Genomic DNA, 57671 nt, shown 5'->3' on the forward strand with positions numbered 1-57671 from the left:
TTCCGCAGTCGGACCAGTCACATATCGTGCTGGATCTGATGTCGGGCATTTACAACTATGAAGACAAAAACGTATGGACCTTTTTGCGGGTGGAGAATGATACCCTTGTAACGGGTTACCGTCAAACGAATGGTTGGGGCCGCACGAGGACTGTGTATTTTGCTATGACTTTTTCCAAGCCTTTTTACCAGTATGGTAACAAGAACTTTTCGAAGCGTCAAGTATACCAGGGGTTCTGGCGGAAATTTGACCAGTCGAAGAATTTTCCGGAAATGGCTGGCAAACAACTCAGGGCCTACTTTGATTTTAAGACCACTGCCGGTGAAAAGGTGAAGATCAAGTTTGCGCTTTCTTCCGTCAGCACGGAAGGAGCTCTGCTGAACTTACGCACAGAAGCTCCTGGTTGGGATTTTGACCAGGTTAAAAAGCAAGCGCAGGATCAGTGGAACAAAGAATTGGCAAAGGTTACCATTCAATCTAAGAACCGTGATGACAAGGAGAACTTCTATACCTCCATGTATCACGCTTTCCTGAGCCCGATCACTTATATGGATGTGGATGGCTCTTACAAAGGGCTTGATCAAAATGTCCATAAAGCAAAAGACTTTACGAATTACACGGTATTTTCTCTGTGGGATACTTACCGGGCCCTGCATCCTTTCTTCAACCTGGTACAGCCTTCCCGCAATGCCGACATGATCAAATCTATGCTGGCACATTATGACCAAAGTGCCCAGCATATGCTGCCGGTATGGAGTCATTATGCCAATGAGAATTGGTGTATGATCGGCTATCACAGCGTATCGCTGATTGCCGACGCAGTCATGAAAGGTAATGCTCCTTTTGATGCAAACAAGGCGTTGGATGCCTGTGTGACCACTGCCCGTCATGGGTCTTACGATGGTATTAGTTATTATATGAGCATGGGTTACGTACCTGAGGATAAGAATGGTTCGTCTGTTTCTAAAACCCTGGAATATGCCTATGATGACTGGTGTATTGCTCAAATGGCTAAGAAACTGGGGCGTAATGATATCTATGATGAATTCAGCAAGCGTGCTCAGTATTTCAAGAATGTTTACGATGCCTCTATTGGATATATGAGACCCAAGTTGAGTGATGGTACTTTCCGTAAGGAGTTTGACGTGTTGAGTACGCACAATCAGGGCTTTATTGAAGGTAATGCGTGGAATTACAGTTTGTATGTGCCGCACGAACCTGAGCAACTGATCTCCATGATGGGCGGCAAAAAGCGTTTTGTGACGCACCTGGATTCTCTGTTCACCATGCACCTTCCCGACAAGTATTTTGCCGAAACGGAAGACATTACCCGTGATGGTATTATCGGTAATTATGTGCATGGTAACGAACCTTCTCACCACGTACCTTATCTCTACAACTGGACTGATCAGCCCTGGAAAACGCAGGAGCGTGTGCGGATGATCCTCAAAAAGCAGTTCAAGCCTACTCCTGACGGTCTGGGTGGTAATGACGACTGCGGTCAGATGAGTGCCTGGTATATTTTTACGGCACTCGGATTCTACCCGGTTGCTCCCGGATCTGATCAATATGCTATTGGCAGTCCGGCGGTAGATGGTGCAACGCTTCAACTGGAAAATGGCAAGACATTCGTCATCGAGGTGCAAAACCAAAGTGATAAGAATGTGTATGTCCAAAAGATGATCCTGAACGGTCAGCCGCTTAATCGTCTGTTCCTGACCCATAGTGATATTACCAATGGTGGTAAGCTGGTGTTTGTAATGGGGGAGAAGCCTAAGAAAAAATAGTATTTATCTCTAATAAGATAGGGGAAACCCCGGTACCGGCTGTTGCTGGTGCCGGGGTTTTTGCTTTTCATATATGATTCCACTAAATAAGGTGGATCCGGTTTTCAATTGGGTGCAGGGGGGGGTGTTGTGCAGGGGCGGTTATGGTTCAGGCATAGGTCAGATAGCCGGGGGACAGGGGGCCGCTTACTGTCCAGGTCTCTATAAGGTCCCCATAAGGTCTCTATAAGGTCTGTATAAGGTCTCGATAAGGGTAATCTATAGAAGGCGGGAATTTTGTCTTTGCCTATAACGGTGGGGGTAGCCATTTCGGCAATAATTGGTCCGAAATGGCATCCGTTACAGGACATTTCCGGCTACATTTTGTTTAAAACTGAATTTAATCAATTGGGGTGATGGCGGCAATCGGCAGTCGTGGTGCAAGGGTGTGTATAATTGCCAACCAATGCTTTTATGTCTTGAATTTACGGTGATTATGCGCGTTTTCCTAAAAATATTCCCCCTGTTGAAGTGGAAACCTTAAATTTGAAAGGCTACGGATTCTTGCCAGCTTCTTTGAACCCAATTGCTAAAGGGGGGGTGCACCAGCACCTACAGGCATGTGCCCCAAAAACTACTGCGAACATTATGAAACGAGTTTCTTTGAAAGACATCGCCAGGATGACGGGGGCTTCTCCCTCCACCGTTTCCTTTGTCCTGAATGGCAAGGCCCGGGAAATGCGTATCAGCGATGATCTGGCCAAGAAAATTACTACCATCGCCAAGCGTGAAGGTTATCATCCCAATCAGGTGGCGGTGCGTTTACGCACTGGCAAGTCGCAAATGCTGGGGCTGGTGGTGGAAAGCATTTCCGGCAATTTCTTTGCTGCACTGGCCAAGGTGATCGAGGAAGCTGCCGACCAATATGGCTACAAAGTGGTGTACTGTGCTACGGAAAACGACGGTAAAAAAGGGCAGGAACTCATCAAAATGCTATCGCAGCAACAGGTTGATGGCTATATCATTACGCCAGCAGTGGGCATGGAGCAGGATGTGGAAGAGCTCGTAGATCATAAAAAGCCGGTGGTATTGCTGGACAGTTACTTTCCCAATATGGATGTACCGTATGTATTGGTGGATAACTATGGCGGTGTTATTAAAGGGATGAAGCACCTCATTGGCAGGGGGTATAAAAAAGTAGGATTTATCACGGTAGATCTTCAGTTAGTTCAGATTAAAGACCGGTTACAAGCCTATACTGATAGCCTCAAAGCGGCTGGTATTCCAGTAAACCGCAAGCTTATTTTGTCGTTGGGGTATAAGATCAGCCGAGCAGAAGCAATACAGCAGATTTCGGATTTTATTACCAGTCACCCACAGATTGAAGCCCTCTTTTTTGCCACCAATTACCTGGGATTGCTGGGTATCGAAAGCCTGCAATTATTGGGCAAAACAACGCCGGGCGATGTGGCGATGCTGAGCTTCGATGACCACGACGTGTTCCGGTTGTTTCCACCGGGAATCACCATTATCGAACAACCCGTTGAGGAAATTGCCAAAACTGCCATCAATTTACTGATGTCGCAGTTGGGAAAAAATAAGCCTACCAAAAAGAATAAGGTGCAATTGCCAGCCAAGTTGGTGGTGCGTGGTACTACTTAAGGCGGGGAAAGGGAAGCGACAGGGGCGCGACCCAAAGCCCCGGCGCAGGGAAAATTGTACTGCCGGGTAAGTGTGCCGGTTTGGGGAAGGCCAACGGGTAAAGTGGAGCAGGGGAGGATGCCAGTGCATAAGTTTTGTTTTGGGACGTATCTCTTTGTGTTTGAAAAATTTGTACTTTTAAGCTCCCTGTTACTGAACCGAAAACCGGATAAAGTGTTTATTTAGTTGTTCAGGTTTATCCGGATCGGAAGAAGGTAACCGGAGCCGGAATTGTTACCCCCAATCGGTCCGGCGCTGCTTTTGGAACAAATTTTGTGAAATGTTGGGTTTTTTGTTACCTTTGCCGTCCATTTTTCACAATGCTAATTAGCTGGGGTAAGTTATTACATGGCCAAATTTACATAACTACTTCAATATCAATTCACAGAGAACTTGATTGTTCTCCTGTGATTTTTTTGCGTATAGACGATTTTGATGATTTTTTGAACGTTCGAACAACTAAAAAAACCGGTTTTAATCAATATGTCTTCAACAAAATTGCAAAGCAGGATCAACTTTGGTAAGATCAAAAATTTATCCGAAGCTCCTGACCTACTCGAAGTACAGATTCAATCTTTCAAAGAATTTTTCCAGTTAGAGACTACTCCGGACAAACGTAACATCGAAGGGTTGTTTAAGGTGTTTAAGGAGAATTTCCCGATCACCGACACCCGGAACATTTTCGTACTGGAGTTCCTGGATTATTTTATTGACCCGCCCCGCTACACCATCGAAGAGTGTATGGAGCGTGGATTGACTTACGCCGTGCCGCTGAAAGCGAAACTGCGTTTGAGCTGTAATGACGAGGAACACGTTGATTTCCAAACTATTGTTCAGGATGTATTCTTAGGAAACATTCCTTACATGACTCCCCGTGGTACATTCGTGATCAACGGTGCTGAGCGTGTGGTCGTATCGCAGTTGCACCGTTCACCTGGTGTATTCTTCGGTCAATCTATCCACCCGAACGGTACTAAGATCTACTCTGCCCGTGTGATCCCCTTCAAGGGCGCCTGGATGGAGTTTGCTACCGACATCAACAACGTGATGTATGCTTACATCGACCGTAAAAAGAAGTTCCCGGTAACTACCCTGTTGCGTTCTATCGGTTACGAGACTGATAAGGACATCCTGGAGCTGTTCGGAATGGCTGATGAAGTGAACGGTGACACCAAGTCCCTGAAAGCCTATCTGGGCAAACGCCTGGCGGCCCGCGTATTGCGGACCTGGGTAGAGGACTTCGTCGATGAGGACACCGGTGAGGTAGTATCGATCGAGCGTAATGAGGTGGTGCTGGAGCGCGATACCGTGCTTGATGAAGAGGCCATCGACATGATCGCCGACATGGACGTTAAGAGCGTTTTCGTACAAAAAGAAGATGTGGGTGGTGATTTTGCGATCATCTACAACACGTTGAATAAAGATACTTCAAACAGTGAGCTGGAAGCGGTGCAACACATCTACCGTCAGTTGCGCGGCGCCGATGCTCCTGATGATGAGACCGCCCGCGGTATCATCGACAAATTGTTCTTCAGCGACAAGCGCTATGATCTCGGTGAAGTTGGTCGTTACAAGATCAACCGTAAGCTGAATCTTAACCAGCCGCTGGAGCAAAAAACACTGACCAAAGAAGATATCATCGAGATCATCAAGTATCTCGTTCGTCTTACCAATGGTAAAGCGGAAATTGATGATATCGATCACCTGAGCAATCGTCGTGTACGTACTGTGGGTGAGCAATTGTATGCTCAGTTCGGTGTTGGTCTGGCCCGTATGGCCCGTACCATCCGTGAGCGTATGAACGTACGTGACAATGAGGTGTTCACGCCTGTTGATCTGATCAACGCGCGGACACTGTCTTCTGTGATCAACTCATTCTTTGGTACTTCTCAGCTGTCTCAGTTCCTCGACCAGACCAACCCGCTGAGTGAGATCACGCACAAGCGTCGTATCTCCGCACTCGGGCCAGGTGGTTTGAGTCGTGAGCGTGCGGGCTTTGAGGTTCGTGACGTACACTACAGCCACTACGGACGTCTGTGTACCATCGAAACGCCGGAAGGTCCGAACATCGGTCTGATCTCTACACTTTGCGTACACGCAAAGATCAATGAGATGGGCTTTATCGAAACTCCTTATCACAAGGTAATCGACGGTAAAGTAGACCAGAAGAAACTGACCTTCCTGAGCGCTGAAGAAGAAGATAATGCCAAGATCGCCCAGGCGAGTGCGCCATTGAATGATAAAGGCCAGTTTGCGGAAGAGAAAGTTGCTTCCCGTCAAACAGGTGACTTCCCGATCCTGGAGAAGGATGAGGTTGAATTCATGGACGTAGCACCTAACCAGATCGTAGGTTTGAGTGCTTCGCTGATTCCGTTCCTCGAGCATGATGACGCCAACCGTGCGTTGATGGGATCAAACATGCAACGTCAGGCTGTGCCGCTGATCCGTCCTGAAAACCCGATCGTGGGTACAGGTCTGGAAGGAAAGGCTGCCCGTGATGCGCGTGTTCAGATCCTCTCTGAAGGCGAAGGTGTTGTAGAATATGTAGATGGTAGCGAAATTCATGTTCGTTACGATCGTACCGAAGGTGACCGTCTGGTGAGCTTCGAAGACGATCTGAGAATTTACAAGCTGACCAAGTTTATCAAAACCAACCAGGAAACCTGTATCAACCACAAGCCTGCCGTACGGAAAGGCCAACGGTTGAAGAAAGGTGACTTCCTGACTGAAGGATATGCGGTACAGGCTGGTGAGCTGGCCCTGGGTCGTAACCTCCGCGTGGCGTTCATGCCCTGGAAAGGTTACAACTTCGAGGATGCCATCGTAATCAATGAAAAAGTAGCCCGTGAGGATCTGTTCACTTCTATTCATATTTCCGAGTATGAACTGGAAGTACGTGATACCAAGCTGGGTGAAGAAGAACTGACACCAGATATCCCTAACGTTTCTGAAGAGGCTACCAAAGACCTCGACGAAAATGGTATCATCCGTCTGGGTGCTGCTATCAAGGAAGGTGATATCCTGATCGGTAAGATCACTCCTAAGGGAGAAAGCGATCCTACCCCTGAAGAAAAGCTGTTAAGAGCGATCTTCGGTGATAAGGCTGGTGATGCCAAAGATGCTTCGCTGAAAGCACCAAACGGTGTAGAAGGTGTAGTAATCGGTAAGAAACTGTTTCAACGCGCTAAGAAAGATAAGAACGCCAAGATCCGTGAGAAGGCTGCTCTCGAGAAACTCGAGAAAGTGCACGAGAAAAACGTAGAGGAACTGAAGGAGCTGTTGCTGAGCAAATTGCAAACCCTGCTGAAGGACAAGCCTTCTGCTGGCGTAAACAACAACTTTGGTGAAGTTCAGATCGGTAAGGGTGCCAAGTTCAATCCTAAGAACCTGGCTTCTATTGACTACCAGAACGTAAACCCGCTGGGTTGGACTGGTGATGCGGTGATCGATGATCAGATCAACATCCTGTTGCACAACTTCAACATCAAGTTCAACGAAGAACTGGGTCGTTACAAGAGAGAGAAGTTCAACATCTCGATCGGTGACGAATTGCCTGCAGGTGTGTTGAAACTCGCTAAAGTATACCTGGCCGTTAAGCGTAAGCTGAAGGTGGGTGATAAAATGGCGGGTCGTCACGGTAACAAGGGTATCGTTGCGAAGATCGTTCGTGCAGAAGATATGCCTTTCCTCCACGATGGTGAGCCGGTAGATATCGTACTGAACCCGCTCGGTGTACCTTCCCGTATGAACCTTGGACAGATCTATGAAACTGTACTTGGTTGGGCAGGTCAAAAACTGGGTGTGAAGTTTGCTACGCCGATCTTCGACGGTGCTACAGTAGAAGAAATCGCCTCTCATATCGATCAGGCCAAATTGCCAAGCTTCGGTCACAGTTATCTGTTCGATGGCGAAACAGGTGAGCGTTTCCACCAGAAGGCTACGGTGGGTGTGATCTACATGATCAAACTGCACCACATGGTGGATGATAAGATGCACGCCCGTTCGATCGGACCATACAGCTTGATCACACAACAGCCGTTGGGTGGTAAAGCACAGTTCGGTGGTCAGCGTTTCGGTGAGATGGAAGTTTGGGCGCTTGAAGCTTACGGTGCTTCTAACATCCTGCAGGAATTGCTCACACTTAAATCTGATGACATCATCGGTCGCGCGAAGACTTATGAGGCCATCGTTAAGGGCGACAATATTCCAAGAGCGGGTATTCCAGAGTCCTTCAACGTATTGGTGCATGAGTTGAGAGGTCTTGGTCTGGATCTGAAATTTGAATAAGCAAAGCCGTGAGCATTTGGGTTCTTACTGAAGCCCGATCTATTGGAACAGAACAAAATATCAAAAACTTAGCAGGGGCCTCGAGTTCCACTTGAGGCTCCGCTAAAAAGCTAATAAATAATATGGCTATTAAAAAAGATAATCGTCCCAGGGCAACCTTCTCGAAGATTACGATCGGCCTGGCATCTCCGGATTCTATTTTGGAGCGTAGCTATGGTGAAGTATTGAAGCCTGAGACTATTAACTACCGTACTTACAAACCTGAGCGTGATGGGTTGTTTTGCGAGCGCATCTTTGGACCTGTTAAGGATTACGAATGTGCTTGTGGAAAGTACAAGCGTATTCGTTATAAGGGTATTGTTTGTGACCGTTGCGGTGTTGAAGTAACTGAAAAGAAAGTACGTCGTGAGCGTATGGGGCACATCAAACTGGTTGTACCTGTTGTTCACATCTGGTATTTCAAGAGCTTGCCTAACAAGATTGGTTATTTGCTTGGTGTAAGTTCGAAGAAACTTGAAACCATTGTTTATTATGAAAGGTTTGTAGTTATCCAGGCTGGTATCCGTGAAGATCGCGGATTAAAGATGGGTGATCTGCTGACTGAAGAAGAATATCTTGAGATCCTGGAGAATCTTCCCAAGGAGAATCAATATCTGCCTGACGAAGATCCTCAGAAGTTCATTGCAAAAATGGGTGCTGAAGCGGTGCATGATATGCTGCAGCGTATTGAGTTGGACAGCCTGTCTTTCTCTCTGCGTAACTCAGCTGCTACCGAAACTTCTCAGCAACGTAAGGCCGATGCGCTGAAGCGTCTAAGTGTAGTTGAAGCATTCCGTGAAGCGAATAGCCGTATTACCAACCGCCCCGAATGGATGGTAATGCAGTACATTCCTGTTATTCCTCCTGAGCTGCGTCCGTTGGTGCCGCTGGATGGTGGCCGTTTTGCGTCTTCTGACCTGAACGACCTCTATCGTCGTGTGATCATCCGTAACAACCGTCTGAAGAGACTGTTGGAGATCAAGGCTCCTGAGGTGATCCTGCGTAACGAAAAACGTATGTTGCAGGAAGCGGTTGACTCCCTGTTTGACAACAGCCGTAAGTCGAATGCCGTGAAAGCGGAAGGTGGACGCGCGCTGAAATCACTCAGTGATGTACTGAAGGGTAAACAAGGTCGTTTCCGTCAAAACTTGTTGGGTAAACGTGTTGACTACTCTGGTCGTTCTGTAATCGTGGTAGGTCCTGAGCTGAAGCTGCATGAGTGTGGTTTGCCGAAGGATATGGCTGCCGAGTTGTTTAAACCGTTTATCATTCGTAAGCTGATTGAAAGAGGTATCGTTAAGACTGTTAAATCTGCCCGTAAGCTGGTAGATCGCAAGGAAGCGGTGGTATGGGATATCCTTGAAAATATTCTGAAAGGTCACCCGGTGATGCTCAACCGTGCCCCTACGCTGCACCGGTTGTCTATCCAGGCCTTCCAGCCTAAACTGATTGAAGGTAAAGCGATCCAACTGCACCCGCTCGTGTGTTCGGCGTTCAACGCCGACTTTGACGGTGACCAGATGGCGGTACACGTTCCTTTGAGCAATGCTGCCGTACTGGAAGCCCAGTTGCTGATGCTGTCTTCACACAACATTCTCAACCCGCAGAATGGTGCTCCGATGACCCTTCCTTCCCAGGACATGGTACTCGGTTTGTACTATATCACCAAGGGTAAGAAAACCATGGGCGACGAGATCGTTCGTGGTGAAGGAAAAGCGTTCTACAGTGCTGAAGAAGTGATCATCGCCTACAATGAAAAACGTGTCGATCTGCACGCGCACATCAAGGTTAAAGTTAATGTACGCGAAAATGACGGAACTATCCGGAAGAAGCTGATCGAAACAACTGTAGGCCGTGTACTTTTCAATCAATTTGTACCTAAGGAAGTAGGTTATATCAATGCCCTGCTGACGAAAAAGAGCCTTCGTGAGATCATTGGTGACATCATCAAGATCACGAACGTTCCTAAGACCGCGAAGTTCCTCGATGATATCAAGCAGCTTGGTTTCCGTACAGCGTTCCAGGGTGGTCTGTCATTTAACATCAATGACCTGATTATCCCCTCTATCAAGGAAGAAGTGCTGGACAATGCCAAGGGTGAAGTTGATGAGGTTTGGGACAACTATAACATGGGTCTTATTACCAATAACGAGCGATATAACCAGATCGTTGACATCTGGTCTCGTGTGGATACCCGCATCACTGAAACGCTCATTCGTGAGCTGAGCAGCGATAAGCAAGGTTTCAACTCGGTGTATATGATGCTTGACTCCGGTGCCCGTGGTTCTAAACAACAGATCAAGCAGCTTTGTGGTATTCGTGGTCTGATGGCGAAACCAAGAAAGTCTGGCTCTACCGGAAGTGAGATCATCGAAAACCCGATCCTCTCCAACTTCAAGGGTGGTCTGAACGTATTGGATTACTTCATCTCTACGCACGGTGCCCGTAAAGGTCTTGCGGATACGGCCCTTAAAACGGCTGATGCCGGTTACCTGACCCGTCGTCTGGTGGATGTTGCTCAGGACGTTGTTATTACTGAAGAAGACTGTGGTACACTGCGTGGTATCGCCATCAGTGCACTGAAAGATAATGAGGAAGTGGTTGAGCCGCTGTACGATCGTATCATTGGCCGTACTTCTCTGCACAACGTATACACTCCAGAGAATGATCGACTGGTGGTTGAGGCTGGATCTCAGATCACTGAAGACATTGGTAAGGAAATCGAGGAGGCAGGTATCGAAACTGTTGAGATCCGCTCTGTACTGACTTGCGAAAGCAAGCGTGGTGTGTGTGTGAAGTGTTACGGTAAGAACCTGGCTACTGGTTCGATCACGCAGAAAGGTGATGCTGTAGGTATCATCGCTGCCCAGTCGATCGGTGAGCCTGGTACTCAGCTGACACTGCGTACCTTCCACGTGGGTGGTGTGGCTGGTTCTGCTTCGGTAGAATCTTCACTGATCGCCAAGTTCGACGGTACTGTTCAATTCGATGGTCTGCGTTCTGTTCCTTCCGAAGATAATGAAGGCAACAAGATCCAGGTGGTTATCGGTCGTACCGGTGAGCTTCGGATCATGGACTTGAAAAATGATCGTCTGCTGATCACTAACAACGTACCATATGGTGCAACGCTGTTGGTGAAGGACGGCCAGAATGTGAAGAAGGGTGATGTGATCTGTACCTGGGATCCTTTCAACAACGTTATCGTTGCGGAAATCGCTGGTAGCATCAAGTTTGAGAACGTTATTGAAGGTATCACTTATCGCGAAGAGGCCGATGAACAAACCGGTCACCGCGAGAAGGTGGTAATCGAAACCAAGGATAAGAATAAGATCCCGACCCTGATCGTAGAGGGTAAGGATGTGAAACAATACAACTTGCCTGTTGGATCACATATCATCGTTGATCAAAGCGAAGATGTGCGTGCCGGCCAGGTACTGGTGAAGATCCCTCGTACACTGCGTATGCAGCGAGATATCACCGGTGGTCTGCCTCGTGTAACGGAGTTGTTTGAAGCTCGTAATCCGGGTAACCCTGCCATTGTTTGTGAAATCGATGGTGTGGTTGCATTTGGTGCGATCAAGCGTGGTAACCGTGAAATCGTTGTAGAAGCGAAGGATGGCGTGGTGAAAAAATACCTCGTGCCTTTGACTCGTCAGATCCTTGTTCAGGATGGTGACTTTATCAAAGCTGGTGCTTCTCTGTCTGATGGACAGGTTGCTCCTGGTGATATCCTCTCTATCAAAGGACCTTTCGCAGTACAAGAGTATGTTGTGAATGAGATCCAGGAAGTTTATCGCTTACAAGGTGTGAAAATCAACGATAAGCATATAGAGGTGATCGTACGTCAGATGATGAAGAAGGTTGAAATCGTGGATCCGGGTGATACCCGTTTCCTTGAGGAGGACCTGGAAGATCGTTTCGACTTTAACGAAGAAAATGATTGGATCTTTGATAAGAAGGTGGTTTCCGATCCAGGCGAAAGCACTAAACTGCGTGCCGGTCAGATTGCCAGCCTGCGTGAGATCCGTGAAGAAAACTCGTTACTGCGTCGTTCTGACAAGAAGCCTGTTGAGTTCCGAGATGCAAATCCGGCCACTTCTCATCCTGTACTGTTGGGTATCACCAAGGCGTCTCTGGGTACGCAAAGCTGGATCTCAGCTGCATCGTTCCAGGAGACAACGAAAGTACTGTCGTCTGCGGCTATCCAAGGTAAGAGCGATGACATGCTTGGTCTGAAGGAAAACGTAATCACTGGTCATCCGATTCCGGCTGGTACAGGTCTGCGTGACTTCGAGAACATGGTTGTAGGTAGCAAGGAAGAATATGAATTGCTGCAAACTACCCGCGAGGCAATGAGCTTTGATGATGATGAGTAATAGTGTCATGCGGTAAGCATGATCTGATCTAATACAATGAAAGTAGGAAGCGTTTTGCTTCCTACTTTTTTTATTTCCTTCTGTTGGATACAGGGGTGTATCGTTGTATACGATCAATTATGGCCAAAATCGATCATAGATTGTACTGATTAAGCGATGGTGTGAATGAAATTTATGTATATCTTGTTGGCTTAACGATCTAATTCAGAACTGTTAAAACTTTTAACAATTTTCTTTTAACGCAAGCTTCTATCTTGCAAAAAAGGCGGGAATGAGAAACATCTCTACTATTTTAAGCATTATTGCCCTTGCACTTACGGGAGTACTTTTTTACTTACATTTTTCAGGTAAAGAACCTAAGAAAGATGCATCTGTCGATGCAGGAAAGAAGGAACACAAAGATTTTAGAATCGCTTATTTCGACATCGATTCATTGCAGTCCAGCTATACCTTTTATAAGGATGCGTTGGAAGAAATGAAAGGTAAAGAAACTGCTGCCAACACGGAATTGCAGGAGTTGAAGGGCCGTTTTCAAAGCAGGTACCAACAATTGCAGCAACAGGTAACGTCTCAGGCGGGTCAGGAAGCTGCTCAAAAAGAACTTGCTAGTCTTGAGCAAAATTACCGTAAGCGCGAAGGTCAACTCCAGGAGAATCTTCAGAACCACCAGATAGAAATGACCAGGAAAATGCGCAAGCAGATCGAAGACTACCTAGCTGAATACAATAAAGACAAGGGGTATGCCTATATCCTTTCCTACGAACCAGGTTTCATCATGTATTACAGGGACTCGTTGTATGACGTAACTGGTGATCTGGTAAAAGGTTTGAATGAAAAATACAAGGTGACGAAAGATACCAAGAAGGAAAAGTAGACTTATAAATGCCCTTATTTCTGAGGTTTAAGCCCTGAAAAAGAGGCGCCAATAAATACTGATTAATCTTAGTTAATTTACGTAAACGCAGCTACCCAATAGCTGCGTTTTTTTGTGTTTTGTGTGTTTCTGATTTGCTTATCTTCAGGAATCTTTATTATTAACACTTTGATCTTTTATTTTCGACTGCTATGACTGAATCAAAACCTGCTTTCAAGCCCTCACTGGGTTTAATAGACGCTACTATGGTGGTAGCGGGCTCAATGATCGGCTCCGGGATCTTCATTGTTAGTGCTGACATCACGCGTTATACCGGTAGTGCCGGCTGGCTAATTATGGTCTGGCTGATTACGGGCTTTATGACCATTACAGCTGCGGTTAGCTATGGCGAGTTGAGTGGTATGTATCCCAAGGCAGGTGGTCAGTACGTATACCTGAAGGAGGCTTTCAATCCTTTAGCAGGCTTTCTGTATGGTTGGAGTTTTTTCGCTGTCATTCAAACAGCTACTATCGCAGCCGTGGCGGTGGCATTCAGTCGTTTTACGGCTTATCTCGTTCCTGAACTAGGCGAAGGAAATATTCTATGGTCGCAGGGCGATTTCAAGATATCTGCTGCACAGTTGCTAGGCATCGCGCTTATTATATTTCTTACCTATACCAATACAAAAGGGGTTAAAGGCGGTAAGATCATACAAACTGTATTTACTACCGTAAAACTGCTTTCCTTATTTGGTTTGATCATAGCCGGATTTCTTTTGGCCAAGCATAGTTTTTGGGATGAGAATTGGGAAACCGGATTTAAAGCTATGCAGTTGCCGCAGGATGCCTCTGGTACCTTCATTAAAGATGGCGAATGGTTTTCAATAAGTGGAACGGCTTTGATCGGCGCCATAGCTGCTGCGATGGTTGGTTCTATCTTCAGTAGTGACTCCTGGAACAATGTGACCTTTATTGCCGGAGAGATCAAGAACCCCAAGAAGAACATTGGGTTGAGCCTTTTCCTGGGCACATTAATCGTTACGATCATTTATGTAACTGCCAACCTGATGTATTTGCATGTATTGCCTTTAAGTGAGATCGCTTATCCAGAAGGAAATAGGGTTGCTGTTGCTGTATCGAATGCGCTGTTTGGTGCAGACGGTTCAACTGTGATAGCGGTAATGATCATGATATCCACCTTTGGTTGCAATAATGGATTGATCCTGGCCGGCGCCCGGGTTTATTATACTATGGCAAACGACGGCCTTTTCTTTAAGAAGACTGGTACGTTAAATAAGCATGCTGTACCCGAATTTGCTCTATGGCTACAATGCATTGTCGCTTCAATACTTTGTCTGAGCGGAAGTTATGGTGACCTGCTGGACATGATCTCTTTTGTGGTCGTCTTGTTCTATGCGCTTACCATTATCGGTATTGCTGTATTGCGTAAAAAGCGTCCCGATATCGAACGACCGTACAAGGCTTTCGGCTATCCGGTTTTACCCGCAATATATGTTGTCCTCGCACTTACTTTTTGTGTGTTCCTGATCACCATGAAACCTGTATACGCTGGGGCAGGTCTGGGCATTGTATTGGTGGGTATTCCATTGTACTACCTGGCGGTATCTAATCAAAAAAAGGGTTCTTCCGTCCAATAAATAGCTAAACGGTCCCGGGAATTCCCCGGGACCGCGTTTTGACATAACTCTCCAGAAAATATAATACCTTGCAAGCTTTGCAAGGAGTTATTTATTCAATGTACATATAATATGAGTGGCGTCAATTTTGATAAGCTGTTTGCTCAATTTAATGGTATCAAAGTAGGAGTGATCGGTGATGTTATGTTGGACACCTATTGGTGGGGGCACGTAGATCGTATATCACCCGAAGCTCCTGTTCCGGTAGTAGCACTTGATAAACGGGAATACAGGATTGGCGGAGCTGGTAATGTGGCCCTGAACCTGGTGTCGTTGGGGGCACAGGTTACTGCCTTGTCGGTAACAGGTCAGGATGATGACGGGCAGTTGTTGAAAGGCCTATTTGAGCAGGCTGGCATCAGGACAGACTACCTACTGCAATCGCCTTCCCGAATAACGACGAATAAGGTAAGGGTCATTAGTCGTAACCAACAAATGATGCGGCTTGATTCCGAAACCACTAAAGACCTGGCGACAACGGATGAGGCTGCTTTACTGGAAAAGGTAAAGCAATACATTCTCCAGGAAAAGCCCCAAGCCATTGTTTTGGAGGACTACAATAAAGGGGTGCTTACTGAAAATGTGATCAAGAACGTAATTGCTCTCTGTAAGCAACATGGCGTGATCACCACCGTGGATCCGAAACGCAAGAACTTCTTTGCATATCAGGGTGTTGACATTTTCAAGCCCAACATGAAAGAGGTAAAAGATGGATTGAACTTACTGGTTGATGATGTGAACGTTCAGACGCTTACGGAAATCCACAAGCAATTGCAAGACCGCCTTCATCACCAGATCTCTTTTATCACTTTGTCTGAGAAAGGGGTGTTCTATCACAATCATGAGCAGGCCCGGGTAATTCCTTCCCATCTGCGGAATATAGCCGACGTTTCTGGTGCCGGTGATACTGTCATCGCCGTAGCGTCATTGATCTATACGGCCACCAAGAGTATCGACCTGATGGCTGAAGTGGCGAACATTGCCGGCGGTTTGGTATGTGAGGAAGTCGGAACGGTTGCCATCGATAAAGAAAGGCTGCTTAATGAATGCAAGCTGCTTTTGGGATAAGCCTCTATCCATATGGTCCCGCCGTCTGTTCAACAATTTATTCTTTCTTTACTGCAATCTACTATAGGGACTAGTATTCGTGCTATACGGTTTATATCCATAAGAGGTGGTTCCATCAATCAGAGTTTCCAGGTTACCGCCAACACCGGCCAGCGTTTTTTTGCCAAGATCAACTTGCTTGGTGAATTACCAGGCTTGTTTTTGCATGAAAAAGAAGGATTGACTTCACTTGCCGACCTCCGTATTTTCAGAATCCCCGCTGTTATTGGGCAAGGCGAAGCTGGTGCTCACCAGGTATTGGTGTTGGAATGGGTAGAGACTGGAATCAAAACTCCCAAATTTTGGAAGCGTTTGGGCGAACAGCTGGCCTTGATGCACTCAAAGCCTACGGATATTTCGATCTCCCCAGGCTATTTTGGGTTGGGCTACCGATAATTATATGGGAGCATTGCCGCAATGGAATAGCCCACTGCAGGGGTGGCCACAGTTCTTTACTGAAAGACGGCTGCGCCCACAACTTCAATTGGCTATGAGCAGACAAATGGTCGATAGGGCGCTGCTCGGGCGTTTTGAGCGGCTTTTTCTTCGATTGCCCGAAATCTTTGGCCCAACAACCCAGCCGGTTTTAGTACATGGAGACCTATGGAGCGGCAATCTGCTATGCGATGATGAAGAGCAGCCTGTTTTGATCGATCCGGCCGTATACTTAGGACATCCTTGCGTAGACCTGGCGATGACCACCTTATTTGGTGGTTTTGAGGCTGGTTTTTATGACAGGTATCGGGAAATAGTGCCTTTACCTTTCAATTATCGGGAACAATGGGATATTGCCAACCTATATCCACTGCTGATCCACCTAAATTTATTTGGAAAAGGGTATCTCCCCGATATATTGCATACAATTGACCGTTATTGATTTGCGTTATTACATGGCAATCAGTTAATTTAGCGACCATAAACAGCGTACGGGGGGGATATTTACCCGTTCGTTGTTTTAACCTATATAATCGAATGCTCGCAGTTACTATCCTGGGAAATAATTCAGCCTTACCGGCTTATGATCGTCATCCTACGTCACAACTCGTGACACTGGACGATCATATTTTCCTTGTAGACTGTGGGGAAGGGACCCAGGTTCAGTTGTCGAAGTACAAGATCCGCTGGGGGCGTATTAACCATATTTTCATTTCCCACTTGCATGGCGACCATTACTTTGGACTGCCAGGGTTGGTGAATAGTATGGGTCTTTTGCATCGGGAGCATGAACTTCATCTGTATGCTCCAGCTCCTTTAAAAGAAATTCTCGATCTGCAATTACAGGCTGCTGCAACGGTATTGCCTTATCAGCTGCATTTTCACCCACTGGAAAAAGAAGGCGTGTTGATCAAAACCGATCGTTACAAGGTTACCTGTTTTCCTACTAAACATCGTATTGCCTGTTGGGGGTTTCGATTTGATCAGGTAAAAGCGCCGCGCCGTGTAAATCCGGAGAAAGCGATCCGGCATGAGGTGCCGGCCTCTTTTTACGACCGTCTTAAGCAAGGTGAGGACTATACCACCAAATCCGGAGAACTGATCAGCAACGAGTGGGTGACTGATCCGGCGCCAAAGCCTCAGTCGTATGCCTATAGTGCGGATACGCTTTATGATGAAGAGTTGATCGACCGGGTGCGTGGCGTTGATATCTTGTACCATGAGACTACCTACCTGAAAGATCTCAATGACAGGGCTTCCAGCCGTTTCCATTCAACTACTACACAAGCCGCCAGTATTGCTCAAAAAGCAGGCGTTGGCCGTTTACTCATTGGACATTTCAGCTCCAAGTATGATAAGCTGGAAGTGTTTGAGGAGGAGGCCCGGGAGGTATTTCCCAATACAGACCTCGCGCTCGAAGGTGTTACTTTCAAAGTATAATAAAAGAATTGGTTAACAGCAGGCTGTCATTCGACGGCTTACCATTAACCAATTTCTATTGCATGCGGCCTAATTATTAAGGTACTCTCTTACTTTTTCATACAACTGGCTGCTTAACGGTGTCATGGGCAGGCGCAGGTTATTCTCTATCAGGTTCAATTCAGTTAAGAATGCTTTTACACCCGCGGGGTTGTTTTCTGCAAACATGAGGTCATACGCTTCGATCAATGGATCGTTGAGCTTCTTAGCGGTTGTCAGGTCATGCTTGAGGGCAAAGCGAACCATATCGGAGAATTGTTTGGGGAATGCGTTGCCTGCAACACTGATCACGCCATCCATACCGGTGGCTATCTGTGCGAAGGTGAGTGCATCGTCACCACTTACCACCAGGAAGTTTTCTGGGCGATCACGCAGGATGAGGCTGCATTGCGCCATATCTCCACTGGCTTCTTTGATACCTGCAATGTTCTTTACTTCATTGGCGAGGCGCAGGGTGGTAGCGGCTGTCATGTTGCGCCCGGTTCTGCCAGGTACATTGTACAACAGCACTGGTTTGGGGGCTGCTTCAGCCAACAGTTTATAGTGTTGGAAGATGCCCTCCTGTGATGGTTTGTTGTAATAGGGACTGGCGCTCAGAATCGCCGTTGCTTTATCCAGGGGGAAATATTGCAGGTCTTGCAACAACTCGTGGGTATTATTGCCGCCGATGCCAACTACTACTGGCACACGACCCGCCACCTTCTCGTAGGTATATTGAACGATGTCCTTCTTTTCTTCCTTGGAGAGGGTAGGGGTTTCGCCGGTTGTTCCCAGCGTAACGACATATTCAACACCTCCCTTGATTACGAAGTCGATAAGCTTTCCGAGAGCATCAAAATCGACTGCTGTAGAGGAAGTAAAAGGAGTAACGAGTGCTACACCGGTGCCTTGTAATGTTTGCCTGAGCGACATTCTATTTGTTGGGTTTTAATTTAAATGATGTTATGAATAGTTGATTTCCTGACAAAACAAAAGCCTTCCGTGTAGGAAGGCTTTGCTATATTTTAGACATACCATGTGTCTTAACCTTCCCCTTGTATGGAGCGTTTCTTGACTTGCTTGGTATGCTTCTTTATGTTTTGCATGATAAGTATCAAAAATAATCAGCAAAGATATTCCACCCAAATTTTTTCTGCAGGAATCTGCGGGTGGGATAAACTCTTTATTGGGCTACCTCGTCCCAGAAGCCCATTTTACTAAACTTCTCAATACGTTTTTCGATGCGTTCTTCGGGTGTAAGCTCCCCCAGTGCATCCAGGGTATTGATCAGATAAGGCTTGAGCAGGTTGGCTGCTTCTGCATAATCCCAATGAGCGCCACCAACAGGTTCAGGAATGATCTCATCGATCAGCCCAAACTGGTGCATATAGTCGGGTGTAAGCTTCAATTGCTCAGCTGCTTTTTCCTTCTGGTCCCAGCTGCGCCAGAGGATCGAGCTGCAGCTTTCGGGAGAGATCACGGTATACCAGGTGTTTTCCAACATGAATACGCGATCACCAACACCGATACCAAGGGCACCACCGGATGCTCCCTCACCAATTACCACACAAATGACCGGCACTTTAAGGCGCATCATTTCATAGATGTTGCGGGCAATGGCTTCACCTTGTCCTCGTTCTTCTGCTTCCAGACCGGGATAGGCACCGGGCGTATCAATCAAGGTAATGACCGGCTTGTTGAATTTTTCTGCGAGCTTCATCAGGCGAAGGGCCTTGCGATATCCTTCCGGATTGGCCATACCGAAATTACGGAGCTGACGGGCTTTGGTATTGATACCTTTTTGCTGGCCGATCATCATCACCGTTCTGCCATCGATAGAGGCGAATCCGCCCACCATGGCTTTGTCGTCACGAACGTTCCGGTCACCATACAGTTCTACGAAATCGGAGCTCAGTTTCTCAATATATTTCAGTGTATAAGGACGATCCGGGTGGCGGCTCAACTGCACTTTTTGCCAGGGCGTAAGGTTTTGTGTGATGGCCTTACGGGTTTCTATTACACGCTCTTCCAGCTTTTTTATGGGATCACTCAGGTCTATCTTGCTCTTTTCAGCTTTTTGTTTTAGTCCTTCTATGTCGTCGAACAGTTCTTTAATGGGTTTCTCAAACTCAAGAAATTGGCGGTTTTTATCTTGCGGCATAAACAGGGAATATAAAGCTGTAAAATTAAGGGTTGAGACCTTTTCTTACTAATGTTTTCTTAATGCGTTGTTTATGAAGAAAAAAGTCTGCTGCCGATAGGGCACACAGGCTCTGACTTGAAACATGCTTAGAAAAGCTAAGACATTGATAATGAATTGAATTTTTACTTAGATGGAGCTGGGGTATGGCTCGTGAGCTCTATTACCACCATCAGTTCTGTGTCTTCCGCATAATTTTTATTGTACCACTCGTTGGTGCTCAGGTCTATTTGCACGGTGTGTTTTCCGGCCTTCAAGGCTTTACCATAAAGTCGGCTGGAAGAGAATAAGGCGATATCATCTCCCTTGTATTTGACCAGTGCCTGGTTTTCAATGTGTTTTCCATCCAGCCATATCCCGTATTTGGTGTTATTGGTCCATTCCTGGAGTTGAGTATCAGTGGGGGATTTACGTACAGGAGGTTTAACGAAACGAATATCCGGATATTGGCTTCTTTGTTCCAGGGTCATGGCCTGATAAATTGGCTTTACCCATTTTACGTCTTCTACGGTGTAGTGATACTTACGGCCTTTGCTGTCGATAGCAGTGCTCTTAAATATGGTATTGAATTTTTCAATTTGTTCCGGTGTGGCGCCTTTCCCGGCAGGTAGGTTATTCCCCCCGGGTGGTTTGAACTTTACTTTGGGAGGTTTTTTGGCGTCCCAGGTTTTGGAAAGCTTCTTATTAGAATCGGCTTGTTTAGCAGGAGGTTGGGTTTATGCATAGGTACGACCGGTAAAGAGCAATACTCCGCAGCCAAAAAGTGGCAGTAACGCCCATTGGAGGCTGTTGATCCGTTTGGTATTAGGTTGTTTGGTCTTCATGGCCAATCGTTTTTTGGTGATGAAATAGTTGAAAGAGCTTGTCAACGGTGTTATGCTTTGTTGTTGAATCTTATCGAGCAAGTGATGCTGGTAACTGCGAATGTTGCCATGTGTGTGAATAACTGTCTCATCGGCCAGTAATTCATGGTTAGTTGTATCGCCTTTTTATAGAAGTAAAAGGTTGGGTTGAGCCAGCAAAAGATCTGTAATGTTTCTATGAACAGTATGTCCCAGGAATGTTTTTGCCGTACATGCGACAATTCATGTGTCAACAACGCATCACGGGTAGATAGGTCATCATAGGCGGCCTTGCTCATGAATCTGTATCGGAGAAAGGAATGCGGGGGAATCGTTTCTCCGTCAGGATGAGCTGTGCCCCTTCATATTCCGTAGATTGTTCCCCGGAGGTAATTTTCTTGATGCGAAGTAGGTTGAGGATGAAGTGCACCAATAAGATCAGGGAGACGGCGGCATAGATGCTACTAACGATGAAGTACCCACCTGTATACCAGCAACAGCAACAGGGAGCACAAGCTGATTTGATGATGTAGGTAATCAATTTTTTCTTTTTTTCAATTTCCTGATCGATGATCTTTCTGAGTTCTTCCAATTCAACAGCGGAAAACTTGGCTGACTTCGTAAATAAGCTGGCAAACTGCAAGGCAGCATTGTTGAAGAAGTTCTTGATCATCCCATTCATATGTTTAGAGAAATAGTCGGCTTTCTTCACTTTTGGATAGTATTGACGTGAATTGCCGAAAACCTTATGATCTACAAATCCTTTTTCCTGCATGCGTTTCAGCAGGGTAACTACCGTCGTGGTAGCAGGCTTGGGATCAGGGAAGCAATCGATGAGGTCTTTCAGAAAAGCCTTGTCCAATTGCTATAAGAATTCCATGATCCGTTCTTCTGCCTTGGTCAATTGCATACTCTACTTGTTTAGACGTTGCTCTATATTTTTAGAACTACCTCTACAAATGGAGAATATTAATTCGACTCTCCAAATTTTTATTGCTGCTGATTATTCAATTGGGTTTATAGGTGCAGTCAGGATTATTACACCAGGATAATTATATTTACAGCTAACTATTAATCATTCATATGAGGAATATCGGTATGTATCCGAAAGTTTTTTTAGTGTTATTGTTGATGGTAGTTGCGGGTAGCGCCCTGGCAGGAACGGTCGACACTGTCAAAACCTTCAGCCCTTCCATGAAGAAGGAGATCAAAGCCGTGGTTGTGCGGCCGGCGTCCTACTCAAAAAATAAAACCTATCCGGTCGTGTATTTGCTGCATGGTTATAGTGGCAATTATTCCGATTGGGTGAGCAAAGTCAAAAACCTGCCAGCCTATGCGGATCAGATGGACCTGATCATCGTGTGTCCCGATGGCAATTTTTCCAGCTGGTATTTTGATAGCCCGATCGATAGTTCCTGGAAATACGAAACTTATGTGGCGAAAGAACTGGTGAATTGGATCGATGAGCACTACAGCACGATCCGCAAACGTGAAGGCCGGGCCATCACAGGACTCAGCATGGGTGGTCATGGTGCGCTATATCTCGCCTTTCGCAAACAGGAGGTATTTGGCGCGGCCGGTAGTATGAGTGGTGGTGTCGATATGCGTCCTTTTCCCCTCAACTGGGATATTGCCAAACGAATTGGTACGTTTAAAGACAGCCCTCAGCAATGGGAGCAACGTAGTGTGATCAACATGACCCACCTGCTGGTGAATAACGCACTGGCATTGATCATCGATTGCGGAACGGGTGATTTCTTTTACCGCGTAAATGTCAACCTGCACGAGTTGCTACGGGAACGGAATATTGCACATGATTTCATTAGCCGTCCGGGTGCACACAATTGGGAGTATTGGGATAATGCGGTGATCTATCAATTGACATTTATGAATAAATACTTCAGGAAGTAATTGCACCGACTGTTGATAATAAAATGGGCGTGCCGCATCCGGCACGCCCATTTTATTTTATCGCGAAACACCACTAGGAGCCTTGCGGCCAGGTGTTGTTTTTGTTGTTTACATCAGGAAGTGTGTTGTCGGGATCGATCACTACTTTCTTCAGTTTGCTGGTTGACTTGTAAGCAAATTTCCAGGTAGCGCCGTGCTGCCAGATCTCAACGGGCAGCTTGATGCGAGCTGTTTTGCCATTTTCCTCAGTGATCTCTGCTATCACCGGCATGGGCATTTTATCCAGGTTGGAGATCGTGATGATACTTCCTTGCGCCGGATCATTTTGTACATAGGCTACGTCATCTACCGATTGGTCGATCTTCCAGTTGTTGAGGTACCAACCTCTCCAGAACCAGTCGAGCGTTTCTCCGGCGTTATTTTCGATACAATGGAAGAAATCATAAGGAGTGGGGTGCTTGAATGCCCATTGGTGTACATAGTAGCGGAAGGCGCTGTCGAAACGTGCTTCTCCCAATACATTCTCCCGGAGCAATTGCAATCCGAAGCCCGGTTTACGATACGCAATCGTGCCGAGGTTGGCAGGATTGGTAACATCTGGAATGGTAGAAATGCTTTCTGAATTAGGGCCAAAGAAAGGCATCACGAAATTGCGGGCATTCATAGCGCGATTGCCGGCATATTCTCCATTGTTGAATTTCTTTTCAGCCAGGGTGTTGATGAAAGTATTGAAGCCTTCGTCCATCCAGGGGAATTTGCGCTCGTTGCTACCCACGATCATGGGGAACCAGTTGTGGCCAAATTCGTGCGAAGTAACACCCCAAAGCCCGCCTCTTTTTGCGCGCGCACTACAAAATACGATACCGGGATATTCCATACCGCCTACAATACCGGCTACGTTCACGGCCATGGGATAAGTGTAAGGATAGAGGTAATCAGAATAGAATTCAATCGCTCCCTTTACGTATTCAGTGGAGCGGCCCCAGGCTGAGTCCTGCGCCACTTCAGCAGGGTAGGCACTCATAGCGAGCGATTTCTTACCACCAGGCAGGTTGATTCGGGCAGCATCCCAAACGAAAGAAGTAGAGCTGGCCCAGGCTACGTCGCGGGTATTGGTGCATTTGAATTTCCAGGTAAGTGATTTACCGGTAGGGCGTGAAACTGGATTGGTAACTTCTTCGGCTGAACGTAACATCACTGTTTTGTCGCTGTTCCTCGCTGCAGCCCAACGCTTTTGTTGCTCTGCAGTTAGTACCTCCTGGGGGTTCAGTAATTCACCGGAGCCTACCACAATGTGGTTCGCAGGTACCGTGATGTTGTAAGTAACATCGCCGTATTCGAGGTAAAATTCTCCCTGACCGAGGTAGGGCAGCGTATTCCATCCCTGTACATTGTCATACACACACAGGCGGGGAAACCATTGGGCAATTTCATAGATCCAGCCATTCTTTGTTTGGAGGCGGCCAGTACGGTCTGTGCCATATTCGGGCACTGTGTATTCGTAGGTGATCTTAATCTGCGTGCTGCCTCCGTTGCTTTTTACAGCCTGGGGCAATGATATCTTCATTCGTGTGTCGATCACGTCGTAGGTAACATTGGTCGATTTGCCGTTCTGAATCAGTGTAACCGATTTGATCGTGTAACCACCGTCGAAGGCGTTACGGTTGGCCCAGCGGCCACCAGCGATCGCAGTAGCTGCTACGCCTCTCGACTGCTGGTTGTAGATATTCTGGTCCAGTTGCAGCCAAAGGAAAGGCAGCGACTGTGGACTGTTGTTGGTATAGGTGATCTGCACAGCGCCTGATACCTGGTGGTTGGCATCGTTGAGGGTTGCGTCGATCTTGTAATCGGCTTTATTTTGCCAGTATTTAGGGCCGGGTGTACCATCAGCGGCTCTTACCTCATCGCCGTAGGCCGGGTAAAAGAAAGGCGCAAATGCCTCATGCTGGTCGTACACGGAAGTGGTTTGGGCGGCAGCCTGTAGTCCCGCGACCAGGAGACAACCTGTAAGAATCCTTTTGGTGCTCAACATCATGATGAAACGTAGATTTTGATGAAAATAAAGCCTAAATATAGCAAAAGGGGTAAAGTTCTCGCCAGCCACTAATCAAATAGTGGACGTTTTTTAATGTTGAAAAAACATTTTCCAGCCTGGCTAGTGACGGATGGCAGGAGATTCGGCGGGATGACTGAATGTTCTTAATTTGCAGCTTGCTATGTCGCTTTTTATTACCTCCCTCAATTCCGGAAGCAATGGAAATTGCTACTACATCGGCAACGATGAGGAGGCAGTTTTTGTGGATGCCGGCATTTCCTGTCGGGAAACAGAGAAGCGTATGAGCCGGCTTGGACTGCAAATGGAAAAGGTGAAAGCGATATTCGTATCGCATGAGCATTCAGACCATATTTCCGGTATCCCAGTGTTGGCAAGGAAATACAAGCTGCCGGTATATATTACGCAACGTACACTAAAATCGGTCGGACTGAACCTGTCTCCTGAACAGGTGCGATCATTTGCCGCTTATGAAGCGGTGCAGATTGGTGGGCTTACAGTTACCGCCTTTCCTAAATTTCACGACGCATACGATCCGCACAGTTTTGTGGTCACTTCTGATTCGGTACGTGTAGGAATTTTTACTGATATAGGCAAGTCCTGTGCACACCTCATCAGTCATTTCAGTCAATGCCACGCTGCATTTCTCGAAGCAAATTATGATGACGATATGTTATCGAACGGACGCTATCCGATGTCGTTGAAGAATCGCATCCGTGGCGGTAGTGGCCACTTGTCGAATGCGCAGGCCCTGGAGATATTCAGAACACACCGCCCATCGTTCATGAGCCATTTATTGCTGGCGCATTTGTCAAAAGACAATAACAACCCCCAGCTGGTTCAGGAGCTGTTTGATCAGCACCGGGAAGATACATCTATCATTGTCGCTTCCCGTTACCAGGAGACGGCGATCTATCATATCCAATCTTATGGCGAAGCACTATCTACTATTTCCCGGCCGTTTGAACCACGCGTGGTAAAACCATTGCCGGCCATTTCACCGGTACAGCAGTTGCGGTTGTTTTAAATTTGCCATTTTCACCAGGATTGAATAGCAGCCAGTTTTGGGAGGAGGCCATTGAATCGCTTCGGCCATCTGGCGGCTGAAGCCTTTGTGTCGGGATGGTCAGAGGCAGATTGGTTTTGATGCCAGTACGCCCTACCTTAGGCGGCTAATGACATAGCCTGGATGGATTTGTGGCGGTATTGATGAGGTAAGGTCTAGCCAGTAGATAAGGATGAACGGTAGAATTTTTAGGATGGATGTCGAAAACAATTCTAGGTAATTTTAAGGTGTCAATAAGCCAACGAAGATTTTTTCTAATTTTTTTTCAAAATTGTTGGGCCGTATCAAAAAACTCCTATCTTTGCAATCCCAACGACGGAAACACACACCGAAAGGGTTGAGAGAGAAGAGGTTGCGAGATTGGGAACGCTGATTTGAGTGTTAGTTTTGATCAGCAAAAAATTAGTTCTTTCGCGAGTTTTTCGCACAAAATATTGGATCGGTAGTTCAGTCGGTTAGAATGCCGCCCTGTCACGGCGGAGGTCGCGGGTTCGAGTCCCGTCCGGTCCGCTCTAAAGGGTTATCAGAAATGGTAACCCTTTTTTGTTTTTACTCCACTTTACTTTCAGCGTATTGATTTTCAGTTTTTTGCAACACCTTGAGACGCGAGTCGCATCGTAACTTTATTCTGCTTGGATTTTACGTTACGTCCGGAAAAACGGGACGAATAACGGGACGAAAACGGGACGGATTTTAAGACTAAAAACCAAGCTTATGTCTCAAGTGATTTATCCAACATGCGATAAGAAGCGCATCAGAAAAGTTGATGGAACGAGCAAGGTCTATCTTCAGTACAATTACAGCTCGGATATTCGACCATTGCTCGATACCAGAATTTCAATTCCACCCCAGCACTGGGATCGCGCCACAAGGAGAATAACCAACAAGCTACCGACGGACTTTGGTAGTTATAAAGAATTAAACAAGGAGGTCAAAAGGCAAGAAGAGCTTGCTCTTGATCTGGTAAGGCTGGGTACTCGGATGAAAGTTTCGGACATAGTTGCTTTCGTAAGGCAATTTTATTCCCCCCAAATTGACATTACAGAGCTTTCAACAAAGAAGGAGTTGTTTGAACGTCTTGCCAAAAGTCCAGGAGAGCGAAGTAACAACGATTTATTCTTTCAGTTGGAAGAATATATAAAAGCAAAAAAGGGCCGTGTATCCGACAAAACAATAAATGTTTTTGAGCAAGTTGGCCAGCACCTCAGGGCCTTTGAAAAACATTCGGGTTCTAAGGTTTGCTTTGATGGTTTAGACTTTAACTTTTACGACGCTTATACAAGGTTCTTAACCTTCGAATATGTACAAGAGCGTAGGAAAACACCTGTTATTGGCTTGAAGCAAAATACCATTGCAAAAACCATCAAGCAACTCCGAATATTCGTGAAGGACAGAATTAAGCGCAAAATTATTGCGCCTATTGATCTGTCAGACTTCAAATCTCAGGAAGAAAATACAGACGCTATCTACCTGAATTTCGATGAGATCCGAAGGTTGTATAACCTGGATTTGATGAACTCTCCAGTCTTGGCTCAATACAGGAGGATTTTCATAGTCGCTTGCTTGACTGGGTTACGCTTTTCAGATTTTTCAACAATCACTCCCGAGAATATTGTTGGCGAAAAGTTCATCCTAAAGCGTCAAGAAAAATCGGATAGCCCGGTAATGATTCCCCTACGGCAGGAAGCTAGGCAAATGCTGTTGGAGTATTTTGATAACAAGGATGTTGTTCATATCACAAACCCTGACCTAAATGCCAACGTAAAAGTGCTGGGTAGGATGGCAGGAATAACGGAGTCGATCACGTTTAGCTACAAAAAGGGGGCACAAACTATAAAAGACATCAGAGCGAAATGCGATTGGATTTCTACCCACACAGCGCGTCGCTCCTTTTGTACCAACGAATTCCTTGCAGGTACACCGGTTAAACTTATAATGAAGATCAGTGGCCATAAAAAAGAAAAGGACTTTTATAAATACATACGCATCACTGAAAAAGAGGCTGCATTAATTGTTGAGCGTATTTGGATGGCAAGAGATGGAATGCAGCCGCTAACCCCTGCTTTAATTGTTCAAAAATAAGTTTTTGAAATTATGAAGCTGTTATAGATTCCTAATAGTAGATCCAATGCCAATAAATCTTTCCCCTTGAAAACTCGATCGTTGGTGCAGGTATTTTCACCGCATTTAAGACGTACAGGACTGTCCTGAGCAGTCTGTTGTTGGTTTTGATTTTAGTCAGGTCTACATCTGCACTCAGGTAAACATGTCGTGTACGACGGATATCGGAGCGATCGTGTACCAATCCATCTTTGTCAACCCAGGTATTATGTACGGCGCCAAACATCCCTTTGCCGGAATATCCCAGGGAGAAATTAAGCCATTTGGGCAGCCTGCTGGCAGGAAGTAGTGAACGAAGGTTGGCGCTTAGCCAGTAGGTTTGCGAATTATAATCCTTCAACATTCTTTCGGAGAGGGTATTGCCGAAACTGGCATTGCGCCTGTATTTCAAGTCGGCCGAATAGGGATAGGGGTGATAGCTAAATTTAATCTGCCATTTTTGTTCACCACCTGTTAGCTCCTGTACCACATACAAGGCCGATCCCACTATGTTGGCCGTCATATCCCCCCAGCTAAATCCCCATTCGGCGGACAAGCCATCCTGGATCTCTATGATGCTTTGGTAGGCAACGCCGCTGATGCCGCCTAACCAGGCAGCCTGACGTTGACTAAAGCCAGCCCACTGCCAGGCCTGGCCCGACAAACGGCTCATCTGGTAGGCCGTCCACAGGTGTCCGGCTTTATCCATCTGTAACCACTCCCGATTGTCGTTGAAGCAATGAAAACCGGATCTCGGGTAATTGTTATACCAGGTTTGGTTGAGTGTATAGTAGGAAGCACCCCACACCGCCGCATGGGCTCCTGCCACCAACCATTTTCTTCCATGGCCAGTAGGGGTATTAGTCTTTGGTTCCGGCGTCAGCGTCCAACTACCATTTGGTAACCTGGTTGTGTCCTGCCACTGTGTGCTACCCATAGCGGGTTTCCTGATGATGGTGTCAACATCGAAGATCGCATTTGATTGATGTAGCAGCGTGGTGAGCGCAATCAAGGAAAGGGCAAGCTGCATTAGAAAAGTAAGTTTATTAGTGATGGATTGGCATGTAAATCATGAACAATGCCTGGCTCAGATATTATGTTGTAGCGATCATTGTCTTTGCTATTGCCTGACCACCCTGGTCGTTTTCGTATCGCGTTGATTGCTCAGCCGTAGCTGATACACCCCTTTTGCCAGTTGCGCCAGATCGGTCAATACGATATTGCTTTGACCCCTACCGATTGTTAATTGGCGACTGTATAAATTTCTTCCGTTCATGTCCACGAGGTCGATCTTGACGGGGCCTTGCATACTGGCTGCCACTCCGGATATGTCGAGTGTCAGGCTGGTGGTGAATGGAATGGGGTAGGCTTTGAGGCCAGGTGTATTGTTGTCGTCAACCTTTAGCCGAACGATATTGCTGTACTTGAAACGACCATCGAGGTCTACCTGTTTGAGCCGGTAGTACAGGGTTCGTGAACCATGCCTGCTAATGTTGTCATCCGTATAGCTATAATGTAGGTCGGATCCACTGGTTCCGGCTGCCGCTACCTGTGCAATCTTCGTAAAGTCATGGCCATTGTTGCTTTGTTCTATGTCGAACCGCTGACTGTTTTGTTCGAAGGAAGTGCCCCAGGTGAGTGTGGCCGTATTGCTACTGCCAGCCACTTTGAAATACAACATGCCCACCGGCAGTGGCACCTGAAATACGGTGACTGTCACCGTCGAGGTGTCGGAGCAGCCACTGGCCGTAGTGCCGATGATATGGTAGTCCCCGCTGTCTGCTGCCGCGATTTCTGCATCGCTCAGGAGGTTGTATACGCTGTCGTAATAATTCATCGTGAGCCCGGTGGTGTCGCCTGATCCCAGCGCCAGGTCATGCAGATCTACCGTGTTGGGACTGTAGACGGGATCCGGATCGGTAAAGGCGAATGCCGGCTTGGGGTTAACGGTTACGGTGATCGTGGGTGTCACCGAAATGCCGCACGCGCTTTGGGCAAAATAGTTGATCTCGATACCGTTGTCGGCTGCCAGTAAGATCCTGGTCGGACTAAAAGTATTGCCGTTCAGGATCCATCCCTGGTTGGTAACCGGTGAGCCTTGCGCCGTGATCGTCGGTACGGTCAGGGCCAGCGATTGTCCTGCACAGATAGCGGGTGGAGGCACGACGGGGCCAATCAGCGGCGGCCCGTTGACGGTGATCCTGGTTCGTTCTGCAGCCGTTTTGCAGCCCGTGGTGGTATCGGTGGCCTGTACAAAATAGGTGATGCCCGCAACCGGGGTGACCATGGTGTTGACGAGAGGGACCGTCAATTGCGGATTCAGGAAGATGGTGTCGACGGTGTTGGCAGATAGCCCGGTGATGGTAGTGGCGAGGTCTACACTATCGCCCAGGCAGAGCACCGTGGTATCAACCAGTGCGAAAGTAGGTTGGGTATTCATCAGGAGGGTGACGGAGTCCGTTCTGGAGCAGCCGCCCGCGGTGTAGGATACGAAGTATTTACCGGTGTCGGCGGTTGTAAAGTTCGTGATCGTTTGCACAGCGGTGGGGACTACCGTGCCATTGGGCAGGGTCCAGTTGATTCCGGTAGCTGTACCGATGACATTTACACTCAAGGCGAGTGGGCTGTTCTGACAACCATAGGTAGAATCATTTTGGCTACCCGGAGCAGCGCCGGATATGCGGATGCTCGAAGAAGTGGCCCTGGCAACGAGTTCGATGTTCTGGGTAGTGGTATAGTTGCAACTGTCGAATACCTGTGCGGTGTATACGCCCACGGGTTGATTGGGGAAATCGGGAGATGCCTGGTAGGGCGTGTAGCTCGCATCGGGTGTGCCAAAAGGTTTAATACGGTAAGCCAGGGTGCGACCGCTGCCGCCGCTGGGATCAATATGGATGGTACCACCCAGGGTTTCCACGTGCACCGTGCCGAAGCCCGCACCACACGCCACGCCGCCCGATTGGGTGATATTGATCTGAACAGGCTCGTAGGGTGGGATGGTAATGGTTTTCTCCAGGTAATAACAAACCAATTGTGAATGCAACTGATTGACCAGCTTGACCCGGTAAGTACCCGGACTTACTTCATACCCGAGGGTGAAGGGGCTGTTGTTGTTGGCAGTCGCAGATACGCCGGTGCCTGTAATGGCCACACCGGCCGCATCGAATAGTTTTACGGCATATTGTTGCACGGCTGGCGATATGGAACCATCTGGCGCCAGGTACCAGCCTTTGCCGGAGATGAGGTATTTGCCGCAGGACGAGCCGGCAGTATAGGTGAGTTCATCAGCGCTAAATCCAGCATAAGGAGGTGCAATAACCACCGTTCTCGGTTCCGTTCTGCAATCTCCATAGTCGATCCGTACCTGGTACGTACCTGCGGGCAGGTTGTCCCAGATGGGCGTCAACGGTAGCAGGGAGGTGACCGGTTCGGGTGTTGCAGGTCCGGACACGATGGTATAGGTGATCGGTATTGTGTTGTCGGTCGTAAAATTGGTGCCATAAGACCGTATGCCGCCTGTAGCGAAATTGCAGCCGAGGGTGCTCACATAATCGTAGGTCGCTGCGAGGGTGATACCGGTTGAGAGGGTTGTAGACACATCGTTGGAGGCATAGGTAATACCCCCGGTAGTAATGTTGACCGCATAAGAACCTGCGGGCAGACCCGTAAGATCGAGTGTATATGATAGTCCGGTGCCGTCCCAGGTATAGTTCCTGGTGGTCGTGGGCGTCGTTTTGTTGACGATCTGAATGTCGATCGGTCCGCAATTGTAGTTGTTGGTGGTGCGGGTGATGGAGGGCGCGCAAAAGCCGCTTCTCGACTGGAAAGGGTAGGGGATGGCGTAGGCCGGAGAAGTCACAATATTTGTTTGGTCGCAGGGATTGCGCAGTTGTACCCGGTATTGATTGGAGCCTGGTTGGTAATTGAGCAAGGGGAATTTACCGAATACAGATTGCCAGGCGGTAAACAGGCCGCTGTTGGCGGGGTATTCCACCCGTGCTTCGATGGGCAGGGTGGAGGGTATTTGCTTTACATCGCGCTGAAAGATCACAACGCCGTTGATATCTTTCAGCAGGATATTATTGGTAGAAAAAGTGAGGGAGTCGGTGCAATTGCCACCATGCTGGGTAGGACCACCCATGCCGTCGAGGCTGCCAAAGACCACACCGCTCAGGTTGTAGAGGGAGGTGATGGTAATGCCGCCTTTCACGATGTTGTTGGAACACGCATCGGTAATATCGATGCGGTAGGTGCCGGTGGCGAGCTGGTTATATTTTACATTCCTGCTGGTGGTGACCACATCCGGTTTGGCGGTAGGCCCGCCGCTGAGGTGATAGGTGAATGGTGGGCGCCCGCCGGCGATATTCATATCAATGCTGCCGTCGGCACTGCATCCCGTAATACCGACATTGCCGGCTGTCGTATTCAGAATGGAGATGGTGGTGTAAGGGTCATTCGTGAGCGTTACCGGACTGGATACGGTTTCGCCGGTGGCATCATGTACTTTTACGGTATAGGTACCGGACCCGTAGTTGTTGAAAACATTGCTCGTTTGTTCGGGCGAGTAAGTGGGGGCCGTGGACCGCTTGATGGAATACAAAGGTGTGCCTGACACGCCGGTTGCATTGACGGTAATCGATCCGTTGCCGGGACAGGTTCCGTTGGTGGCGGTGAGGGAGATGGAAACTTGAGCGGTTACCAGTTGGGCGGCGATGGTAAACAGGAATATTAATCCCAAAGTACGCTTGTGGGCAAGTAGTTCCATGTTGTGCGGGCGTTAGTTTTTCATCTTATCGACCGAACAATCAAACTAACGGGCATAGTGCTATCGGGATTCAGCTTTTAAGATATAGGCTAACGTCGGTTATTGACACGGTTGATGGGGCTGTTCCGCCTGGAGGTCTCATGAATTTTGGGTTTGTACGGGTTAACCCTTAGTTGTTTAGCGGTCCCCGCCCATCAGTTAATTACATAATTGTATGCTGGACAGACATTCATGGTTTTTCGTAAAATCGAGCAAATAGCTGGTTTTGACGGTAGCGAAATTAACTACATTTATAAAGTTATATATAGCCACCTAAATCCAATGCCTTCTATACTGAATATGAAAAACCTACAATTATGAAACGTAATTTTAGCCTGCTTTCACTTTTTCGTATTAACAAAGTTGAGCGCCCAATCCCTTTACTTAAACTAACAGATGAAAAGGTAGAACTGATCTCCGGGCGGTTAAAGTGCTTGATGTTATCTAAAATGCCTTACCTGAACGCAAAATATTCAATCAGGGCAATGGCTGAAGAGATCGATATACCGCCTTACCAGTTGTCGAACTACCTCAATCAGGAATTGGGTGTAAGCTTCAATGATTACATTAACGGGTTGAGGATAGAGTATTTTAAAATACTTATTAAAGACGCAGAAGGCGATCGGCTGAATTTAAGCGGCCTGGCAGGTAAATGCGGATTCGGAAACCGAAATACACTAACAGCAGCAGTCAAAAAATTTACCGGGTTTACACCCTCTTCTTATCGACGTGGGCATGGACGATACATTTGACGACCAGCCCGCTGATTCTATCCGCAGTTCTTCGCGTATGTCATTTAATCGATATTGTCCGTAAGGTTGCATTGCATAAATTGACGATCAGTGGGTGGCAACAAGTTGCGGATTCAATAACTGCCATTCGCTAGCTGCCGCAGTTAAACGACACACAGCGTTGACGCCTTCTAAGTGTATTAAAAAATAGTTTCAATGGGGGATGCGGCCTAGAATAATAATGGTAGTTTGTAATTAATGGAATGTAATAGGAGTTTATTAAATAGTTAAATGATTCAATTTGAGATCTAAAGGTGACTATCTACAGTAAACCAACTGTAGGTTATTTTGGCGTTTTGAGGTATCGTCGTACCACCGGTATTGCTGCAATGAACAAGAATTTTTACGATCATTTAGGCGGAAACCAGCTTTTGCATGTGTCTAATGAAGAGGGATTTTTCTTGTGTAGCCCATCCATCTAGGTGTATTCGGTAAGCCAATAGGCAATTTTACTATAGGGTCAACAATTTGGGAGCATCCAAGAAGCCGAAACCTGCTTTTGGTAATGCTGGTAAGAATTGTGAATTGTCGTATAATGTGTTTTGGAGATGGAGAAAATGTTTGTTCAATACAACTGCAAGTCATGAACAAAATATGTATCAAATTGCTGGTCCTTTTATTTCTGGCAGCATGCAATAGTCAAAGCCCAAGCGAATCAGGAAATATTTCAACGACCCATACGGCAGACTCCACGGGTGCCACATTCAAACCTGAAAGTATCCGTGAGCAAATGATTTATTCTCGTGCTTTACAGGCGGCTATATGGGGTATTCCTGCTGTAAATTATGACCTGATGCTACAAGAAATGCTTACAAAAACCTCAGCCAAGCAAAACGAGATTGTATACTGGTCTCGGCCTGCTGACTGGCATAATCAAACACTTACACCCAATCCGGATGCGATCTATTTTATGGTATTCTTTAATACAAAAGAGATAGGGCCATTGGTGATTGAAGTCCCCCCGGCGGAAGGTGGCTCCTCATTCGCCGCCAACATTGATAATGTGTTTCAAATGCCCTTGGAAGATGCCGGACCTTACGGTGCGGATAAAGGTGCGGGTGGCAAATATCTGATCCTGCCGCCTGGTTACAAGCAGCAGACGCCAGCAGGCTACATTGTTCTTCCTGCTGATACATACGAAGGTTATGGGTTGCTTCGCTCTAACCTTGCAAGCCACAGTGATGCAGACATTGTCAAAGCAGTGGCCTACGGTAAAAGGCTTAAGGTTTATCCGCTATCCAATGCGGGCAATCCCGGTGAAACAAAATATACAGATGCTTATGGAACAATGTATGATGCGACCATTCCCTATAATATTAGGTTTTTCCGTTCGCTTGATCGAATTGTACAAAGCCAGCCATGGCTCACACGTGATAAAGTAATGATTGACCAGCTTAAAACCATCGGCATAGAAAAAGGAAAAACTTTTAATCCCGATGCAAGAACAACCGATATTTTGAATGCAGCAGCTGAAGCAGCGCATGATTATATTGGGGTAATGTATGATGCAGGATTTCCACCATTGAATACTGATGCGCATTGGGCAATTCCGGCAATGCCTGATCTTGTAAAAGCAGGGTCTTCAGGTTATGTTGAAACGGATATTTACCCGGTCGATGCGCGTGGCCTTACCTATGCCTTAGGTTATGTTGGTATTAAGCGTTTGGGTACAGCGCAGATATACCTGATATCAGGAAAAGACAAAGATGGCAAAGCGCTTAACGGGGCTGAAAACTACCGACTTTATGTACCGGCAAATGTGCCAACTAAACAGTATTGGTCTGCAACAGTGTATGACCGCTCAACACACGCTCTTATCAAAAACATGTCACGCGCAAGTTGTGCCTCAAACGATAAAGCGGTTCAGAAAAACGCCGATGGATCAGTGGATGTATATTTTGGCCCCAGGCCGCCGGCAGGAAAAGAATCCAACTGGGTTCCCACAGATCATAATGGTCAATTTGAAATATTATTTAGGCTGTATGGCCCGGAGAAAGCTTTGTTCGATAAGGCATGGAAGTTGGGTGATGTGGAGAAGGTGAGGTAGTGCACCGATAGTCCTTCTAGCTTAGAGGATCGGGTGAATTGTGAATGGTTTGATTCTGCAATGTAAAAGTTGTCCTTCGTCGGTTAGTAGCAAGACAAAAATGTATATGTTTAAGCCCTTCTTGTTGTCTTGCCCACCTCGTAACTATTATCTTGCTGAAGGGAGAGTGTGTCAATACAAGCAGCCTTGTATCTTATAAAAAGGGTGCCAGTTACAGCGCATCAATAATGATTGGGATGGACGAAAGTCTTTAAAAAAAATAAAACGTATTATTTATGATTAGAATAATCCTGTTCTCTTGCATAAGAGGAATGAGAATGGAATTCCTTCCATACGTTGTAATAATATTGTTTGCTACTGCCTGCAATCATAATACAAAAACAGAAAACGCCTCAACGAGCGACACTGACTCGTCAGGGGCTATCGCATCGGCAGGTGATACTGCTAACGGATTGCCGTCCGGCCCCGTGGCTAATACAATTATGACTGAAGAATATGTAAAAAGCATGACGAAAATAGTTTACCTATGGGCTTGGCCTATGGTAAATGTTCACAATAGGGTGACCCTGTTGAGCGATGTAAAGGAAGCCGTATATGTAGGAGGCGTAATACCTACAGCTCCTATCGGTCGCCTGTGTTTGCTTAACGATTATATTAAGCCTGAGCAAAGAACAATTGCATGTCCGAATCAAGATGTGGTATATGGCGTGGGGCCATTTGATACGCAGAAAGAACCTATCGTATTGCAGGTGCCTGACTTTGGAGATCGCTTTTGGGTGTACCAGGTTAGCGACCAACGTACAGATGGATTTGCGATGCTGGGGAAAATGTATGGCACAAAACCCGGCTTTTATCTGGTAACGGGCAAAGATTGGAACGGAAAAGTACCTGATGGTATTACCGGAGTAATTAAATGTCCCACAAGATATGGACTGATTCTACCCCGCGTATTTCAATCAGATGATCCAGCTGATAAAGAAGCCGTGCAGCCCGTGATCAACCAAATCAATCAGTACCCGATGAGTGAATTCGATGGAAAAATTAAAAGGGTGGATTGGAGAAAAACCAAAAGAACAGCACCAGATAATTCTGGAGGAGGTGAAACGAAGTGGGTGAAAACTGAAACTTTTCTTGAGCAGCTGCCTGAAATCATAAAAGAAGTTCCTCCACAAAAGGGTGAAGAAGCATGGTATGCACAAGTTATTGGTTTGCTCGACGGGATTTCTAAAAATCCAAAGCTGAAAGAAGCTGCCAGGCTGGCTGTATTTGATGCAGACAAAACGCTTATTGATCCGTTACTTCAATTTGTGAATGTAGGGTATCCTGTAAAAAACAATTGGACCACCCAAAGTAATGGAGCTCAGTTTGGAGTGGATTATCTTACCCGGACCTCCTGCGCCAAAGCAAACATTTTCGTGAACAAACCAAATGAAACAAAATATTTCTATCAGGATCTTGATTCAGCAGGAACGAGATTGAATGGTAATAATAAATACACCATAACCTTTGCAAAAGATCAGATACCTCCAGTAAAAGGGTTTTGGTCGCTTACCATTTATGATAAGGAACATTTTTTTGTACCTAACCACCTGAACCGGTATTCTCTTGGTACTAAAAATAAAGCGCTTCAAACGAACCCTGATGGCTCACTCACTTTCTATGTACAAAGCACAGCGCCGTCAGCAGATAAAATGGACAATTGGTTGCCGGCTCCTAAAGGACTATTCTCATTATATGTAAGATGTTACTGGCCGGAAGAAAATGTTGTAAGAGATGAGTGGATACCACCTGCTGTCGTTAAGGTGAAGTAATTAAGTGCTAGGTTCAGCGGGTGGGGTCGGGCTATGGACGATACTTTTGACATCTGGCCGGCAACCTCTATTCTACGGCTCCTCATATACCCAAAAGAAGAGCAATCGGCACTATCGGCAAATGCCAGCGAAAAATGCAACGAATAGACCCGCACCATAGTTAAGGTATCATACCTTGTTTAAATGGAAAATGCTATTATTTATTTAGACTAGTCGAGCAGAAATTTTCCGGTTGATCTCCGTTTCGTGCTTTTTTCCGTGATAACATAAAAGTAAATGCCACTGGCTGCGGCTTTCAGGATAACCGTAGTATTGATGCTATATTGTCCCTGAAGACGCTGACGGTAAATGACCGTCCCCAATGAATTGACTATCTCCAATAATAGCTGGCTGCTCCTGTTGAGGCCGGTAATCTGAAAGGGAATGTTTCTCGAGTGCGATGGGCCAGCAACGCGTACGGTTAAGTTTTGTTCAGCCCGCCTGATGATTTGTATTACACGCGAATATATCAGCGAGGTGCGCTGATGTTCCATTCGAAGCCGGTAGTAAATGGTTAATGAAGCGTTTTCGTCGATGTGAGAATAACTGTTGACTGAAGTGCCCGACAACGGGCGTACTACAGCGATATCCTGGAAGTTTATTCCGTCTGTGCTGCGCTCCAGGACATATCGGTCTGCCGTGTCCTCTCCGGTAGCGGTCCAGTTGATCTGGTTATGTCGTTCTGCTGCGGTGGCGGTAAACGTCAGCAAGCGGATGGGAAGCGGATTGAGTAGGGCACTGGTAGATGCCAAGGTAAATGGACTGAATTCCGAGATCTGGTCATTGGACCGGATGAACGTGGGAGTTACGATGCTCGCGCCTTTATCGGTCCAGGTGGTGCCGTCCCACCTCGCTACCCGGAGATCATTGGGGCTGGTAATGCCCCCGCTTCGTTGCGGATCGTACGAAAGCCATAAATGGGGTGGAGGACCCGATGGTTGGTTGATCCTGTTGACCTGCCACCATTCTACCTGGCTGATATTAGCCAGTGTGGGTTCTCTGGGCTGACCCGCAAAAGGCGAAGGACTATGGAAATACTGTGCCGTGAAGGTGTCGATGTTTTGCGCATCGGTTATGCGAACAGGGGCATAAAAGCCGTCATTGCCGATAGGAAATTCAAAGGGTGTGGTAAACCACTTAAAACGAACCGGTCCGTCTACATAGCTATTGTTATTGGCACTGGCAGCGGTATAGTCGTTACCAAAGAAGAGGAAGTTTTCGGTCCTCGCTTGTACAATGCCCTGCAGGAAATGAAACTTTCGACCACCAAACTCATCGAGGATAAGCGGCGAATGGAGTATCACCTTTCCTACTGGCTTTTGGACCGTGATATCTCCATTCCACCTTGCGGGGGCAGCAGGGCCAAATATGATGGATTGATCGGTGGTTCCGGATAAGATCAGGTGCGTGTTGGTTTGGGTAGGGCTCATGCCATCTTCAAAATAGAAATCACCTTTTACATTCAATGTACTGCCTGCCTGCCCCGTTAACAGGCCAGCTTTCAGCCTTAGTGTACCGAGTGCTATCAGCGTATCGTTTGCCCCGGGATTGAATTGCCCGCCTGCAATATCGATGACGAGATTGTTGAATGTTTCCTTATTAAGAGAGAAGTCAGTTTCTGCGGGTACTGTTGCCTGGTTAAATACATAGGTGCCTCCGTTGGCTATAAATACACCACCAGTATTTTTATGCCGCCCGCCATTGTATAAAAAATTCCTCGGGGCAATCAAAGTGCCTGCGGGTTCGATGGTAATAGTCCCGAATATACTAATTACAGGGGGATTGGCGGGAAACCGGAATACCCCCCGCCGTATAAAAAAGCTCCCATTAAAATTCCCAATCCTGATGGTGTCGCCGGGATTGGATTGAATGACATTAACGGTGTCGGACGGACTGTTTTTAATGATGCCCACGAAAGGTGTGGGGCCCGTGACTGCCAGGGGTGCATCTATGGTAACGGTGCCGGTTCCAGCTCCTGTACACGCAATAGGGATGCCGGTGCCGCCAAAAGCCGCATGTGACCATAGATCGTGTTCGATCTTCAGGAAGGTGCTGCCCATCAATTGACCCGCTAACAAGTTGACCAGGCCGTTCACCTGCAGACTGTCTGTCGAGTTTATCCGCAAAATGGCGTTGCTGGCTTTATTGATCGTCAGGTTATAGACGGTGAGGGTGCCGCCGGTGTAGTTTACATTTTGTTCACCCGGTCCGTCAAACACGACTGTTCCATCGAGATTGACCATTGCCGGATTGACGGTAAGATTGTTCTTGAATACAATCGTACCTGTGTCGAGGTGCAGGCTGCCTCCGGTGATCGAGCTAAAATCATTGACCGTGAGGGTGACATTTTTTGACAAGCTGAGCGACCCATTGGTGATATAGAGTTGTTTCGCTGCTGCGGGCAGGGTTACCAGGCAATGATGCGGTGGGTTTGCCTGGTCAAATAGCACGTTGTCGACTGATGTAGGAACCGTAGCGCCCTCCGTTCCACCCGAATTCGTTGACCAGTTGCCTGGCACCTGCCAATCGGTGGACACAAGACCTACCCAATATCGCTGTTGTGCCTGGACAGGCGCAACGAATAAGGCTACTGCCAACGTTAGTTGGGAGATGGCGAAGATCATCGATCGGGTATTCATGGCATATCCGTTTGTATAGCTTTAATGATTTGCCAGTAGTAGGGTGCCTTTATACGTCTCCTGGTTGGTCGTCCTGGTGACCTTATAGAAATACAATCCGCCGGTGATCATCGGCCGCTGCATGGTCTTTGACATCGACCGGCCGCTGGCGATGATCCGTTCTTTGTAGACGACGGCCCCGGAGCCATTGATGAGTTCGAACAGCAGTGACTCTCTGTCCCTAACGCCTTCTACCGACAGGGTGAAGACTGCCGTGGCAGGGTTGGGTGTAATAGCTGCTTTGAACACCTGACCATCGTCGGAACGCAAGCGAATGGTAGTTGAGTAAGTAAATCGTCCATCGAGGTCTACCTGTTTTACCCGGTAATAATTGTACCCGGTGTTGGCTGGCCGTTGATCGGTAAAGCGGTAAGCGGTGTTCGTGACCGTATTGCCACTGGCTGGCAATTGTGTGATGGGGGAGAAGAGGCTGCCGTCGGCAGACCGCTCGACCAGGAAATGGCTGGTATTGCTTTCGGCGGCGGTGACCCAATCGAGCAGAATATGGCCATCGATGTATTTGCCGGTGAAACTGACCCAGCGGAGTGATAAAGCGGCTTCAACGGTGATGGTATCAGTGACGGTACGCGAGGTTCCACAGGTCGCGTCTGTTACTGTGTACAATATAACTGTTTGACCTACCGATACACCCGTCACCATACCTGACTGGTCGACCATTGCTACTGCCGGATCGTTACTCGACCACACGCCACCCGGCGTGGAAGAGGTGAGTGTTTGTGTTTGCGCAACGGCGATGGTATCGCGGTCTCCAATATCGCCCACGAGGGGATTGGTCACGATAAGGAGGGTGTCGTACACGTCGCAGTTGGATGTGGTGACAAACTGAACATATACATTATTCTCCTGCTCCGTTGCCTGTACCGGCATCGCAATGGCCGTGGTATAGCTGCTGTTGCTGAAGTAAAGTGTATCTGCCATGAATTGGGTGGTGCCGATCAGTGTGTCAGCATTGACCAGCGCGTTGTTACACACAGTATCGTTCAGAAGCGTATAAGTGGCGGCATCATCGGTAGCCTGTAATTCATAAGCACCTGCATCCGATTTACAGCCGGCGGGTCGTAAGCTATCGCGCTGGTCGGTGGTGAAGGCTGCTACCCGGGCCTGCCAGTTAGTGCTGGTATCCAGCGGCACCAGGTTGTGTGCGGGGCCATTTTTTTTGATAGCAATGGTTTGGGTGAGGCCACCATTGTCGGTCAACGTTGCGTTATCGCCAGATACCACGGAGGAAAACAGATTGGCGGCATTACCCGCTGGCAGGTTGATGTTGCCGGTGCCTGGGAGGGTAACCTCACGCACGATATTGTAACCGGCATTGGTGAAGGCGGTTTGGTTCAGTTCGCTGCCGGCCGCTCCATTGCCATAGATGATATTGCCGCGCAATAATTTGCTGGTTGCGCTCGTGAAGTAGATGGCATGAGCGGTTCCTGCACTGGCAGTATTACCATTGAAGGTAGCGAAGGTGATTCTTACCCGGGTATTGGCGCCTGTTTCGTATAAGGCCCCTCCACTACCGGCAATAGCGCTGTTGCGGCTGAAGGTGCTGTTGTAGATGCGGTTGGTATCGGTGGCAACGGTGGCAGTATTGTAGATGGCGCCGCCGTTGGCGGCCTGGTTGCCGAAGAAGGTGCTGCCGGATATATTATTTTTGCCTGCTGCGCTGTACACCGCGCCACCGTTGGTACCGGCGGTATTACTGTCGAGCGATACTTTGATGATCTCCATAGGGCCTCCGCTCCAGATGGCGCCTCCTGCACTGTCTGCCTGGTTATTGCCAATGATGAGCTCACTCAGGCTAAGGAATTTGTCTTTCGAATAAATGGCTCCTCCGTTGGCTGCCGCCCGGTTGCCGGTGATCTCGAGGTTGATGGAGGCATTCAAAACGAGGCTATCTTCTATGTAGATGGCGCCGCCATTTCCTTTGCCGCCCGGCCCAGCCTTGGTCTGGTTGTTTCTCAAGCGCAAGGCCGATACTTCTGCGATGTTGAATCGCCCGCCCAACACTTTGGCAATAGCGCCGCCGTTGTTGTTGGCTGTGTTGCTGTCCATGATGATCGCGCCGCGGAGGCGTAATTCTTTCGAGGCATACACGGCGCCGCCATTATAGGCCCCGGAATCGATCTGTAAGATGGGGTGGAAGCCCGCGCGGTTGCGGGATAACCGGCAACTGTCGATCAATACAGATCCATTGGGCGCGTACAAGCCGCCTCCATGGTACCGGGCCGTATTGCCGCTGATGTTGGCGCCTTTCACGGCAATGCCTTTTAATACACTGTAGAGTGCTCCTCCGTGTGTGTAGGAGGTATTGTCCAATAAATCCATCCGCCCGGATGCTTCCAGCGTGATCTCGTTATTGGATACGATGGCACCTCCCTGCCCCCGGAAATTGGGAACATAGAGGCCAAACGTATCGGTGAGGTAGAGCGTGGCACATCCGGCAATATACAGCGACCGCAGATTGCTGCTGGTGACGGTGCTGTTGGTATTGTAGGCACAGAGCGCGCCGCCGGTATTGGCGGCAGTATCACGTTCCAGCAAAATGTCGCCGGAAAGCACCAATTTGCCGGGTGTGCAAATCGCTCCACCCGAACAATCGGCATAGTATTTTTTACTGAAGGGATTGTAACCGGCCTTGCATTCGATACCCGTTACATTTACCAGTGTAAGCGTGTTGTTGTTGCCATCGCAAAAAATAGCTCCTCCGCTATCGCCGGCCGAGTTCCTGAAAAAGCGAGCGTGGTTGATCGTTGTATTGACTGCCGTATAAATAGCCCCGCCCTGCGAACCTTCGGGGTTGCCATTCCTGGCAAGTCCCTCTCCAGTGGTTACACAGTTGCTCATGATCAAGGTGTCGAGCGCACTGGTGCGAAACAAGGAATCCGGGGTTTGCGACAGCCCCGTGGTATCGATGTCCGGATCGGCTGAAAGCGAACCGGTGGAGCCTTTGTAGATCCCTCCTCCCCGGTACACGGCTGTGTCTCTTTCCATGACGATCGCTCCCGACAGTTCCAGGCTATTGTTGGCAAATAACCCGCCGCCGCAGCCAACGGCAGCAGCAATAACGCCCAGCACACGAAAGGTGTCGGCCTGGATATCGTAACAGGCTTTGTTGCCCGAGAGTGTGTCGTTGGTGAGGGTTAATGGGCCAACGGCATAGATACCGCCGCCATTGTTCCAGGCCATATTATTATTGATGGAGGAGTGCATGATCTGCGCCTGCACCCCGGCCGCTGTTGTGGCCAATCCACCGCCATTGCCGCCGGTAGTGCGTTGAAAACCGGCGCGGTTGGAGTCGAGCGTTGCGTTGAGCAGGATCACATTGGCGGATGCGGCGACGCCTCCACCAAAAGTGCCGGCTCCATTGCTACGGATGATAGCGTTTTCGAGGGTGTCGGCTACCGTGGTATAAATGCCTCCACCTGCGGTCTTTGCGTTGTTGCTGATGATGTTAAGGGTGGTCAATTGCCAGGTATTGATGACGCCTGCACCCTTATAAAGCCCCCCTCCATTTCTGCCTGCCGTGTCTTTCTCAATGATTACATTCCCTTGGAGTGTCAACACGGCATTGGCAAATATGCCACCGCCATCTGACGTATTATTATAAATGCCGGTCGCATTGTTATAGCCTGCCCGGTTATATGCAATACTGGTGTTGTTGATCGTCAGCGGACCAGCTGCATAGATACCTCCTCCATGAGCACTGCTGGTATTGTATTGCAATTGAGCTCGTGTGATCTGTACAGTATTTGTCGACAAGGTCGTTAAAACACCGCCTCCGTTGCCTGTAGCGGAACAGCCACCAATCTTACAATCACTGATGTTTATCGTATTTGTACCGGTTGTAGCGGCAACGCCGCCTCCATTGGATATAAAAGAGATAGGAGAAAATGTTTGAGCAATATATGTTGCGTTGGGGCCTACCAGGACAAGGTTTTCCAATCGGACGGTGCCGGTTCCGGTTATGGTAAAATGCCTGGCCGTACTGGTCATGTTGATGACGACCTCGTTACCCGCCAATGGCTGACCGATGATGGATACTGTGCGTGTGACCGATAACGTGCTGGTACTGGTATACGTACCGGGTGTAATGAATATAGTATCAGCCGTGCCGGCGAGTGCGGTTTGTAAGGCCGCTATATTGCTCACCGTCGTATTGGTGCCCAGTAATCGTCCGGGAAGCGCGATTGCTGAAACAATCGTCAACCATATCCAATGTCGGTTCTTCATGCCCAATGTTGATTCGTTACAGGATGCAGGTACGGAATGCATTATTCTTTAGCACCAGGCTGTGGCAGTAATCAATAGTTGCTTTATCGTGCATCACGCACTATCTTAATGAACTGCTGTTGTTGTGCATTTTTAAAATGTAATGTATAGCTGCCTTTGGGCAGGTAGGGAAGCCCTGATAATACGATATTGGATTGCCCCGTTTGAAGTGTTATCTGCCGCGTGTAGACAATCCGGCCGTTCATATCGATCAGGTTGATCTGTGCGGTCCCCGCAATACCTACCGGTAATTCAAGCACCAACAAATCTTTGAACGGAACAGGATATACTTTCCATGCCTGCTGAGCTTCCAGTTTTAGCAGCCTTATGTGGCTGTAAGTAGACCGGCCATCCAGGTCAACCTGCCGGAGCCGGTAATAAATGGTTCTTGTTCCATACCGGTTGATGGATAGGTCAGTAAAATGATAATCCACCATATTGATACTATTGCCGGCAGCCGCCACTTCGCCAATCTTTTTGAAGTCGGAGCCGTTGTTGCTTTGCTCTACATCGAATCGCAGGCTGTTTTGTTCGGAGGCCGTACGCCAGGTCAGCAGGGCTTTTTCTTCATTGTGCACTACGGTGAAATCCACCAGTTTGACCGGTAAAGGTGTCCCCGCCAGTACAAACGTATCGCGGCAACCGGTTGTTTGATCTTCTACGAAGAATTCCGTCATCGTTACTGTCAATGGTACCATGTTGAAATTGGGCGATGTCTGGCTGATCGGTGTAGCAACTGCTCCCACCGGTTCCACCGCGTTGAGGGTATATAATGGGGTTCCGGTTAGCGGGGTAACGGAGAGGGTAATATCGTAGTTGGCTCCATTGGGGACAGCAATACCCGTCAATACTGGTTTGGTCGCATTGCTGATCTGTATGGTATCCTTGATCACACAACCGTCACCATAAGTGACCGTAATGCTATAAGAACCCGGTGTTGTTACCGTACGCGTGGTGGCGGTGCTGTTGTCGTCCCATAGGTAAGTGGTATATGGATTTCCCTGGAAGGCCAGGGTACTCAATGTGTAGGGCGTTCCCTTGCAGTCCAGCGCCGTTGAATCTACCCCTAATCCGGTGATGCCGGCCGGGCCTGCATAAGGTATGATGATCCAGTTGGTGTTGTTGCCGTTATTGATGCTTTGATTGCCTATCTGTAAGCGGGCACGATCTGCTCCGGTAACAGCGTTGATATCCCGCATCCGTACGAAATCGATGCCGTAAATATCCGGTGGTATGTTGGCCGCAGTGATGGGCATGCTTACACTGGCCGTATTGCCTGCGACGGTTGACTGTATGGTGGTGGGAAAGCAGGGGTTGCCACTGGCATACCAGGCCTCGTTGATGGTGGTGGTGGTGCCACTGGTGAAAGTATAGGTATGGTTGGCAGAAAATACAAGTGTATCCGTGATAACCGACTGGATCCGTCCACCGGAGCCGGCAAAAGTGATGTTGTTGTAAATGCCACCTGAAATGATCGGGTTGGAACCAGCTGCCGGCAGAAAAGTGACGTTGTTGTAGACATCGGTTGCCTTGGTTTGAAAACCGCCGTTTGTGCTACGGTTCGCAATGAGAAATTGAGAGTTGATGGAGCTGTCGGCCACCAGGGGCACCCCACCGCCGTAATACCAGCCAAGGTTGGTGAGCGTACCGTCTCGCATGAATATGGTGGCATTGGCGATATTGAGCGTTTTGGTAGCTGTTCCGAAGTTGCCGTTAAAGAACAAGGCACTGACGTACTGTCCGGCGAAACTGAGGTGTCCATCCACGAAGTTGATGCTGCTGACGTCTTTGAGTGAGTCGAGCAATTTCCAGCCACCGGTGCCGTTGAAGCCGAGGTTGGTACTGACAGGCACATTGGCGGTGGTGATGGACTCTGTAAGGCGGCTGGAAGCGAAATTAATACCGCCGCCTCCGGAAGTGGTCATGCCGGCTTGTAAAGTAAATGATCCATGCACTTCGAGCGGAGCGCTGAGTACGAGGGCTGGTGGTGTTGCTGCACCGATGAATGTAATAGAGTCACAATAGGCATTGGCGTTCACCGTCACCGTTCTGCTGGCGGGTGTAAAATTGGATCCCGCGTCGAATATCACATTGTCGTATTGGGTGGGTACACAACCGCTGCTGGCTGTGCCGCCACTGGTGGAAGCCCAATGCGTGGGATCGTTCCAGTTACCGGCGCCACCGACCCAATAATAGGTATGGGCGGCAGGTGCGGTGAAGGTCCAGTTTGTATTGTTGCCCAGGTCAATGGAGCTGGCAGCCGCATAAGGAATGGCAGGCCCGATAATGCGCAGGTCGCGGATGCGGGCATTGGCCACCGCGACTACTGTGGCTGCCGTTACGGCGATGGTAGATTGGGTACCTGCGGTATTGGAATACAATTCGATCAATCCGCTACAAGCGGGTGAATTGGCGGCCAGGTATTCATTGATGGTGATGGTGCTGTTGCTTTGGAAAGTGTATACAAGCCCTGGGCTCAGTACGAGACTATCAGTGGTGATACCCGTACCCACCCGGCCAGCTGTGCCTGAAAAAGTAATCTTGTTGTAGGTGCCCCCTGTGATGATGGGATTGGAGCCTGGCGCCGGCAGGAAAGTTACATTGTAATATACATCGGTCGCCTTGGTTTGCAAGCCGCCGGAGGTGCCATGGTTCGCAATGAGAAATTGCGAGTTGATGGAGCTGTCGGCCACCAGGGGTACCCCTCCGCCATAATACCAGCCCAGGTTATTGGGGGAGCCATCCCGCATGAATAGGGTGGCATTGGCGATATTGATCGTTTTGGTGGCTGTTCCGAAATTGCCATTGAAGAATAAGGCACTGACGTACTGCCCGGCGAAACTGAGGTGACCATCCACAAAGTTGATGGTGCTGACGTCTTTGAGCGAATCGAGCAGTTTCCAGCCGCCGGTGCCATTGAAGCCGAGGTTGGTACTTACCGGCACATTGGCGGTGGTGATGGATTCGGTAAGGCGATTGGACGCGAAATTGATACCGCCGCCTCCGGAGGTGGTCATGCCGGCTTGCAAAGTAAATGATCCATGCACTTCGAGCGGAGCGCTGAGTACGAGGGCGGGTGGTGTAGCTGCACCGATGAAGGTAATGGAGTCGCAATAGGCATTGGCGTTGACCGTCACTGTTTTGCTGGCAGGCGTGAAATTGGATCCTGCGTCAAAGATCACATTGTCGTATTGTGTGGGTACACAACCGCTGCTGGCATTGCCGCCGCTGGTGGATGCCCAATGCGTGGGATCGTTCCAGTTACCGGCGCCGCCTACCCAATAATAGGTATGGGCAGCAGGTACGGTGAAGGTCCAATTGGTATTGTTGCCCAGGTCGATGGAACTGGACGCCGCATACGGAATGGCGGGACCGGTGATGCGGAGGTCGCGGATGCGGGCATTGGCTACCGCAACCACTGTGGCAGCTGTCACAGCGATAGTGGCCTGTGTCCCTCCCGTATTGGAGTACAATTCGATCAACCCGCTACAAGCGGGTGAATTGGCGGCCAGGTATTCATTGACGGTGATGGTACTGTTGCTTTGGAAGGTATACACGAGCCCAGGGCTCAATACGAGGCTATCGGTGGTGATGCCGCTCCCCAACCGACCGGCCGTGCCGGAGAAATTGATCTTATTGTAGGTGCCGCCCGAGATGATGGGGTTCGATCCACCCGCCGGCAGAAAGGTGACATTATAATACACATCGCCTGTCTTGGTTTGAAAACCTCCGTTTGTACTACGGTTGGCAATGAGAAATTGAGAGTTAATGGAACTGTCGGCCACCAGGGGTACACCGCCGCCATAATACCAGCCCAGGTTGGTTAGGGTGCCATCCCGCATATTTATGGTGGCATTAGCGATATTGATCGTTTTGGTGGCTGTTCCGAAGTTGCCGTTGAAGAACAAGGCACTGACATACTGCCCGGCGAAGCTGAGGTGGCCATCCGAAAAGTTGATCGAGTTGACATCTTTAAGTGAGTCCAGCAGTTTCCAACCACCGGTGCCGCTGAAACTGAGATTTACGGGCAAGGCGACATTGCCCGTAGAAATGATTTCTCCGAGTCTGCTGCTTTGAAAGGTGACCGTGCTTCCCCCTGAAACGGTCATGCCAGGCTGTAAGGCCAGCGATCCGTTAATTTGCAACGTGTTGCTGAATACAAGGGCGGGCGGGGTAAGGGAGCCGCTCCAGGTCATATTGTTGCACAATGCATTGGTATTGATGGTGACCGTGCGGCTTGCCGGTGTAAATCCTGAATTGGCATCGAAATGCACATTGTCATTTAAGGAGGGAACTATGGAATGCTTGGTGGTGCCACCGCTGGTGGTTGCCCAGTGGTTGATATCGCTCCAGTTGCCGGCTCCTTCTACCCAGTAGTAGTCGACCGCATGAGCGGTTAGGGAACATACGACCATTGACAGGAGCGCAAATATTCGGATGAAAGTTGAGGATGTTACGTGTACAGCTTTTTTCATAACAGTGGATTTTCATTAAAAGGTCTATTGATCAATGACACTACCCGTTATCATTGTCCGCCACTATCTTGCGTGTTTTGTTTCGTGATAATGGTAACAATTAGGACTATACGTGTTATAAGTGAGTTGTTATAAGAAGTTTACGGTTTTATATAATCGATCATAATTTTTATGATTTTAGGTGGTGATGGAGTATATTAAATGTTGTGGGCGGACGGGGTAGGGAGTTGCCCTTATTGAGTCGCAGCCACTAGAAGTAAATCCAATGTCCAAACACCTTACCACGTGTAAACTCAATAGTTGGTGCGGGTATTTTGACCGCATTCAACAAGTTAAAGACCGATCGAAGCAACTTGTTATTGGTCCTAATCTTTGTAAGATCTACGTCCTCACTCAGGTAAAAAATGGCGTGTACGGGTGATGTCTGACCTGTCGTGGCTAAAACCTTCTTTATCGACCCATTTATTATGTGTTGCCCCAAGCATCCCTTTCCCGGAATAGCCTACCGAAATATTGAGCCATTTTGGAAGTCTCGAAGCCGGCATTATACCTCGTAAGTTTGCGCTTATCCAATATGTCTGTGAACTGTAATCCTTTAGCAATCTTTCCGGTAGTGTTTTTCCCAGGATGTCATCCCGCCTTGCTTTTGTATCATTTGCATAGGAATACGGATAGTAGCTTGACTTCAGCTGCAATTTTTAATCTCCGCCGATCAACTCCTGCACCACAAAAAGCGCTGATCCGGCAATGTTGGCTGTCATATCGCCTATACTAAAGCCCATTCAGCAGAAAATCCGTCCTGCATTTCAATAATGCTTTGGTAGGCTATTCCGCTAATGCCACCCAGCCAGGCGGCTTGGTGTTCACCAAATCCTGCCCATTGCCAGGCAATACCTGACAAACGGCTCATCTGGTATGCTGTCCACATATGCCCCCATTTATCTGCCTGTAGCCATTTTCTGTGGTCGTTAAAAAAATGAAAGGCTGATTTTGGGTAATGTTGGTGCCAGGCTTTATGGAGGGTATAGAATGATACTTAATGAGTAAGTTACCAGCCATTTCCGTCGATTATAATTAACTACATCAGCCTTTCGGTCGACGATCAATGTCCAGTTGCTCGGTGGTAGGGTATCTTTGCATTTAACTTGACAGTAAATACTTTTTCCAATTGGAGGTGGCAGAGAGATAATCCTTCTTTTCACTATATGGTACAGTTTCTTGCACTACGACATGAAGTTGATTGTTGCAAATATTCATTTACGGGGCATCATATTGAGTAACGTTGTCGTGGCAGTTTATACAGGATAGTATGGCAATGAAAGAAAGGTCAAATTGCATTTAGGTGGTTTTAATAATCTCAAAATCGGTTAGGCGCTGTAGGATGGGCTGAGGACACGGCCAACCATTGCAATCCGCCACCAGGTTGCTCGTCTTTTGCTTGCTATTGATAATAGTAAGCGGTAAATCCTTATTTAAGTCCTGAAAATTTAATTACCCGGTTTGTTGTTCGTTACCCCAAAAAGAGCCGGGCATTGATCTTAGGTTTCGCCAGGGGGCAGATATCTTTCGCGTATAGTCACTTAACAGGCTGTGGAAGTCATCGGCGCCATGGTTGCTGATCATTAAGTAGTTTTCAATTTCAATAATAGAACAATAACCATGTTGAATGTCCCGCTCCTTGCCTGCCCTTAGGAAAAAGGGAAGGCTTTCTCTTTTGAAATGGATAAAGGAGACAGCTTGGTTAAGCTCGTTGTTGTCAAAAGGTTGCCGGATGCCTTTCATAAGTATTAACTGTGCGGTTGAAGCAGCTAATAGCAGGCATTCGTGGATCAATTCATCCGGGATTAATTTGATACGTTCATAATAATGATAAGACCTGGGTGGGTTGAATCGGTTAAGCATAGAATCTGTTTTGGCAGTTCTGGCTATAGCAACAAGTTTGCTGTAGCCTTATAGAAGGAAGATGCAGAAATCTGATACAGATATTTGAAACAAAATGCCTCGTGAAGAAAGTCACTTTAATTGCACTACTTGCTCAAATATCTAATGATCCAGGTGGGGTGTAATTGGATTACTAAAAATAGGAATGTTTTGCCGGAAATAGGGTAAAAAACGGATAAAGGTTGCGTCTAATAACGCCAGTTTTATTGATGTTTGAACCTTTGTTCAATACGTGATTATTAAAAGTATTGATATTCAATGTATATTCGAAGTACTAACGGCGCGATGGATGTATTAGTGGCTCGTTTAGGTGTTTATCATGGGCAATTTGATTGTTGTATTTGTGAATTCGTGACAGGGAGTAAAACATTTTTCATAGTGTTAATTAATAAAGGCTCCGCACTCGCAGAGCCTTTATTCGTCCTGCACCTATTCCCCTTTTTATTGCTATCGGCGCCCTGGAAGAGATGTGGACATGGTTCTTCAAGGATCTTTTAACTAGCCTTAACCAATAATCGATTATTGGTTTGAGCTTGAAAGAATCATTCTGAAACATCTATTAAACTCTTTCTGCAAGTTATAGTTCTATCCTATTGGCGACGACTGATACCTTATTCTTCTTGCCAAGATTTCTAAATGTTGGCAGGCCGGTAAATTAAACGCTGTATTAAAGCCAGCCACGAACCTAGACTCCGCTAGTGAAATGATATTTCTCTTCAATCAGTTAGATTCCGACAGCTTGGCGGTTAGGTTGCTGAACAAAAAGAGGATTGAAATGGTTACGCCCGTCTGGTCGCTTATTAAGTTAAATTCACCATCAACCTGGTCCGCAAGTCCCTGCATTAAGCTCATGCCTAAAGAATTAGTTCCAACACTGGCCAGATTGAAACTTGCGAATTTCGGCTTATAACAAATAGTTGGAATCGGTCTAGCTTTTAGAGCTCAGATGCATATGATCTGGATTATTTAGTACTTGCTCCAACACAGCGTCAACAATGTCTTGGGTTTGTTGCTTTATTGCGAGGAATTGATTGTACATTACCTCCTTGTTGGCCTTGTTGACAACCGGTAATGGTTTGTATTTTTGCTTTTCCCTCTCAATGGCCTTATAGTCGTTAATTACCCTGCAGTGAAACGCTTTATATTTTATTGGCTGATTTGGATTGTCGGATACAACACCAACGAACTCCCCGCTGGACAAACTTGCGATGGTACTGGGAGGCACGGATTGATCCAGTTGCTTCGATCTTGATATGGAGGTGTCACCGCTATTGATTGAAATGCTTTCTCGGTCCTGGAAGGTCTTGGCAAATTTCTCACTCAGTAGTCTCGCTGTTTCTCCTGACACCTGACCGCTGATGATATTTCCTGTGATGTTGAAAATGGTATCTGCTTCGTCTTTACAATAGATCATTTTAAGCTGACTGAGGTCTTGCAATCCTAAAATTGTAGTTATGTTGTTGGATCTACCGGTTTGGATTGTGGATAACACGCTAATTGCTCTGGCGCTGGCGAACTCATCCAATACCTGAGCACAAGGATATTTTCCCGGCTGATTAATCATTTTGTTGAGTCGATCAATGTATAACGAAATGATCGGAGCCAGCGCTTCCTGGTACTGAGGATTATTGCCGAGGCAGAAAATGATCGGCCGTTTGGGGTCGTTGATGGCTAGTGTAAAATCATCACCGGAAAGTACCCAGTATATTTCCGGAGAGGCAATGCGACCCAGTGCAATTTTTACGGTAGCCATCTGACTGTTAAGGGTTTCCAATTCGTCGTCTGCAAATGCCTGGGCAAAAGGGTTAATCAGGGTTTTTATTTCAGGTTCAGTTTGTAGCACGGTGAATAATTTGTCGTAGGGTTGATGTATCAGTTCTATACAATGTGGCAGGCTGCAATAGGCGCCGTCTTCATACCGGCGAAGAAAGCCTATGACGGCGGCAAAAACATTGATTGCAGACTCGGGGAAGAACTCTCCTTGCCGGGTTGCCCACGTCCTGTTCATGCTAAGAAGTAGCGATTTGGCAGAATCAATGGCACTCGTCAGGTTGGGTAGGGTAGATTGATGAATTGGGTTACATTGATGGCTTAGTTCCGGATTCGTGAAGTTGACTGTTCGAAACTCAGTATTTGCGGGATATTCCCTTTGGTGTTTTTGGTAATGATTATAGGTCAGGGTAGACAGTTCCGGAAATTTTTGGTCGAATACAAATAGAACTTGCTTTTTGGCAACCAGTTGCCGGATGAGGTTCTCGATGACGTAAAAACTTTTGCCACTACCCGGAGAGCCCAGCACGAGCACCGACCTTCGGGCGTTTAAGAAATTAATCCAAGACCGCCTTTGTTGCCCTTTATAGGTGTAGACTGCGGGTAGATTTAGGCTATATTCTTCAGTTAAGAGCCTTTCTTCCTGGGGAAACCCTTCTTCGGCAAAAACCTGTTGCCGAAGACGCTGTTTGATGGCCCTGGAAATCGTACTGCCGCCGGTGATAACAAGTAGTAGCCCGATAATTGAAATGCTCATGTAACAAAGGGCAAGCGTTGCGGGAGCTAACGGCGGCCACCAATACAGGAAGCCGGAGCAATAATATGCGATCAAACCAGCCACCAGGTAGGCAATGCCTGCGCTGTAGCTGGATTTTTCGTCTTTGCGGCCTTTCACGCCCATCAGCGATAGCAACAAACAAAATAGCGCGAGGGTCTTCGAATAGTTGAAGCTCTTAAGTAATCCGGTGTCGGCTATTCTGGCCAGGAATTGATCACCAATGGGCGCAATAAAGCCCCATAATTCAAAAGCGCTGTAGCAGTAGTAGTAAAAATGAATAAACAGGATTGCCAGGGCAATCCACCGGGTAAGATCTGTTACTTTCTTCAACCCCTGTTCGTTCTCTCCAGTTCGTAACATATAATGTGCTTTTAATATCTTAGTTTTTTCCTTCTCCTGCGCTTACTCGGATCTTGGCTTAATTCGGCGGCCATGCCACCTTGCTGTGGTTTGTAAGGTGGCGTATGTTGAGGCATTTGACTTTCCTGTGACTTGCCGTTTTGTTGAAAGTGATCCTGTTCAGGTTTACTTATCTTTGATGGCTCCCTGGTTGTCTGCTTTTCTGTGACAGGGGTCTGATAGGAAGCCTGATCGATCAATTTTAAGCGCTGCTGAACTCTGTTGGCACTATATTCTTTGCCCAGATCGCTACCATTGAACACACATTTTGTTTTGTGATCAATGTATGTTAAACCATAGATAGTTCCTTGATCATTTTGGCGGATCACCATTTGGATATTGTCTTTTCGAAGTGCTTCTTCCAATTGGGCCATGGATGATTCCGACTTTTTAAAGAAGTGGAGATCTACAGCGTTTTTTATGCGGCGTTTATGTCCTTCTCTTTGTAGCTCTTTTTCAGCAAAGAATTCCTGGAGTTTAACCATGGTGGGCTTATTATAGAAGTCACTTGCCGGTATAGGTTTGCCGACCTGTTTTCCGTTTTCTCCCAGGATTTGGTAATACAGGCCGTTCCGTTGATGCGTACGAGAGTCTTTTCCTCCCTGGTGCGCTATGACGTTGTAGTTTCTTAACACCGCATTTAGCTCCGCCAGTGAGGTGTATTTATAATTTGGAAGGACATAGTCAAGTACATTGGTAATTGCTCTTTTGGTCCCGATCTCGGGTGACTTGCCGTATACAACTTTCTTGACATTGATCGGCGCTAGTTCGAATTGTTGGTGTCGCTGTTTGTCATCAGCACGTACCAGGTTGAAAACTTTCTCAATATTCTTACGAGCTTTTTCAGATTTGTCACGCCCAATATTGTGGAGCTTAATTCGCTTGCCATTAGCCTGGATATTGGTGGTGACGATGTGGATATGCGGATGGCTGGCATCATTATGTTTATACACTAAATATGGTTGACCACCGAAGCCGAGTTGGTCCATATAGCTGATAGCGATTTCCTGCAGTTTGTTTGTGGACAGTCCCTGTTCCGATGGATCAAAGTTTAGCGAGATGTGAATCGCATTAACTTTTGTCCTTTCATTGAGGCTGGTTAGTTTTTCGAAGGACTTTAGTTTATCGGCAAATCGAAGACCGTCGATATCTTTGGCAAAACCATTGGCATGTATTAAGGTGGCTGCCTTAATACTCTTTTGTTGATCGATTGTCAACGTGGTTTTGTTCTCGTTATACTGCAGAATATTGCGGATGGACCGCCCCTGATTTACTACTGCAACCATTTGTCCGAAAGTTTGGCAATGAGGGTTTTTGTTCCAGCGATTTTGTCCGACAAAATCCGAACGATTATTTCATGCTGTGGACCCCAAGATTGCAGGTCCTGAATATTCTGAATCAAGTGCAGTTTTCGGACGACCTGGTTGTAGTTATTGGCGATGGCATTCAGGTCATTTTTGAGCGCTATTAAATGTGGCATCATTTCATCGAGAGACTGGTTACGCTGGTAGATGGTGACAGGTTTTTGCAACAACATTTTGCGTGCGTATTGACTGATGTTTTTGCAAGTTGTTTTGTTGCACCTATTGTGCAAGGTTTCATACTCCAATGCTGTAAAACGCACGTGTAACCGCTTTGGTCTTGTTACTTTTGCTGCTTTCATACTCACAAATCATTTTCACGTTAATAATCAATTACTTATTGCCTGTTTTTAAAACCGCCCCCGACTTCGGAGGGGTGGCGGCCAGATTCCGATGTCCGACATCGGTACATCTGGCAGGGCGAGGCGCTCCAGTCGCCCTGAAAACCTTTGATAACCATTCTGTCCATCCCCTCTTTGGCCCTGCTCAGCGAAACCAGCGACAATTGCCAGGCAGAAAAAAAGTACTGTGGCCGATCAAAGGATCATGGCTTTTGTTGCATTTTTTGAGACTTTCCCAGGTGTTGACAAAAAGCATTGAGATCATTGTAATGCCGGTATAATCGGCGTTCGTCAATAAACCTTTTTGGATCGAGTAACAAGGCTGCTGTGGTGAGCTTGTTTCCCGTATTGTCGTTGTCCAGAAATAAACGTACTGTATCATGCTGCCGCATGGTGGGTAATTGCTGGTCAAAGAAAGAGGCCGAGTTGAGGATTAAGTAGTTTGTCAGTCCATGGTTTTGCGGATTGGTGATTGTCTTATAGGAAAGGAAATCAAAGAAGCCCTCGAATACTGCCAGGCTGCTGGCTTCCTGATTAATGAAGGTGCTTGCCTTGGGGGAGCTGGAAGCCTTTACGTACTGGTTGCGCAGTTCGTAACCACCCTGATCATTGCGAAAGCCAAGTGCATAGTAGTTTTTGCCATGCAAACTGTAATTAACCTCCCTAAGGTGCTCAGCGGCGATTTTTGGAGGGATCCTGCGGTCGCGGAGATATTTGATCAGGGGAAAGGATTCAATAGGTTTTACCAGGTTAATCTTGATCGTATCCTCGGGGGAGGTTGTGACTGACTTTGCCGGTTGCTGAACCGGGCTATGATGATATCCTGGTGCGATGAGGCGCTGTAAGAAATCTGGTAGGGTACATTTAAAATAGGCCACTCCGAAGTCCACCAGGTTACCGCCTTTCCCTTCGCTAAAATCAAACCAACGGTTCATAGATCGATTGATTTTGAAGGAGGGGGTTTTTTCGTCACGAAGCGGCGAGTAATACCAGTAATTTTTGCCGCTTATTCTTTGGGGCTTATAACCAAGCGAGGAGAGGTAATCGACCATGTCCAGGTCTTTTGCTTGCCGGATATTCATAACACACTGTTTTCTTTATTCACATATCGTATCTGCTACAAAGCTATGGCTGTCTGACAGGGAGATAAATACCAGTGCGAATTAGGATACGGGTGGAGGATACTCCCGGGGATAACAGCCTAATTGCCCGAAAGGTGGCAGTTTTAACTTCCTTCAACGGAATGGGTTAGCAGGAAATCAAGCGCTGGAGTAATAGTTTGACTATGGAGCAGGAGTACTTAAAATCGTTTGCAATAGCGGGTACTAGATAATTATGTATAGAATAAAGTGGCCGTATGTTGTAGTAATTTTTCACTTTTTATCGGTATATAGAATGAGTACACTCCTTATCTATGAAATATTCTTCGGATCAAGAAATTAAGGAAATACAATCTGATGATTCACCGGCTTCGTCAACGTTGGGACTGGGGTTCTCAGGTCGATGGATTTGGCTTGCCATATTTTCGTTGATTATCATTGGTGTGATTGGCTACAGATGCCTGTTTCAAGGAAAAGCAGATATGGGGGGCGGGATTTCGAAGGAAATCGTGGAGATCAAAATGCTTCCTGCCAGGGGAGATACAGCCGGAGTGATAGAGTTGTCAAACGGCATTCATTTCCCTTTTGCTACATACGATACAGGGTTAATAGCTACACAGAACGGAATAACATTATACAGGCGAGCAAACGGGCAACTAGTTTACGGCAAAAGCAGAGATTCTGCTGGGGAACTAAGATTAACGAATAAGGTAATTGCATTGCCGAAAAGGCCCTTGGCAGTCACGCTTCCTGACAGCAGCAATGTGCAACTAGATCCCCTAGCTGAATTGGCAATGGATATTTCCCAACTTGAGTGTGAAAGGTCTGTTTCTGTTACCGGACAGGCTTATTTCTCTGTACCTAGTAAAAGGGGAGGCCTTTTTAATGTTTATTCAAATGGTGCCAAAATTGAAACGACAGGGTCTAAGTTTATCGTGAAAAGCTACGAAGGTGGCCCAACGACAATTAGCCTGGAGAAAGGATTACTTACTGTGACAAAGGGAAGTAAGTTTACGAGACTGAAAGTAGGGGACGTTGTGAATGTGCATCCTGGCGAATGGTTTGAATGGAAATCATCCAAGCTACGAAGTTTTGTAGGTGTTAGAGATAATGTTTTCTATTTCGAGGATGACAATCTGGAAGCAATAAAGAATGAGATTG

Annotated in this window: 33 protein-coding genes, 1 tRNA gene and 1 pseudogene (2 of these 35 running past the window's edge); 18 read left to right on the forward strand and 17 right to left on the reverse strand. The window is 47.3% G+C overall.

The features are described from left to right. From P2W70_RS08270 to P2W70_RS08315, 10 genes are all read left to right on the forward strand, one after another. Positions 1-1787, forward strand: the 3' portion of a protein-coding gene (locus P2W70_RS08270) for a GH92 family glycosyl hydrolase (protein WP_276480966.1). The gene continues 511 nt to the left of window position 1, outside the view; only the last 1787 of its 2298 coding nucleotides appear in the window; its start codon lies beyond the left edge, outside the window; it ends in the stop codon at positions 1785-1787. 627 nt (positions 1788-2414) lie between these two features. Then, positions 2415-3428 (forward strand): LacI family DNA-binding transcriptional regulator, encoded by a 1014-nt coding sequence (locus P2W70_RS08275; protein ID WP_276480967.1) that lies wholly within the window; start codon positions 2415-2417, stop codon positions 3426-3428. A 522-nt stretch (positions 3429-3950) separates the two neighbouring features. Beyond that, the gene (gene rpoB / locus P2W70_RS08280) at positions 3951-7754 is read left to right on the forward strand and encodes a DNA-directed RNA polymerase subunit beta (protein WP_276480968.1); all 3804 of its coding nucleotides are present in this window, start codon (positions 3951-3953) and stop codon (positions 7752-7754) included. A gap of 122 nt (positions 7755-7876) precedes the next feature. Continuing rightward, positions 7877-12169 carry a DNA-directed RNA polymerase subunit beta' gene (gene rpoC, locus P2W70_RS08285; RefSeq protein WP_276480969.1) on the forward strand — a complete coding sequence of 1431 codons (4293 nt, stop codon included), beginning with the start codon at positions 7877-7879 and terminating at the stop codon, positions 12167-12169. A gap of 271 nt (positions 12170-12440) precedes the next feature. Then, on the forward strand, positions 12441-13043 hold the full coding sequence (locus P2W70_RS08290; protein WP_276480970.1) for an OmpH/Skp family outer membrane protein: 603 nt from the start codon (positions 12441-12443) through the stop codon (positions 13041-13043). A 191-nt stretch (positions 13044-13234) separates the two neighbouring features. Next, positions 13235-14680: an APC family permease gene (locus P2W70_RS08295; RefSeq protein ID WP_276480971.1), complete on the forward strand. Its 1446-nt coding sequence runs from the start codon at positions 13235-13237 to the stop codon at positions 14678-14680. Between the two features lie 111 nt (positions 14681-14791). Next, positions 14792-15787 (forward strand): bifunctional heptose 7-phosphate kinase/heptose 1-phosphate adenyltransferase, encoded by a 996-nt coding sequence (locus tag P2W70_RS08300; protein ID WP_276480972.1) that lies wholly within the window; start codon positions 14792-14794, stop codon positions 15785-15787. Between the two features lie 12 nt (positions 15788-15799). Continuing rightward, positions 15800-16222 carry a fructosamine kinase family protein gene (locus tag P2W70_RS08305; RefSeq protein ID WP_276480973.1) on the forward strand — a complete coding sequence of 141 codons (423 nt, stop codon included), beginning with the start codon at positions 15800-15802 and terminating at the stop codon, positions 16220-16222. A gap of 4 nt (positions 16223-16226) precedes the next feature. Further along, complete coding sequence (locus tag P2W70_RS08310; protein ID WP_276480974.1) at positions 16227-16703, forward strand: fructosamine kinase family protein; 477 nt, start codon at positions 16227-16229, stop codon at positions 16701-16703. Positions 16704-16798: 95 nt separating this feature from the next. Further along, positions 16799-17701, forward strand: a complete 903-nt coding sequence (locus P2W70_RS08315) for a ribonuclease Z (RefSeq protein ID WP_276480975.1) — start codon at positions 16799-16801, stop codon at positions 17699-17701. A 69-nt stretch (positions 17702-17770) separates the two neighbouring features. Here the strand turns inward: P2W70_RS08315 and dapA are convergent, their stop codons facing one another. The 5 genes from dapA to P2W70_RS08340 all read right to left on the reverse strand — a co-directional run bounded on the left by dapA (position 17771) and on the right by P2W70_RS08340 (position 21623). Then, positions 17771-18652 carry a 4-hydroxy-tetrahydrodipicolinate synthase gene (dapA, locus tag P2W70_RS08320; protein ID WP_276480976.1) on the reverse strand — a complete coding sequence of 294 codons (882 nt, stop codon included), beginning with the start codon at positions 18650-18652 and terminating at the stop codon, positions 17771-17773. Between the two features lie 250 nt (positions 18653-18902). Continuing rightward, positions 18903-19880 carry an acetyl-CoA carboxylase carboxyltransferase subunit alpha gene (locus tag P2W70_RS08325; RefSeq protein WP_276480977.1) on the reverse strand — a complete coding sequence of 326 codons (978 nt, stop codon included), beginning with the start codon at positions 19878-19880 and terminating at the stop codon, positions 18903-18905. A gap of 164 nt (positions 19881-20044) precedes the next feature. Beyond that, positions 20045-20389, reverse strand: a complete 345-nt coding sequence (locus P2W70_RS08330) for a hypothetical protein (protein ID WP_276480978.1) — start codon at positions 20387-20389, stop codon at positions 20045-20047. 246 nt (positions 20390-20635) lie between these two features. Continuing rightward, the gene (locus tag P2W70_RS08335) at positions 20636-20824 is read right to left on the reverse strand and encodes a hypothetical protein (protein WP_276480979.1); all 189 of its coding nucleotides are present in this window, start codon (positions 20822-20824) and stop codon (positions 20636-20638) included. Between the two features lie 232 nt (positions 20825-21056). After that, positions 21057-21623, reverse strand: coding sequence for a BlaI/MecI/CopY family transcriptional regulator (locus P2W70_RS08340; RefSeq protein WP_276480980.1), 567 nt, complete (start codon positions 21621-21623; stop codon positions 21057-21059). A 221-nt stretch (positions 21624-21844) separates the two neighbouring features. Here P2W70_RS08340 and P2W70_RS08345 point away from each other — a divergent pair, with 221 nt between their 5' ends. Then, the gene (locus P2W70_RS08345) at positions 21845-22672 is read left to right on the forward strand and encodes an alpha/beta hydrolase (protein ID WP_276480981.1); all 828 of its coding nucleotides are present in this window, start codon (positions 21845-21847) and stop codon (positions 22670-22672) included. 73 nt (positions 22673-22745) lie between these two features. Here the strand turns inward: P2W70_RS08345 and P2W70_RS08350 are convergent, their stop codons facing one another. Continuing rightward, positions 22746-24707, reverse strand: a complete 1962-nt coding sequence (locus P2W70_RS08350; protein ID WP_276480982.1) for a M1 family metallopeptidase — start codon at positions 24705-24707, stop codon at positions 22746-22748. A 181-nt stretch (positions 24708-24888) separates the two neighbouring features. On the opposite strand from P2W70_RS08350, the gene P2W70_RS08355 reads away from it, so the two are divergent. The 3 genes from P2W70_RS08355 to P2W70_RS08365 all read left to right on the forward strand — a co-directional run bounded on the left by P2W70_RS08355 (position 24889) and on the right by P2W70_RS08365 (position 27873). After that, positions 24889-25752, forward strand: coding sequence for an MBL fold metallo-hydrolase (locus P2W70_RS08355; RefSeq protein ID WP_276480983.1), 864 nt, complete (start codon positions 24889-24891; stop codon positions 25750-25752). A gap of 475 nt (positions 25753-26227) precedes the next feature. Then, a tRNA-Asp gene (locus tag P2W70_RS08360) sits at positions 26228-26301 on the forward strand. Between the two features lie 204 nt (positions 26302-26505). Next, positions 26506-27873, forward strand: coding sequence for a site-specific integrase (locus P2W70_RS08365; protein WP_276480984.1), 1368 nt, complete (start codon positions 26506-26508; stop codon positions 27871-27873). Positions 27874-27904: 31 nt separating this feature from the next. Here the strand turns inward: P2W70_RS08365 and P2W70_RS08370 are convergent, their stop codons facing one another. After that, positions 27905-28921, reverse strand: coding sequence for a DUF2279 domain-containing protein (locus P2W70_RS08370; protein ID WP_276480985.1), 1017 nt, complete (start codon positions 28919-28921; stop codon positions 27905-27907). A 90-nt stretch (positions 28922-29011) separates the two neighbouring features. Further along, positions 29012-32656 (reverse strand): T9SS type A sorting domain-containing protein, encoded by a 3645-nt coding sequence (locus tag P2W70_RS08375; RefSeq protein WP_276480986.1) that lies wholly within the window; start codon positions 32654-32656, stop codon positions 29012-29014. Between the two features lie 356 nt (positions 32657-33012). Here P2W70_RS08375 and P2W70_RS08380 point away from each other — a divergent pair, with 356 nt between their 5' ends. The 3 genes from P2W70_RS08380 (at position 33013) to P2W70_RS08390 (ending at position 37344) form a co-directional block, all read left to right on the forward strand. Then, on the forward strand, positions 33013-33447 hold the full coding sequence (locus P2W70_RS08380; RefSeq protein ID WP_276480987.1) for a helix-turn-helix domain-containing protein: 435 nt from the start codon (positions 33013-33015) through the stop codon (positions 33445-33447). A gap of 622 nt (positions 33448-34069) precedes the next feature. After that, positions 34070-35533 (forward strand): DUF1254 domain-containing protein, encoded by a 1464-nt coding sequence (locus P2W70_RS08385; RefSeq protein WP_276480988.1) that lies wholly within the window; start codon positions 34070-34072, stop codon positions 35531-35533. A 275-nt stretch (positions 35534-35808) separates the two neighbouring features. Continuing rightward, positions 35809-37344 carry a DUF1254 domain-containing protein gene (locus P2W70_RS08390; protein ID WP_276480989.1) on the forward strand — a complete coding sequence of 512 codons (1536 nt, stop codon included), beginning with the start codon at positions 35809-35811 and terminating at the stop codon, positions 37342-37344. A 209-nt stretch (positions 37345-37553) separates the two neighbouring features. On the opposite strand, the gene P2W70_RS08395 is transcribed toward P2W70_RS08390, so the two are convergent. The 9 genes and pseudogenes from P2W70_RS08395 to P2W70_RS08435 all read right to left on the reverse strand — a co-directional run bounded on the left by P2W70_RS08395 (position 37554) and on the right by P2W70_RS08435 (position 56462). Continuing rightward, complete coding sequence (locus P2W70_RS08395) at positions 37554-40022, reverse strand: hypothetical protein (protein WP_276480990.1); 2469 nt, start codon at positions 40020-40022, stop codon at positions 37554-37556. Between the two features lie 21 nt (positions 40023-40043). Continuing rightward, positions 40044-44306, reverse strand: coding sequence for a beta strand repeat-containing protein (locus P2W70_RS08400; protein ID WP_276480991.1), 4263 nt, complete (start codon positions 44304-44306; stop codon positions 40044-40046). 83 nt (positions 44307-44389) lie between these two features. Then, a complete protein-coding gene (locus tag P2W70_RS08405; protein ID WP_276480992.1) occupies positions 44390-48820 on the reverse strand; it encodes a T9SS type A sorting domain-containing protein in 4431 nt (1476 codons plus the stop codon). 766 nt (positions 48821-49586) lie between these two features. Continuing rightward, positions 49587-49784: pseudogene (locus tag P2W70_RS08410) on the reverse strand (hypothetical protein); the annotation flags it as partial. 527 nt (positions 49785-50311) lie between these two features. After that, a complete protein-coding gene (locus P2W70_RS08415; protein ID WP_276480994.1) occupies positions 50312-50722 on the reverse strand; it encodes a hypothetical protein in 411 nt (136 codons plus the stop codon). 967 nt (positions 50723-51689) lie between these two features. After that, the gene (locus P2W70_RS08420; protein WP_276480995.1) at positions 51690-53669 is read right to left on the reverse strand and encodes a YWFCY domain-containing protein; all 1980 of its coding nucleotides are present in this window, start codon (positions 53667-53669) and stop codon (positions 51690-51692) included. Positions 53670-53680: 11 nt separating this feature from the next. After that, a complete protein-coding gene (locus tag P2W70_RS08425; RefSeq protein ID WP_276480996.1) occupies positions 53681-54994 on the reverse strand; it encodes a relaxase/mobilization nuclease domain-containing protein in 1314 nt (437 codons plus the stop codon). Then, positions 54982-55371, reverse strand: a complete 390-nt coding sequence (locus P2W70_RS08430) for a plasmid mobilization protein (RefSeq protein ID WP_276480997.1) — start codon at positions 55369-55371, stop codon at positions 54982-54984. Before P2W70_RS08430 ends, P2W70_RS08425 begins: the two co-directional genes overlap by 13 nt. 242 nt (positions 55372-55613) lie before the next feature. Further along, entirely contained in the window at positions 55614-56462 is an 849-nt protein-coding gene (locus P2W70_RS08435; protein WP_276480998.1) for a toprim domain-containing protein, read from the reverse strand. Between the two features lie 362 nt (positions 56463-56824). On the opposite strand from P2W70_RS08435, the gene P2W70_RS08440 reads away from it, so the two are divergent. Beyond that, positions 56825-57671: the 5' portion of a FecR family protein gene (locus P2W70_RS08440; RefSeq protein WP_276480999.1), read on the forward strand. Its footprint extends 158 nt past the window's final position; 847 of the gene's 1005 nt are visible here — the first part of the coding sequence; its start codon is at positions 56825-56827; the stop codon falls past the right edge of the window.

This window comes from Paraflavitalea pollutisoli (assembly GCF_029360705.1).
In the GTDB taxonomy this organism is placed as follows: domain Bacteria; phylum Bacteroidota; class Bacteroidia; order Chitinophagales; family Chitinophagaceae; genus Paraflavitalea; species Paraflavitalea pollutisoli.

What these genes read in the sequence shown, in the direction of transcription:
- rpoB (WP_276480968.1), top strand. Translation starts at nt 3,951, where the DNA reads ATGTCTTCAACAAAATTGCAAAGCAGGATCAACTTTGGTAAGATCAAA.
- P2W70_RS08395 (WP_276480990.1), bottom strand. Translation starts at nt 40,022, where the DNA reads ATGAATACCCGATCGATGATCTTCGCCATCTCCCAACTAACGTTGGCA.
- P2W70_RS08435 (WP_276480998.1), bottom strand. Translation starts at nt 56,462, where the DNA reads ATGGTCGATTACCTCTCCTCGCTTGGTTATAAGCCCCAAAGAATAAGC.
- P2W70_RS08415 (WP_276480994.1), bottom strand. Translation starts at nt 50,722, where the DNA reads ATGCTTAACCGATTCAACCCACCCAGGTCTTATCATTATTATGAACGT.
- rpoC (WP_276480969.1), top strand. Translation starts at nt 7,877, where the DNA reads ATGGCTATTAAAAAAGATAATCGTCCCAGGGCAACCTTCTCGAAGATT.
- dapA (WP_276480976.1), bottom strand. Translation starts at nt 18,652, where the DNA reads ATGTCGCTCAGGCAAACATTACAAGGCACCGGTGTAGCACTCGTTACT.
- P2W70_RS08325 (WP_276480977.1), bottom strand. Translation starts at nt 19,880, where the DNA reads ATGCCGCAAGATAAAAACCGCCAATTTCTTGAGTTTGAGAAACCCATT.
- P2W70_RS08305 (WP_276480973.1), top strand. Translation starts at nt 15,800, where the DNA reads ATGGTCCCGCCGTCTGTTCAACAATTTATTCTTTCTTTACTGCAATCT.
- P2W70_RS08330 (WP_276480978.1), bottom strand. Translation starts at nt 20,389, where the DNA reads ATGACCCTGGAACAAAGAAGCCAATATCCGGATATTCGTTTCGTTAAA.
- P2W70_RS08430 (WP_276480997.1), bottom strand. Translation starts at nt 55,371, where the DNA reads ATGAAAGCAGCAAAAGTAACAAGACCAAAGCGGTTACACGTGCGTTTT.
- P2W70_RS08290 (WP_276480970.1), top strand. Translation starts at nt 12,441, where the DNA reads ATGAGAAACATCTCTACTATTTTAAGCATTATTGCCCTTGCACTTACG.
- P2W70_RS08380 (WP_276480987.1), top strand. Translation starts at nt 33,013, where the DNA reads ATGAAACGTAATTTTAGCCTGCTTTCACTTTTTCGTATTAACAAAGTT.
- P2W70_RS08420 (WP_276480995.1), bottom strand. Translation starts at nt 53,669, where the DNA reads ATGTTACGAACTGGAGAGAACGAACAGGGGTTGAAGAAAGTAACAGAT.
- P2W70_RS08310 (WP_276480974.1), top strand. Translation starts at nt 16,227, where the DNA reads ATGGGAGCATTGCCGCAATGGAATAGCCCACTGCAGGGGTGGCCACAG.
- P2W70_RS08295 (WP_276480971.1), top strand. Translation starts at nt 13,235, where the DNA reads ATGACTGAATCAAAACCTGCTTTCAAGCCCTCACTGGGTTTAATAGAC.
- P2W70_RS08275 (WP_276480967.1), top strand. Translation starts at nt 2,415, where the DNA reads ATGAAACGAGTTTCTTTGAAAGACATCGCCAGGATGACGGGGGCTTCT.
- P2W70_RS08405 (WP_276480992.1), bottom strand. Translation starts at nt 48,820, where the DNA reads ATGAAAAAAGCTGTACACGTAACATCCTCAACTTTCATCCGAATATTT.
- P2W70_RS08355 (WP_276480983.1), top strand. Translation starts at nt 24,889, where the DNA reads ATGTCGCTTTTTATTACCTCCCTCAATTCCGGAAGCAATGGAAATTGC.
- P2W70_RS08365 (WP_276480984.1), top strand. Translation starts at nt 26,506, where the DNA reads ATGTCTCAAGTGATTTATCCAACATGCGATAAGAAGCGCATCAGAAAA.
- P2W70_RS08425 (WP_276480996.1), bottom strand. Translation starts at nt 54,994, where the DNA reads ATGGTTGCAGTAGTAAATCAGGGGCGGTCCATCCGCAATATTCTGCAG.
- P2W70_RS08315 (WP_276480975.1), top strand. Translation starts at nt 16,799, where the DNA reads ATGCTCGCAGTTACTATCCTGGGAAATAATTCAGCCTTACCGGCTTAT.
- P2W70_RS08375 (WP_276480986.1), bottom strand. Translation starts at nt 32,656, where the DNA reads ATGGAACTACTTGCCCACAAGCGTACTTTGGGATTAATATTCCTGTTT.
- P2W70_RS08385 (WP_276480988.1), top strand. Translation starts at nt 34,070, where the DNA reads ATGAACAAAATATGTATCAAATTGCTGGTCCTTTTATTTCTGGCAGCA.
- P2W70_RS08370 (WP_276480985.1), bottom strand. Translation starts at nt 28,921, where the DNA reads ATGCAGCTTGCCCTTTCCTTGATTGCGCTCACCACGCTGCTACATCAA.
- P2W70_RS08300 (WP_276480972.1), top strand. Translation starts at nt 14,792, where the DNA reads ATGAGTGGCGTCAATTTTGATAAGCTGTTTGCTCAATTTAATGGTATC.
- P2W70_RS08400 (WP_276480991.1), bottom strand. Translation starts at nt 44,306, where the DNA reads ATGAAGAACCGACATTGGATATGGTTGACGATTGTTTCAGCAATCGCG.
- P2W70_RS08350 (WP_276480982.1), bottom strand. Translation starts at nt 24,707, where the DNA reads ATGATGTTGAGCACCAAAAGGATTCTTACAGGTTGTCTCCTGGTCGCG.
- P2W70_RS08345 (WP_276480981.1), top strand. Translation starts at nt 21,845, where the DNA reads ATGAGGAATATCGGTATGTATCCGAAAGTTTTTTTAGTGTTATTGTTG.
- P2W70_RS08390 (WP_276480989.1), top strand. Translation starts at nt 35,809, where the DNA reads ATGATTAGAATAATCCTGTTCTCTTGCATAAGAGGAATGAGAATGGAA.